Raw genomic sequence first — 55,747 nt, 5'->3', positions numbered from 1 at the left:
CGAATGCTAAGTTGTTGTTTGTTTTGCCAGTTATTATTAACTGCCGTTTCTGACGGAGACGAGCCCTCCGACGCGCAGCTCAAGCTCAGACCACCCCTGTCGAATCCGTAACGTCCCCGTTAGTAAAGGCGTTTAGACCTTTAAAGGGATGTCCGGAATGCCTACTGAAAGGCTTCTGAACGTTTTCACTACAAGTAGTATACCGCATTTTAACGGAAAAATCAATACTGCTGTTTCGCCTTGAAGGCACGTTCCATCTCGCGTTTTGCTTCTTTTTTCTTCAGATCATCGCGCTTGTCGTAGAGCTTTTTCCCTTTACCGACGCCGATCAGTACTTTTGCAAAGCCGTCTTTCAAATACATTTTCAACGGCACGATTGAATAGCCGTCCTGCTTCACTTGCCCGACTAATGTCGCAATCTGCTTTTTGTGCAGTAGCAATTTCCTTGAGCGCAATGGATCGTGGTTGAAGCGGTTTCCTTGGTCGTATGGGCTAATATGCATATTGGAGATCCACGCTTCATTATTGCGGATTAATACGAACGCGTCCCGCAGCTGTACCTTACCGTTACGGACAGATTTGATTTCCGTTCCATGAAGCACGATGCCCGCTTCAATCGTCTCTTCTATGGCGTAGTCATGATTCGCTTTTTTATTGACAGCGATCACTTTCCCTTGGCCTTTTGCCATCTCAGTCACCCCTTGCCCGGTCATAGGGGAGGCATGTCGCCGCCCCTGCCGTTCTTATTTTCTCTTGCGCGGCGGTCTTTTTTTCTTTGATTTCTTTGCCACGTCTTCGTAGAATTTCTTCTTTTTATTATATGTGCCTTTTTTCTTTTCATCTGACTTGTTGCCGCCGGATTTTTTTCCGCCGTTTTTGCCTTTGCCTTCGCCTTCCTTGCGTTTTGCATGGATGACTTTTGGCGCTTCTTTTCGTGGACGGTGGAATGATTTCTTCATGCCGGCAATTTCAAAGTCGATTGCGGATTCCTCTGGTTTCACCGCAACGACGCGGATCGTCACTTCATCGCCGATTCTAAACTGCTTGCCGGTATGTTCACCGATCATAATCATTTGGCGGTCGTCGAACCGGTAATAGTCGTCCGTCATATAGCTAACATGGACAAGCCCTTCAACTGTATTCTCCAACTCGACAAACATGCCGAAGTTCGTGACGGAAGAAATGACACCGTCAAATTCTTCTCCGATTTTATCCAACATATATTGTGCCTTTTTCAATGAATCCGTATCGCGTTCAGCATCGACTGCACGTCTCTCACGGTCCGAAGTATGCTGGGCAATTTCGGGAAGCTCAGCATTCCAATGTGCAACCGTTTCGGCCGATAAATCCTTTTCGATTAAATACGTGCGGATGAGCCGATGGACGATCAAGTCTGGATACCGTCGGATCGGCGATGTGAAATGCGTATAGAAATCCGCCGATAATCCGAAGTGGCCTAAGCTTTCCTCGAAATATTTCGCTTGCTGCATCGAACGCAGGAGCATCGTCGAAATAACCGTTTCTTCAGGCAGCCCTTCAATCGACTCGACAATTTCCTGCAATGCACGTGGATGCACTTTATTGCCTGTCCCTTTCACAACGATACCAAAATTCGTTAGAAATTCAAAGAATCGTTGCAGCTTCTCAGCCTTCGGATCTTCGTGAATCCGGTAAAGGAACGGCACTTGCAGCCAATGGAAATGTTCAGCGACTGTTTCGTTTGCCGCCAACATGAATTCCTCGATTAAACGTTCAGCAACTGTCCGCTCACGCAACACAATATCTGTCGGCCAGCCATTTTCATCGACAAGCACTTTCGATTCTTTGAAATCAAAATCGATTGCGCCGCGATCCATCCTCTTTTTCCGGAGAATGGCTGCTAACTCCGCCATATCATTCAACATTGGAACGATATGCTCATACTTTGCCGATAGCTCTTCATCTTGCTGATCAATAATTTTATATACGTCCGAATACGTCATGCGCTCTTTCGAACGGATAACGCTCTCAAAAATCTCATGCTCAACCACTTTACCATGTCCATCGATTTTCATAACACAAGACATCGTCAATCGGTCGACGTGCGGGTTCAACGAACAAATGCCGTTCGAGAGTTTATGCGGCAGCATCGGGATAACCCGGTCCGTCAAATAGACGCTCGTCCCGCGCTCATAAGCTTCTTCGTCCAACGGGGAATGCTCCGTGACATAATGGCTGACGTCTGCGATATGGACAGATAGCGTATACGTCCCATCGTCGTTCTTTTGCACCGAAACAGCGTCATCCAAGTCTTTTGCATCCGCCCCGTCAATTGTAATGATGAGATCTTCACGCAAGTCACGTCGTTTAAAGAAATCCTTTTCTTCAACATGATCCGGCGTACGGTTCGCTTGCTCCATCACTTCATCTGGAAATTCGATTTCGATGCCATGCTTGTAAATGATCGAAAGGATATCGACGCCCGGATCGTTTTTATGCCCTAAAATTTGAACGACCATCCCCGTCGCGGATTTCAATTCACTTGGCCATTCTGTAATTTCAACGACGACTTTATGGCCGTCAACTGCGTTTAACGAATCCCCTTTGCCAATAAAGATATCCATCGGCAATTTTTTATCATCGGGCACAACGAAGCCAAAGCCTCGGTTATCTTGATACGTCCCGACCACTTTCGTCGTTTTGCGCTCGGCAATGCGAATAATCGTCCCTTCACGACGGTCTCCCATCGAGCTGTTCGAAATGCGCACTAACACGATATCGCCGTTCATTGCCCCGTTCACTTCTGTCGGTGGAATGAAAACATCGTCCATCCCTTCCGTTTCAGGCGTTACAAAACCGAAGCCTTTCGCATGTCCAATGAACTTGCCGCGCAGTAAATTCATGCGCTCTGGCACGCCATAACGGTTCGTGCGTGAACGGACAATCTCGCCTTTCTGCTCCAAATGGACGAGCATTTTCACAAGTTCCTTAAATTCAGCAGCCCCTTCTATTCCAAGAAACTCCTGAATTTCCTGTACGGTCAGCGGCTTATATGATTCTTCTCTCATAAATGATAATAATCTTTGTCTCAACTCTTCGTCGAAGTAATCCAACTGCATACCTCCTTCAAATTCAATCGATCTGTTACAACTGTTTTTCACACATTCCAATCAAGTGATTCAAGGAATTGATAAATGTCCTCATGAAGCTGTTCTTTTTCAGGGCCTAATGTAATGACATGTCCTGATTGTTCAAACCATTTCAGCTCTTTTTTATAGGAGCTTACTTCCTCATAAATGACATTCGCCGAATCTGGATCGATCACTTCATCATTCCTTGACTGGATGACCATGATTGGTGCATATACTTCATCCAATTGATCTCGAACATCGTAAACCAAATCACGAAGCTCGCTTAATGATGGCATCGTTCCTTCATTTAACGGCACCATCTCTTTTTCGATTTCTTCTTTTGATTTACCTTCGTATCTCTTGTATTCCCTTGCATACTTCAAAACACCTTCATACATACTATCGGTCGTCTTCATCGACATAGGTGCACACATCGTTACAATACCCTTCACAGGCATTTTAACCCCTACATTCAATGAAAATACACCGCCTAACGATAATCCGGCAACAGCGATTTCTTCATATCCAGCTTCTTTAAGCTGATTATATCCTGAAACGACATCTTCCCACCATTCATCTGGTTTTGAACGCACCAATTCTTCGGGCGGGACGCCATGTCCTTTATAATGTGGCGCTAATGAAGTATAGCCTTTTTTCTCTAAAAATCTGCCTAACATACGCACATCTGCTGAATTTCCTGTGAAACCGTGAAGCAGCAGTACTGCTCGCTTCCCTTGTTGAAAGAAGAACGGTTTCGGTTGTGCAATTCTCATTTCAGTCATCCTTTCTCTCAATCCATCTGTTCTTATACTTCCCCATAACAAAAGAAAAAACGCCTGACCACACGGGAGGCCGGGCGTTTTTCATTATGCATTTCATCGAATCCGTACAGAAGAACTTGTCCAATTGAAGGATTCTTGTAGATTTAAGTTAAAATTTAACGATTGCAATCGCTAAAACGAAAAATAAAATGGAAAGAATGATCGTCACTCTTTGAAGTACTAAATCCAATCCACGCGCTTTTTGTTTTCCGAAAAGTTGTTCAGCACCACCGGAGATGGCTCCTGATAGACCCGCACTTTTCCCGGATTGCAATAAAACTACAACGATTAACGCTACCGATACGATTAAAAGTAATGTCATTAACAAAGCATGCACTTTGTTCCACCTCCTGCTAAACCATCACAACGTTTATATTCTATCAAACATCTTCCATTGTGACAACATGTTTTGACAATTCGTCAAATTCCAAGGGTGCCAAACGCCGCGGGTTGCAGCAGCGCTTGACAGCTTTGGATCCTATTATTTACGCAAGTTGTAGAACGTTTTCGCACCTAAGTATTGAGCCGTTTCATCCAATTGGTCTTCAATGCGAAGCAATTGGTTGTATTTCGCCACACGGTCAGTACGGGATGGTGCACCTGTTTTAATTTGACCAGCATTTGTCGCAACCGCGATGTCAGCGATCGTCGTATCTTCCGATTCACCGGAACGGTGAGAGATAACTGCTGTATAGCCAGCGCGTTTCGCCATTTCGATTGCATCGAATGTTTCCGTCAATGTACCGATTTGGTTCACTTTAATTAAGATGGAGTTGCCTACGCCTTCTTCAATGCCGCGGGACAGTTTTTCAGTGTTCGTTACGAACAAGTCGTCGCCGACAAGCTGCACTTTACCGCCAAGGCGCTCTGTTAAGAGCTTATGGCCTGCCCAGTCGTTTTCATCCAAACCGTCTTCGATAGAAACGATCGGATATTTGCTGCAAAGCTCTTCATACCAAGCAACCATCTCTTCAGATGTTTTGACGATTCCTTCACCAGCAAGACGGTATTGTTTGGATTCTTTATCGTAAAACTCGGATGATGCTACGTCCATCGCCAACAAAATTTCTTCCCCAGGCTTGTATCCTGCTTTTTCAATCGCTTCGATAATTGTTGACAACGCTTCTTCATTGGAAGATAAATTCGGTGCGAAGCCGCCTTCGTCGCCAACTGCCGTATTCAAGCCTTTTTCTTTCAATACATTTTTCAAGCTATGGAATACTTCAGCACCCATGCGCAAACCGTGGCGGAAGGATTCTGCTCCGACAGGCATGACCATGAATTCTTGGATGTCAACGTTGTTATCAGCATGCTCTCCGCCGTTCAAAATGTTCATCATTGGAACTGGCAGTTGCTTCGCATTAACACCGCCCAAGTATTGATATAAAGGAAGGTCGAGATAATCTGCAGCTGCATGTGCAATTGCAATGGACACGCCTAAAATTGCGTTGGCACCTAATTTCCCTTTGTTTTTCGTGCCGTCCAATTCGATCAATGCTTTGTCGACAGTGACTTGATCTAAAACTGAATAATTGTCGATGAGCTCGTCCGCAATTACTTCATTGACATGATCGACAGCTTTCAATACACCTTTTCCTAAATAACGGTCTTTGTCGCCGTCACGCAATTCTACAGCTTCATATTCTCCAGTGGAAGCTCCGGATGGAACAATCGCTCTCCCGAACGCACCGCTTTCCGTAAACACTTCCACTTCAACAGTTGGATTGCCTCGTGAATCAAGTACTTCTCTCGCTTGAATATGGCTGATGATTGGCATCTCAATCTCTCCCTTAGATTAAATTTGTACTCATTTTTTACAATATTACATTCGAAATCGGTTTACATTAAAAACAAATTTAAAACAATGGTGTTCCCGACATTTCTTCCGGCTGTTCGATTTCAAGCAGCTTCAGCATTGTCGGAGCCAAGTCGGACAAAATGCCGCCTTCTCGGATGTCGATACCCGGTTTCGTAATGATGACAGGAACGGGGTTTGTTGTATGAGCCGTCATTGGCTCGCCTTCCAACGTCAAGACTTCGTCTGAGTTGCCGTGATCCGCAGTGACGATTGCCATGCCGTCTTTTACCATCAATGCATCGATAATTCTTCCGAGGCAAGCATCGACCGTTTCAATCGCTTTGATCGTTGGCTCTAACATGCCGCTATGCCCGACCATGTCCGGATTGGCGAAGTTTAAAATGATCGCATCTTGACGATCATTTTCGATTTCTTCCAATAAAGCTTCTGTCACTTCGATTGCGCTCATTTCCGGCTTTAAGTCATACGTAGCAACTTTCGGGGATGCGATTAATATTCGCTTTTCCCCTGCAAATTCCTCTTCTCGTCCACCGCTCATGAAAAATGTAACATGCGGGTATTTTTCCGTTTCTGCGATGCGCAATTGACGCAAACCGTTACGGGAAAGCACCTCGCCTATCGTATTATTCAAGTTTTCATTTTCGAACACAACTTCCGCTTGCACTTCTTCACTGTATTGTGTGAACGTGACAAATTTCAATTGCTCGAAGTTTTCAGGGCCCGTATGGAAGCCATCAAAATCTACGTCTGTAAAAGCTCTCGATAGTTGAATGGCACGATCCGGTCTGAAGTTGAAGAATACGACCGCATCTCCATCCTGTATTGTCGCCACCGGCTGTCCTTCTTCTTCGACAACGAATGGCACAACGAATTCGTCGTAGATCTCTTCTTTATACGAAGCTTGAATGCCTAACATCGCAGAGTCAGCTTTCTTGCCTTTTCCGTCGACGAGCGCCCGATACGTCAGTTCAACACGGTCCCAGCGCTTATCCCGGTCCATAGCATAGTATCGTCCGGAAACCGTTGCGATTTTCCCGACTCCAAGGCTCTTCATTACTTCTTCAGTATGCTCAACAAATTGCAATGCCGTTTGCGGCCCAACATCCCTTCCGTCGAGGAAAGCATGTACATACACTTTGTCGATGCTGTTCATTTTCGCCAAGCGCAGCAATGCAAATAAATGCTCATAATGGCTATGTACGCCGCCATCTGAAAGCAAGCCCATTAGATGCAATGCAGAGCCGTTGCGTTTTACATGGTCCATTGCATCTTTCAATGCAGGTTTTTCCATGAAGTCTCCATCCCGAATCGACTTATTAATGCGTGTTAAGCTTTGGTAAACAATCCGGCCCGCACCAATATTCAAATGGCCGACTTCGGAGTTGCCCATTTGGCCTTCCGGCAGTCCAACTGCTTCGCCGCAAGCCGTTAAAGTAGAGTGAGGGTAATTTTCCCACAGCAAATCAAAATTTGGCGTGTTCGCCTGTGCAACCGCATTTCCAAAACGCTCATCGCGCAGTGCGAATCCGTCCAAAATAATTAATGCAACTGGTCCTTTAGGCATTTACAGCAGCCCCTAACAGTTTTAAAAATGACTCAGGTTCCAAACTTGCGCCGCCAACTAACGCTCCGTCAATATGACCCATTGACAGTAATTCTGCGATATTATCCGGTTTCACGCTTCCGCCATATTGAATTCTTACTTGCCCGGCTACTTCATCGTCATACTCGCTTGCGATTGCAGAACGGATTTCCTTGCATACTTCATTCGCATCTTCTGCTGTTGCAGTTTTTCCTGTGCCGATCGCCCAAATCGGTTCATACGCAATGACAGCTTCGCTCGCAAGCTTCGAATCAATTCCTTCAAAAGCTTTTTTCACTTGGCCTGTAACGACTTCAACCGTCTTGCCGCTTTCCCTCTCTTCAAGAGACTCGCCAACGCAAATGATTGGAGTGAGCCCATACTCGAACGCCGCATGGACCTTTTTATTGACGGTTTCATCCGTTTCATTAAAATATTGACGACGCTCCGAATGCCCTAAGATGACGTGGGAAACTTTCAAATCCGCGAGCATCATCGGACTTACTTCACCTGTAAAGGCTCCTTCTTTCTCTTCGTGCATCGTCTGCGCTCCAATATGCAATGATGTGCCTTCCGCAAGCTTGGCTAGCTCTGCTACGAAAAGAGAAGGCGGGCAGACGACTGCTTCGACTTGATCGTCGCCCGGCAGCTCGCCTTTTACGCTTTCCACGAAGGATGCCGCATCTTTCATCGTCTTATGCATTTTCCAGTTTCCTGCTATAATTCGTTTTCGCAAAGTATTCCCTCCGATCATTTATCTTGTAGGACAGCTACGCCCGGCAATTCTTTTCCTTCCATGAATTCTAAAGAAGCGCCGCCGCCTGTCGAAATATGATCCATCTTTTCAGCTAAATCGAACTTTTCGACTGCCGCTGCTGAATCTCCGCCGCCGATTACTGTATAGCCAGCTGTTTCGGCCACTGCATCTGCCACTTGTTTCGTGCCATTCGAGAACGGCTTCATTTCAAAGACACCCATCGGCCCGTTCCAAATGACCAATTTGGATTGGCGGATCACATCAGCATATAATGCCGCTGTTTCAGGACCGATATCAAGTCCCATCCAGCCTTCAGAAATCCCATCGATCTTTACAGTACGCGTAGTTGCATCTTCTGAAAATGCATCCGCAACGACTGCATCGATCGGTAAATATAAGTTGACGCCTTTTTCTTTCGCTTTCTCAATAAAGCTTTTCGCTAATTCAATTTTATCCTCTTCTACAAGTGAATTGCCGATTTCATAGCCTTGCGCTTTCGTAAATGTATACGAAAGGCCGCCACCAATTAAAAGGTTGTCGACTTTATCCAATAGATTGTCGATGACGCCGATCTTGTCCTTCACTTTCGATCCACCGATAATCGCTGTAAACGGTCGGTCCGGCTCCGATAACGCCTTTCCTAAAACATCTATCTCTTTCTGTAGCAATAAACCGCTCACGCCCGGGATATGCTCGGCAATTCCCGCTGTAGAAGCATGTGCACGGTGAGCAGCTCCAAACGCGTCATTGACGAAGACATCCGCCAAATCGGCAAATGCTTTTGAGAGCTTTAGGTCATTTTTTTCTTCCCCAGGGTGGAAACGGACGTTTTCCAATAAAATAATGTCCCCTTCCCCCATAGCACCAATCGCATTTTTCACTTCTTCACCAATTGAAGAATCAAGCTTGCGGACGTCTTTCCCCAACAGCTCCGACAAACGCTCAGCTGCTGCGTTCAAACGCAATTCCTCTTTCACTTCGCCTTTTGGACGTCCTAAATGGCTTGCCAAAATAACCTTAGCACCTTGGTTTGCCATGTATTCAATTGTAGGGATGGCAGCACGAATCCTCGTATCATCCGTCACTTTTCCGTCTTCCATCGGAACATTAAAATCCACTCGGCAAAAAACACGTTTTCCCTTCAGATCCATCTCTTTAATCGATTGCTTGGCCTTCATGAACAATGCACACCTCCAAAAAAATAAGCACATTCCTCTCACAACTGATAGAAGTAAGATTCTTCTGCTGAATAAAAAAAGAGGAACGGGCTTCTCCGTTCCTCCTGCCCATCTATCTATTATAGTGGGTTGCCTTTCGAATGGCTATGATTTATACATCTCTTTCCTCTTAGAGGCCTTTTTCCATCATATAAAGCGCCAAGTCGATACAGCGTGCGGAGTAGCCCGATTCATTGTCGTACCAAGAAATGACTTTCACCATATTGTCTTGCATGACCATTGTGGATAAGCCGTCAACCGTAGAAGATGCTGTATTTCCGTTATAATCGATTGAAACGAGCGGCAAATCGCTATAGAACAAGATGCCTTTCAATTCGTTTTCTGCAGCTTCTCGCAATGCTTCATTCACTTCATCTACCGTAACATCTTTCGAAAGCTCTGCAACGAAGTCCACTAGCGAAACGTTCGGGGTCGGTACACGGACTGCCATGCCGTCCAATTTCCCTTTCAGTTCCGGAATGACTTTTGTCACTGCTGAAGCAGCACCTGTAGTTGTCGGAATCATCGATTCTGCAGCAGCTCTTGCACGTCTGTAATCAGAGTGTGGCAAGTCCAAAATGCGCTGATCGTTCGTGTAAGAGTGCACTGTCGTCATCATGCCGCGTTGCACGCCGAATTTGTCATTCAATACTTTTACGACTGGTGCAAGACAGTTCGTCGTACAAGAAGCATTCGATACGATTTGGTCTTGTTTAGGATCGTATTCTTCGTTGTTAACGCCCATCACTAACGTTTTCATATCGCCTTTAGCTGGTGCGGAAAGGATGACTTTTTTCGCGCCCGCTTCAATATGCTTGCGAAGACCTTGTTCATCGCGGAATACACCAGTGGAATCAATGACAACATCAATTCCTAACTCTTTCCATGGCAATTGTGCAGGATCTTTTTCTGCATACACTTTAATTTCTTTGCCATTGACGTACAGTGAGTCGCCTTCCGCTTTTACGTCAGCATCCAAAATGCCGTGCACTGAGTCATACTTCAATAAATGCGCCAACATCGGAGCGTCCGTCAAGTCATTCACTGCTACGATTTCGATATCGTTTTTATCCATTGCTTCTCTGAAAATCACTCTGCCGATTCGACCGAAACCATTAATCGCCATTTTTAAAGTCATTTAATATTCCTCCAATTATTTTTTATTCGTTACATGTGATAGCATTGCTTTTGCTGCGCCTTCATCTGTAATCAAAATCGTTTGTTTAGGAGCGCTCGCCATATACGCTAAAATGGCTTCTCCCTTACTTGACCCACCAGCGACAGCGATGAGCAAAGGCACTTTTAGAAGCTGTTCTGTTTGAATGCCTACCGTTCGAATCCGATGAACGACTTTCCCGTTTTCATCGAAATAATAGCCAAACGCCTCTCCTTTTGCTCCATGCTCTTGTAGGTATAACCGTTCTTCCTCATTTGCATTCCTTAATGCCGCCATCCGTTGCGCATCGCCAATACCATGAATGACACAATCTGTTTTCTCATATTTGGCGATCATCTCTTGCGCGATCGCTTCTTTTTTAAAGATTTCATGCGCTTCACTGCTAAGCGATTCGGGGTAATAAAACGCACTGTAAGACGCTCCACACGCTTCCGCAAAAGAAGCGGCAATTACATTCGCCTGCAATCCGATTTCATTTCCAATACCGCCTCTCGCCGCAATGAAATGAATATGTTTGGCGTCGTCAAAAACTTCAATATACGGTGATACTGCCGCTACGGAACTGCCGCCAGTCACAGCGACAATCTCCCCGTCGCCAATCCCTTCCATGAACTGCTGTGCGGCTTCTTTGCCAATTAAATTTTTTACAGAAGGATTCACATCACAATCACCAATTACAATTTTCACCGAGCGGATGCCTAATTTTGCAGTCAAATTACGGGCCAACGCCTCGCGACCCGACCATTGATCGATCGCCTCTCCTAACGAGGATAACAACCTGCTTCCTTCCTCCGTTACCGACGCACCCTCTTTTGCGACCCGGATGAGCCTCAGTTCCCGCAAGGCCTCCAATACAGAACGGCATTCCCTCTCCGTCAAATCGGCCATCAAACTTAAAGGACGTCTTCCAATCGGTCCAGCCGTCTCAATGAATTTTAAAACTCGATATCTTTCATGTAATAAATCCACCATTTCAGGCACAAGCTTACTTTGTAACTCAAACAAATCCGAGTCCATATCATGCACCTCTTTTCACTGTAGGTCAATATTTGCCCACGTAATATAAAATCGTCCCACATAGAGTAAAAAAAATAAATCCTTCTTGAATCCATTGTAAAACAACCGTTTCAAAATTTCAATTGATTGTGATCATAGGAAGTTTATTTTTCAATTCCCTTTCTTCATGTCAATAAACTTCCTATTGATGCCACTTCATTCAAATAATTCCACCAAATCAACATAACCAATGGATCCGTATAATAGCACTTCTCCATCCCGCTCAACGACAGGAATCATTAGCATATACTTCTCGTGCGCCTCGTCATCCGATTCAATATCGACAGTAGACCAAGTTAAAGGAAAATCCTCTTTCACAAGCTCCATCATCGCCTCTGCCTCATCACATAAATGACAGCCACGCTTCGTATAAAAAGTCACATGCACAACATTCCACTCCTAAACTTCTCTTCTTCCACCGATTATAACGCATAAATCCCAACAAAAGCGCATAAGCCACCTCGGAAACGTATAAACAGTCCTACTTAACGCATAACACAAATAAACAAATCATAAATCCTAATCCACACGCATAAACAGCATTTCCAAGCGCATAACACAGTCTGTTCCGAGCATAAAAAGGGTGAAGGAATCAATCCTTCACCCGTGTATCCCTATGAATTCACAACCGTCCGTCTACCTACCTTTTGTGATATCAAATAAGCAATGGACGCACTCGTCATTAGAAAAATAAACGGCAGATGCGTTACGCTCCCGAAAGTAACTTCATTGCGAACAACCTCTGCCGAGCTATAAAGATCCGGCGTATAAAAAGCAGTTAAAACCCACCCCGAAGCTATTTGAATTGCGGTATGTAAGAAAGCAAAAGCTACTATGAATACTAAAAATCTTTTCAAGCTTGTCCACTCCTTGTTGGTTATTAGGCAGATAGCCTGCTACAAATTTTCATGTTGCTGGCAACCTCTATGTTTTAGACATCGGTTATTCTCCGAGCAGCATTTAAGCCGGCACGATGCGAATCATGAAGCCTTTCTCGAAGGACGCGTCGATTTTAGACTGCCTCCCTTTCATAAGGCAGAAAACGCCTTATGTTTAGGCTCTCCGACATACAGGACGTATTAGTGCCGATATTGCCGCAGGACGCGGCGTTCTTAGTCGGCCAACGCCTGTCGGAGCTAAACGCCGCCCTACGCTTTTGGGGTCATCCAGCTCCGAACTCCAGCCTCTCGGGTCGTTTGGGCCTGCACGATGCAGGTCATGCAGTCGTTGTCGCAGGACGCGTCGATTTTAGACTGCCTTCCTTTCATAAGATAAAAAGCGCCTTATGTTCAAGCCCTCCAACGCCTGTCGAGGCTAAACGGCGTTCTCCGCTTTTGGGGTCATCCAGACTTCAGCGACCAGACCCTCGAGTCGCTTCGATCTTGAAGCATAAGGCAAAAAGCGCCTTATGTTTCAAGTTCTCCAGCGCTTGTCGGGTCTAAACGGTCGCTTCCGCTTTTGGTATCATCCAGCTACGAGGGGCAGCCCTTCGGGTCACTTCAGAAAAGAGTCTAAGGAAAAAGCGCCTTAGGCTCTTTTCTTCCGACATACAGGATGTATTAGTGCCGACGTTGCCGCAGGACGCGGCGAACTTAGTCGGCCAGTGCCTGTCAGGGCTAAACGCCCCTCTACGCTTTTGGGGTCATCCAGCTTCGGGCGGCAGCCTCTCGGGTCGCTTCGATCCTAAAGCATAAGGCAAAAAGCGCCTTATGTTTAGGCTCTCCAGCGCCTGTCGAGGCTGAACGCCGCCCTACGCTTTAGGTATCACCAGCTTCTTCCTGCTCCTCCTCCGCCTCCGGAGCCGCCTCCGCCGCTGAAGCCGCCGCCTCCACCGAAGCCACCGCCGCTCCCGCCGCCGAAACCGCCTCCTCCGAAAGAACCTGGGAAGAAGATTGGGCCGCTGCTTCTTCTGCCACCCGAACCGCCACCGCCACCAGGGCCACCTCTACTGAAACGGTAAATTAAATAGATAATAATGAAGAGAATGACCGGCGCAGGTATTCCTAACCCTCCGCCTCGATTCGAAAGCTTATTGACAGTAGCCATTTCGCCATTCCATCCATACTCAGCCGCAATTTCGTTGTAATAGGATTTATAAGCTTCCATAATCGCAAGATCCGGCTGTTCATTTTTTAAATACGGAACTGCAACCTCATCCATAATCCTTCCTATTTTCCCGTCCGGCAAGGCGCCTTCCAGCCCGTAACCGACCGCAAGTTCAAAATGACGTTTTTGAGATGAATTTGGAATCGTTGTTACGACTAGCAACGCCCCGTTATCTTCACCGGCTTTCCCTAACTTATATTCCCTTAGCGCCTCGGTCGCATATACATCAACCGGTTCATCGCCAATGCTCGGCAACGTCAACACAGCTAGTTCAGCCCCTGTTGCTTGTTCCAAGTTACGACCAAGCCGATTCAACTCTTCTTTCTGTTCATAAGACAAAATTTGTGCATGATCTTGAATGAAGTAATCATATTCGTTCCAATTGGGGATTTCGGCTGCCAACACCCCGATTGGCATGTATACGAACAGTAGACATGCGACCGCGAACGATCGAACAAATTTCCGAATCACTCCTTGTCATCTCCGAAATCGACTTCAGGAGCTTTGTTTGCAGCCTCTTCTGCTTGGAAATACTCTTTCTCGTCAAATCCGAAAATTGAAGCGACTAATTTGCCCGGGAACCGTTTCACTTGTCGATTGTATTGGGAAACAACATCATTATAATCTTTTCTCGCAAAACCGATCCGGTTCTCTGTTCCAGCCAACTCATCCATCAGCTGCGTAAAATTTTGATTCGCTTTTAATTCTGGATAATTTTCCACAACTACTAATAAACGCCCTAACGCATTCGACAGCTCTGTATCTGCAGCTGCTTGCTCCTCAGGTCCAGAAGCGCCAGCCAATCTTGCACGCGCGTCAGAAATTTCCGCAATAACTTCTTTTTCATGGCTTGCATAGCCTTTAACGGTGTTCACCAAATTCGGAATAAGATCAAGCCGACGCTGCAGCTGGTTTTCAACTTGCGCATAGGACTGCTCAACATCCTCTTCCAAGTTAACGAATTTGTTGTAGCTTGGCACCAATAACATTGCTACAATCGCTAATAATACAATGATTATAGCAATCGGCCCTAATAATTTTTTCATCTTACCACTCCCTACTCATCGATACTTTTTCATACCCGTAGCGTCTATCCATCCAAACTTCCCTCTTTCCCTTTCTATCGTATGAACATCTAAAAGGTTTCAAACATTTCAAAGTCAAATAAAAATGCCAGTGCCCTTTAACAGGCACCAGCATATCAATTTCATTATTTTAAATCTTTCATATCGCTACGCGTAATAATATGGTCGATCAACCCATATTCCTTCGCACGCTCAGCAGTCATGAAATTATCGCGATCTGTATCTCTCGCGATCACTTCCACTGGTTGCCCAGTACGTTCAGACAAGATCGTATTCAACTTTTCACGTAAGAAAAGAATGCGTTTTGCAGCAATCTCAATTTCTGTTGCTTGCCCTTGTGCACCGCCAAGTGGTTGGTGAATCATCACTTCAGCGTTCGGAAGCGCATAACGTTTCCCTTTCGTTCCAGCTGTCAACAAGAATGAGCCCATTGAAGCGGCCATCCCAATACAAATCGTTTGAATGTCAGGTTTAATGAACTGCATCGTATCATAAATCGCCATCCCTGCAGTAATGCTTCCGCCAGGGCTGTTAATGTAAATGGAAACATCCTTATCCGGATCTTCCGCTTCCAAAAATAAAAGCTGCGCTACGATTGAGTTCGCGACATTATCATCAATCGCGCTACCTAACATAATAATACGGTCTTTTAGAAGACGGGAATAAATATCATACGCCCGCTCACCCCGGTTTGTTTGCTCAATAACTGTAGGTATTAAATTCATTCGACTTTTCCTCCTTTTGGATGAATCAATCATAATCGCTCTGTTGAAACTTTACCCATTTCAACTGTACATCTATCATACAGATGTTGGTCAATAAAGGTCAAATATAACGCATTGAAAATAGCTATTGCATAATTTCCATATTCTTTGTATAATGAATCTTGTCTGTTACAAAAATTGCCCTCGTGGTGCAACGGATAGCACGTGAGATTCCGGTTCTCAAAATGTGGGTTCGATTCCTGCCGAGGGCGTAAAAACAATAAACTGCCGAAAATGTCTTTCATGACATTTTCGGCTTTTCTTTTGCAAATTTCTTTTCTTTGATGATAAACAAACTATTCAATCGGTGCAAGATTTTCTTCGATTTCCGTACGACGTTCTTCCAAAAACGGCGGTAAATCTAATCTTTCCCCTAACGTTTCGACATCCCCGTCAATCGTAAACCCAGGTCCATCCGTTGCGATTTCGAACAAAATGCCATTTGATTCCCGGAAGTACAAGCTTTTGAAATAGAACCGATCTACAATTCCTGAGGAATGAAAACCATGCAACCGCACTTGTTCTTCATAATAGGACAGCTCCTCATCATCTTTAACACGAATCGCTAAATGGTGAATGCTGCCTCGACCAGGCTTTTCTGCGGGACCATCATCACTTTTCACGACGATTTCTCCAAAAACATCGCCTTTAGCCGAACGAAAGATCGCTTCATCTTCTGTCCGGGATACTTCAGTATAACCCAAAATATTTGTCAACGTTCCTGCGATTTTATTCATTCGGCGCACGGTTATTTCGACTGCTCCCATTCCCAAAATCTGATGCTCAATCGGAACTTCCGATTTTTCCCACACCTCATAATGCGGCAGTCTCTCACCTTTAGAAACTAACAACACCATGCGCAATCCTTCGGCATCTTCAAAGTGAAGGGCTTGGCGATTCGCATACGTTGTCACTTCACCATGCTTTACATTATGCTCTTCAAATCTTGATTTCCAATACGATAAACTCTCCTCTGTGGGAACGACTAATCCAATTCTCGTAATGGCATTTGTCCCACGATAAGAACGGCCTGCAAAAGGCATTTCAAAAAATGTAAGCTCAGTGCATGGACTTCCCGTCCGATCGCCGTAAAACAAATGGTACATCGATGGATCATCTTGGTTTACGGTAACTTTCACACGGCGTAGCCCTAAAATCGTACGATAGAAACGGTTATTGTATTGGGCATCTTTCGTTAACATAGAAATATGATGATGTCCTTCAATTGGATACATAAAGCGATTCCTCCTATATAGGATCATGATTACCTTCACTTTATCATTCAAAACTTCTATCAACAAGAAACTTGTCTTGAATTCGAGATATTTTTCCCACCATAAGCGTTTACCTCTTCTTATAGGATGAAATCGATTCGCTCAATCAATTTCCCATAAATAGAAAAAAGCCATCTCCTTACTAAGGAAACGGCAATCTATTCATTATTAATTTTCATTTTCAACAAGCTGTGCTAGTCTTTCAATTGCTTGCTCTTCGTCTACACCTTCAGCGATTAAAGAAACCGTCGTTCCGCGAGCTACCGCCAAACTCATTACGCCCATAATGCTCTTCGCATTCACTTGGCGTTCATCTTTCTTTAAAAATACATCTGCTGTAAACTTATTCGCCTCTTGCACAAAAAGAGCCGCTTGTCTCGCCTGCAATCCGGTTTTCATATTCACTTCTACAGTTTTTTCCGCCATAATCAATAGACTCCTCTCTATTCAATCCTATTCAGTTTTTTCTATCCGATGCCGCTACTTCGCAAGTTTTCGGCAATTTCCTCGATTTTTCTCAATCGATGATTGACCCCTGATTTGCTGACAGTCCCGCCGGATACCATTTCACCTAATTCCTTAAGAGTAACATCTTGGTATTCGATTCGTAAATGGGCAATCTCCTGCAGCCGTTCCGGCAACTGATCAAGACCAATCGTATTTTGAATGAACTTAATATTTTCCACTTGCCGCTGTGCAGCACCGATCGTTTTATTCAAATTGGCAGTCTCGCAATTAACGAGCCGATTGACACTGTTGCGCATATCACGCAAAATGCGCACATCCTCGAATTTCATTAACGAAACATGCGCACCAATCAAACCGATGAAATCCGAAATCTTTTCGGCCTCTTTCAAATAAGCGATATAGCCTTTTTTCCGTTCAATCGATTTCGCGTTCAAATGAAATTTATTCATCAACTCGACAAGAGCTTCACTATGCTCCTTATAAAATGAGAAGATTTCCAAATGATAGGAGGACGTTTCCGGATTGTTGACCGAGCCTCCCGCCAAAAATGCTCCGCGCAAATAGGATCGCTGACAACATTTTTTCTTAATTAACTGTCCGGCAATTTCATTTTTAAACTGGAATGTGCCCGTTAGAATATATAAATCCTCTAACAGTTGCTTGGCGCCTTCCCGAATCCGGCAAATATAAACATTGTTCTTTTTCAGTCGCATTTTTTTTCGGACTAATAATTCCACTTTAATTGGATACAGTCGCTTAATATTTGAATATAGCCTTCTTGCGATTGCTGCATTTTCTGTTTGAACATCGAGGCTCAACTGTTTATTTGAAAAAGAGAGCGCCCCATTCATTCGAATAAACGCTGCGATTTCCGCTTTTATACAACATTCGTCAGCTTCGATCTGTGTGAGCTCTTTTTTCACTTCTGATGCAAAAGACATGATTTTCCCCCTCTCGCGGCGACGATCAAGTCTATTCTATTTCCGCATGATCCATATAGGACATAATCCATGATGCCACTTTATCGGCATCATGAATGACCCTGCCATCTGAAACTGTCGAAATGTCTTCCACAACGATATGCGGCACAAGTTGCTCCAAAGCGGCAATATCATTTTCAACAGGCCATGGCCTTTCCATATGATCTTGCCCTGCGAACAAGCCATTCAAATCGGTGCCATTCAGTAATACTGTATCTATGAAACGTTCATTTGCGTGCTCATATAAGGCCTGCACATGCTCGGACGCCGTATATTGGTAAGTTTCTCCTTCTTGTGTCGTCAAATTGTTAATGAACAATTTCTTTGCCTTGCAATTGACGACAGCATCCCGAATATCATGTACAAGTATCGTCGGCAATATGCTTGTATAGAGGCTGCCCGGACCGAATATGATTAGATCTGCCTTGTTGATCGTTTCTACGGTTTCCGGCAATGGTTGCACTTCTTGTGGTGAAAGATATACTTTTCTAATTTTGCTTCCATAGACCGGAATTTTAGATTCGCCGGTTACAATTGTGCCATCATCCAACTCAGCATGCAAGGTGATCCGCTGATTTGCTGCCGGATAAACCTTGCCCTTAATATTCAAAACACGCCCCATCTTTTCAACGGCACGCGCAAAATCACCTGTAATATCTGTCAATGCCGCTAACATCAAATTGCCTAAAGAATGCCCTTTCAGATCATCCTCTGTAGCAAAGCGATATTGGAACATCTTCTCAATTAACGGCTCTACATCTGAAAGCGCTGCCATCACTTGTCGTATATCGCCAGGAGGTGGAATATCATAAGCATCCAACAGCCTTCCGGAACTGCCGCCATCATCGGCGACAGTCACGATAGCCGTCAAATCGACACGATGCTTTTTCAAACCTCGCAGCAATGTAGACAATCCGGTGCCGCCTCCAAACACAACGATTCTCTTCATATTCCCGGATTGCAACATCGTGTCAACCCTTTCTTTTTTCGATATCCCGATGCGTAATGAATGTCCGGTATTCATCTTTGAAGCGATTGCCGAAATACTCAGCTAACGTAACCGAACGGTGCTGGCCGCCTGTGCAGCCAAATGCGATTACCACTTGGGATTTACCTTCGTTTTTATATTGAGGAATAATAAACTTATAAAGATCGGTCAATTTTTCGATAAGCACTTGTGTATCATTCCATTTTAACACATATTCGGACACGTCTTTCTCCAAACCTGTTTTCGGTTTCAATTCTTTAACGTAATAAGGATTTGGCAAAAAGCGGACATCAAATACAACATCTGCATCAATCGGCATTCCATGCTTAAAACCGAATGAAATAAAATTCAGTGTAAAGGGCATATCCCCTTTAGCCGAAAAGGTAGAAATGATTTTTTCCCGAAGCTCTCTCGGTTTTAATTGAGAGGTGTTGAAAATGTAACGGGCACGACCTTTCAATTCACTTAAAAGATTACGTTCTTTCTTAATACCCGTCAACGGCAAGCCACCTTCTGCCAATGGATGCGAACGTCTCGTTTCCTTGTAACGGCGGACGAGCGTCTCATCATCAGCATCTAAAAAAAGCAGCTTCGTCGACACACCTTCCATTTGAAGCAAATTATCCAATGCTCCAACAAGGGAATCAAACAAGTCGCCGCCCCTCGTATCCATAACTGCAGCGATGCGACGCATTTTATTTTCAGATTTCATCATAAGATCCAAAAAAGTCACTAACAGTTCCGGAGGCAAATTATCGATGCAATAAAATCCTAAGTCTTCAAAGCTTCGCATAGCGACCGTTTTCCCCGCACCCGACATTCCTGTAATAATGACTAATTCCACATCACTGTTCGGCAGCTCATTTTCCATTATATTTAATCACCTTCTATCGATTTTTGTATTTGCTCTTTTAACAGTTCAAAATCCTCGGTGTAATGGAAGGTTCCGTACTGAACACCCGGTTCTGAAACCGCAAACAACAAATTCGTCCGATCCCCTTCAGCCATCGGCAATATCTCAAGACTTTCGACCGGATGCCATTCCAATATTCCTTCCCGATTTTCCTCATAAGGCACGCCTTCCAAATCTTTTGCTATAAATGTAAATAGCATCCATTCATTAACAACTTCATTCGTTTCAGAATCATGGATAACCATTGTATATATACCTTTTACAAACGGATCAATCGGCAAAGCGCCGGTCTCCTCCGTAAATTCACGAATAGCTGCATCATAAATGGATTCGCCTAAATCCATTTTGCCGCCTGGAGCGACATACCAGCCTCTCTTCGGTTTCTTCAATAAAAGCACTTTATTTTCTTTTACGACAAGCAAATTAGCAATTCTTTGCATTGAAATTTCCTCACTTTTATAGACGCATACTGTCATTATACAATGTTTAGCACATAAACGACAAAAAAAGAAGACCATCCGCCAAAAAACTTCGGCAGATCGTCTTTAAGTAAAACATATAATAAAAAGGGGGGTCTATTGATAGTCTTATCATATCCTTTTTCTATTGCATTTCCATTACAGGAACATTAACGTTTGATTAATTATTTCATGAACCTTATTTTTATCCAACCTCTCATCAAATACGCATAACTCCCACCACTACACGCATAAACTCCAATACAAACGCATAACGCCAAGCAACAACTCATAAATGCTTCTGTAAGCTCATATACTCCCCTGCAAGCGCATAAATGCCTATACAAGCGCATAAAACGTCTTATTCACTCATAGACCTCCAAGCAATGCGCATTGCCACCCCATTCACACGCATAAATGAATCCAGCAACTCCCCCCATCATACAAATCACCAATCTATCCCTATGCAGAAACACTCCAAAATGTTCGCCTACCCAAAAACGCTATAGAAAACGCATAACTACCCTCACTACACGCATAAACTCCAATAAAAACGCATAATGCCAATCAACAACTCATAATTGCTTCTGTAAGCTCATATACTCCCCTGCAAGCGCATAAATGCCTATACAAGCGCATAAAACGTCTTATTCACTCATAAACCGCCATCCAATGCGCATTGCCACCCCATTCACACGCATAAATGAATCCAACAACTCCCCCCATCATACAAATCACCAATCTATCCCGATGCAGAAACACTCCAAAATTTTGCCTACCCAAAAACGCTATAGAAAACGCATAACTACCCTCACTACACGCATAACCTCCAATAAAAACGCATAATGCCAATCAACAACTCATAATTGCTTCTGTAAGCTCATATACTCCCCTGCAAGCGCATAAATGCCTATACAAGCGCATAAAACGTTTTATTCACTCATAAACCGCCATCCAATGCGCATAGCCATCCTATTCACATGCATAAATGACTCCAACAACTCCCCCCCATCATACAAATCACCAATCTATCCCGATGCAGAAACACTCCAAAATGTTCGCCTACCCAAAAACGCTATAGAAAACGCATAACTACCCTCACTACACGCATAAACTCCAATAAAAACGCATAATGTCAATCAACAACTCATAATTGCTTCTGCAAGCGCATAAATGCCTATGCAAGCGCATAAATGCCTATGCAAGCTCATAAATGCCTATGCAAGCGCATAAAACGTTTTATTCACTCATAAACCGCCAAGCAGCGCGCATAAATCTCAAAATGGTTTTATCTTACAAAAGACAAAATTCACTAGGCATTTGTGTTCCGCTTACTTCATATAAAGTTAGAGACATTTATGCGAAGGTGCACAGTTTATGAGTATGCAAATGCTTTTATGCTCGGGCAAATTCCATTTATGCGCAGCGACAATCTTTTATGCGTAGATATAATCATTTATGCGCAGCCGAACTCCTTTATGCGTACGCAAAATCATTTATGCGCAACAACGATCCTTTATGCGCAGGTATAATCATTTATGCGGGGACGATCTGCTTTTTGCGTATGCAATATCATTTATGCGCAGCTGAACTCCTTTATGCGCGGACGTTTCCATTTATGCGCAGCCACGATCTCTTATGCGCGGAGAAATCTATTTATGCGCAGCCGAACTCCTTTATGCGCGGACATTTCCATTTATGCGCAGCCACGATCTCTTATGCGCGGAGAAATCTATTTATGCGCAGCCGCGCTCCTTTTTTTCGCGGATAAATGCTTCATGCGGGGGAAAGAGTAAATATGCTTGGTTTCTCGAATTTCTACCAACTTTTAATTCTCCATAGATGCTTCAAGTACGAAAAAACGGCCTATCCATGATCAGATAGGCCGTTTTACTATTATACTTCCGCCGACAGTTTCTCTTGGAGTTCTTCGACGTATTTTTGACAAGCTTGAGCAGCGATGCTGCCATCTCCTGTTGCTGTAACGACTTGTCTTAGAAGTTTTTCGCGGACGTCGCCTGCAGCGTAAATTCCAGGGATTGAAGTTTCCATATTTTCATTCGTTTTAATATAGCCGTTTTCATCCAAAATGCCCAATTTTTTAAATGGAGCGGTTAATGGATCCATGCCGATGTAGATGAACATACCTTCTGCATCAAATTCACGTTCTGAACCATCAACAGTTGAAACGAGTGTGACAGAGCCGATTTTGCCATTCTTTTCATTCACTTGTTTAACTGTCGTATTCCAGATGAACTCAATTTTTTCATTTGCAAATGCACGGTCTTGGAGAATTTTTTGTGCGCGGAGCTCATCACGGCGATGGATGATCGTTACTTTTTTCGCAAAGCGTGTCAAATAGGATCCTTCTTCAACAGCTGAGTCGCCGCCGCCGACTACGATGATTTCTTTATCTTTAAAGAACGCGCCATCACAAACTGCACAATAGCTAACACCGCGGCCTGTCAATTCCTGTTCTCCCGGAATTCCCATTTTGCGGTATTCAGCGCCTGTCGTAATGATGATCGAACGCGCTTTATATTCTTTGTTGCCTGAAATAATTGTCTTATATTCTTCCCCGTCAATCACGTCTGTAACATCGCCATAAGCGTATTCAGCACCAAATCTTTTGGCATGATCGAACATTTTTGTAGATAAATCAGGTCCTAAAATGGATTCAAAACCTGGGTAGTTTTCGATTTCTTCTGTATTTGCCATTTGCCCGCCAGGAATTCCGCGCTCCAACATCAAAGTTGATAAATTGGCTCTTGACGTATAGACCGCAGCTGTCATTCCTGCAGGACCAGCGCCAATAATAATGACGTCATATATTTTCTCAGTTGTCATTGAGATTCCTCCTTCACTGCATGTAACACTTATCAAAAAAGCAACCTCTACATTCGCCCAACACTCAATATGGGCTTTTGTGAATTAAGAACCATTCCACCTCTGCGTATGATCATCCGAGTTTTTATTGAGCCTGTTCGATAACTCATTTAAAAACCTATGACATCCGCGGTCCTTCAGGCTGTAGATCATGCAACTGCAGCCATAGGAAACGGCGTTCTTAGATTGCCTTCCTACTCATTCAGCCCGGGTTTGCCTCCATTCACCTTGCCGTCTTTAAAAACGGAGGATCTTTGCTGAATTACGTTAAACAAATCGTATAAGATTTCTCGTAGCCAATCAATCTTTTTGCTTGCTTAGCAATCCCGGCATATTCCTATGATTTGAAATGAGGCAGGAACTCCATCAATTGTTCAACGTACTTCGTCAACGTCGGAACTGAAATGCCATATTCCTTTGCAATGCTCGTTTTTGTCGTATCTGTGTAGCGCGAAGAACGGAACATATAATCCGCCGCAGCTGCAAGAGCAGCAGGATTGCGGAAATGGTAGGAGCGGAGCAACGCTACTTCACATAGAGTGAACCACATTTGAAATAAATGCGTTCCTTGCTTCGTTAAAGGCTGATGCTTTTCGTACAATAAATCTGTCGTTTGAATCGCCCGATCGAATAGATGATCAAATTGATCACTAAGCGTAAATTCATAATCAAGGCTATGCGCCAAAAACAGTTGTTCAATGACAGTCAATTTATCAACATCAATATACTCAGGATGTGAAATGAGCTCCTGTTTATGCGCTGATTTCCCTAAAAGGTAATATCCTAATAAGCGCTCGCTTCTATACTGATTCAGTATTTTGCTAATGAGGAAGTCGCGATCCTGTTCATAAGCATCTGACCTCGCAGCGGAAGGAGCAACGTTTTTCCATGGTTCGAATCCCGCTTTTTCGGGATCTAATTGGGTGAGCATTTCATATGCCTCTTTCGCAATGTCCTCATGACCCGAGAAATAAGCAGAATGGGAAAGCCAGAAATAATAGCCCGCATCCCCTTCAAATCCTTTTTTCTTTAAGCTGCGCAGCCAATTGAACCCTTCCTCATGCTTGCCTACTAACGCAAAAGTCGCTCCTAATTTAAATCTATGCTCAAATTGATACGGCTTTATCTTCAATAGCAGTTCTAACATGGAATTCAATTTCTCTTTGTCTTTTTCATAATAATAAAAGACAGCGAGATTGCATAATGCGTGCAAGTTTCCTTTATTTTTTTCTAAAACATCATATAGCAGTTCTTTCGCATGCTCGATTTCCCCAATATAAAAATAGGCGAGTGCCAAATTGTTGTATGCCGCCCAAAAGTCGGGATAATCCACGATGATTGACTCTAAAATTCTGATTGCTTCCGGAAAAGACCCAGATTCCATCAATTTCCTTGCCTTCTCTTGAAGGAAGTACACTTCGCTATCTGGCATATCCTCATCTAAGCTGAAAGATTCTTCCTGTTCCGCAAAATCAATAATTTCCATTGAGTCGTCTGCTAAAGGGCCATCTGGCGCTAAAGCGATATACTTTTCCGCATAAATTTTCGCATCACGCAACAACCCTAAATGGGCATGCACTTCCGCTAAATAGAAGATAATGTCTTCCTCTTCCGGATCCAGTCCATGGGCCGCAGTCAAATATTCGTAAGCCTCTTCGAACTCCCCTTCCTCCATGACTAAAATGCCGAACTGCATTAGAATCCTCGGATCATTCGGGCTAAGTTCAACAGCTCTTTTCAAATATTTATGAGCCTCATCAAAACGCTCACGCTGCATCGATTTAAGGCCTTTTTTATAATAAAATTCACCATCAGGGATAAATGAAATTATTTTTCTGTCCTCATTTTTATGTTTTTTATCCAAGTTATTAATTCCTCCGAAAAAATGAAAGGAACGCTTTCACGCTCCTTTCAATCAATTACAAATTCGTCCAAATTTTCAATAGCGACAATCGTATTAAACAGCCGTTGTCAATCAAATTAAATTTTTACGTCTTTTTGACAGAACAGCACAACACATGGTTGAACTAATTTTATTCCTGCAATTTTATTAAAATGTATTTTTGGACGCTGGTTTGCCTACGTTCTTCTATACAGCAACAGTGGCGGCCAAAACCTCCACTGCACGGTCAAACATTTCTATAGTGTACGGCAATTGACTTAGAAGGAGTTTTTTGCACAATCAAGTTAAACTCTATCCATTATAACATAACTTATAACGAAAATATCACATGCATTTTAAGGCGAAGAACATGGCCTAATTACTTTTAAGCATTTTTCCATTCTTTCGTTCCAATAATTGTTCTGCTGTATAAATAATGCGGACAGGATTTCCACCTGCCATTGCACCTGGCGGAATATCCCGGTTTACAAGCGAAGCGGCAGACACGGTCGCACCATCGCCGATTTCGACTCCCGGCAAGATGGTCGTATTTGCGCCGATCATTACCTCATCGCCAATTACGACATCGCCAATCCGGTATTCTTCAATTAAATATTCATGTGCAAGAATGGTTGTGTTAAAACCGATAATCGTATTGTTGCCAATTGAAATTCGTTCAGGAAACATCGTATCTGGCATGACCATTAAAGCTAACGACGTTTTTTTACCAATTTTCATCCGCAAAAACGTTCGATAAATCCAGTTCTTCACCGAAAAAAAAGGCGTATATCTCCCAATTTGGATGAAAATGAAATTCTTCGCTACTTTAAGGAATGGCACAGTTTTGTATAAATGCCAAAGCGAGTTTGCATTATGTTTTGCAGTATGCCGCTCTGTTCTTCTCACACTGGCTCACCCGCAACAATTTTTTGGAGGTCTGATAAATGCTGAAGAACGAAATCAGGCTCAAGCGAGCGGATAAATTCTTCTCCTTTTATCGACCATGCAACTCCCGCAGTTCGTACTCCAGCATTTTTGCCTCCTTCGATATCGTGGAGGTTATCACCGATCATCATCGTTTCTTCTGGACTTGCCCCTAATCGTTCCATCGCCAATAGAAGCGGTTCAGGATCAGGTTTTGGCTTGCTTACATCGTCCAAACCGACAATTGTATCAAAAAGCTCTGTCACGCCTAACAATGCCAGCCCTCTCATAATCATATTGTTTCGCTTCGTAGAAACGATCGCCATCTTTAAGCCCATTTCCTTTAAGCTCTTTAATGTTTCCTTTACCCCGTCAAACTCTTTCGCAAGCAAATCGTGATGTTGTAGGTTCCATGCACGATAAGCTTTCATCATTTCTTCTGTTTTCTCAGGGTCAATCGAGTCAAATGTTTCCCGCAAAGTCGGGCCTAAGAAAGGTAATATGTGAACTCTTTCAAAACGGTTCGGATAATACTCGTCCAATACCGTTTGGAAAGATTGGATAATGAGTTCATTCGTATCTAAAAGCGTTCCGTCAAAATCAAATAAAAGCGTCGTAATCGGTTTAGCCATCTACTACAGATACCTCCTTCTCTTTCTTGAGCTCACTTGCCTTCCAGAAATAAGCGACAGCAATCGTCAGCACAAAAGCAGTTACAATTCGTATGATTAACAAAGGGAGCACTGGTATGCCTAACGGCAAGAATATTAGCGTATCTTCCACTACTGCATGACATGCAATTAAGAAGATGAAAGCCAATGTCGCATCCTTTTTGCTCACACCATCCTCTTGAACAGCTTGGATCATAACGCCCGCTCCATACGCCAATCCGATAACAAGACCGGTTACTAATGTCATTGAAGCATTCGGTTGAACACCGATCATTTTCGTGAAAGGAGATAGCTTCTCTGAGAATTTTTGCAAATAATGGCGATCCTTCAAAAATTGAACGATAATCATTAACGGTATTACAATTAAAGCGAGCTGCAATATTCCGAAGCTACCTTTTTGCAATCCTAACAAAGCAATTTCGTGCCATCCGTCTGGAACGGCTGCACTTTCGGGAGCCATGCCATATTTTGCAATCTCATTGCCCCCGTGCCAAAATAAATTGATGATGATTGCTGAAATTGCCGCTAATCCGAAACGGACGACAAGTACAATCCATAGCTTAACGCCTACCTTCAAGGCAACACCGGTTTCAATGAAAAGATTATGCGAAAAACTTAACATGACCGCTACTATAAAAACTTCCTTTACGGTCAAATCCAATGATAAAATTCCAGCTATACCCGCATATAAATTCAATGCATTTCCTAACACTAATGGGATTGCAGCTTCTCCGCTCAACCCAAAAAGGCTCATGAATGGAGAGACCAATTTCACGAGCCAAGGCAAAATCGGTGTATGTTGTAAAATAACGACTACTATCGTAATCGGAAAAATAATTTTCCCTAATGTCCATGTTGTGTGTAATCCAGCCTTAAAGCCATTCCTTAATGTGTCCATCCGAATCCCCTTTTATCTATCTTGGTATGTGACATCGATTTTATCGACGAACCTTCTTTTTACGAAGAGTATGATTGAAACGATAATCGCTACAATCGAAACAATTTGCGCAGCACGTAAATCACCGCCATACAAACTGTCTGTTCTCATTCCTTCGATAAAATATCTGCCGATTGAGTACCAAGTTAAATAAAACAGGAACATTTCGCCCCTTTTCAAGCGTACCCTTCTCAATAATAAAATAATGATCAATCCGACGACATTCCAAAGTGATTCGTATAAAAACGTCGGGTGATAAGTAACCCCATTAATCGTCATTTGATCCATAATCCAATCCGGAATGATTGTCGTTTCAAGGAATTTTTCGGAAACTGGACCTCCATGTGCCTCCTGATTGATGAAGTTCCCCCAGCGGCCGATAATTTGACCGATCAAGATGCCCGGTGCCGCAATATCCGCTACTTTCCAAAAAGAAATGCCTTTCTTCTTCGTATAAAAATATGTAGTGACAAAAGCACCGATCAGCGCTCCGTGGATGGCGATGCCACCTTCCCAAATTTTTATCATATCGAGCGGCCGATCTTTATATAAATCAAATGAAAAAATAACATAGTAAATACGGGCACTAATTATGGAAATTGGTACGGCCCATATTAATAAATCTGTCAGAAAGTCGGGATGCATGCCTCTTTTCACCATTTCTTTTTGCACAACAATAAAAGCTAAGACAATTCCCGTTGTAATGAGTATTCCATACCATCTAATCGCTATCGGCCCAATATGGAATGCCGTAGGATTAATCGCCAATATATCAAATAACATAGTCACTTTCCTTTCTTATTCTGAATCAGTCGCATTTTGGAGGATTGCTGATTCAAGCTTTTTTGAAAAGTTCTCTGCCGCATTAATTCCTAACCGTTTCATACGGTAATCCATCGCAGCAACTTCAATGATTACCGATAAGTTTCTGCCCGGACGAACCGGAACTGTCAATTTCGTCAGCTCCGAATCCATAATCGGCATTTTTTCCTCATCGATGCCTAACCGGTCGTAAACTTTATCCGAATCCCACACTTCAAGATCAATTACCATTAAAATCCTTTTATCATCCCTTACCGCGCTTGCACCAAATAAAGTCATCATATCAATAATGCCTACACCGCGTATTTCCAACATATGTTTGAGCAATTTTGGCGCATTTCCAATTAAGACGTTTTTGGCAACTTGTCTAATTTCAACAGAATCATCTGCAACAAGCCTATGGCCTCTTTTTACAAGCTCCAATGCCGTCTCACTTTTCCCAACACCGCTTTTTCCAGTTATTAATACGCCAATGCCATAGACATCTACTAACACACCGTGCACTGTAGTCATCGGTGCCAATCTACCTTCCAAATAATTCGTCAACATTCCCGAGAAACGGGTCGTTGGATTTTCAGTTTGCAAAACAGGTATTTTACGCTGTTCCGCCATATATAAAAGTTCTTCCGGAGCATCCAGACAATGGGCAACGATAAATGCCGGTGTTTCCGGGGAACAGAGACGATCCATCCGATCCAACCTCTCTTGCGATGATAAACCTCCGAAGAAGGATAGCTCCGTTTTTCCAAACAATTGCACACGAGAAGCAGGATAAAAATCGAAATACCCTGCCATTTCAAGGCCTGGGCGTGAAATGTCGCTCATTTCAATCGGGCGATCTATCCCTTCTCCTCCCGCTAACAATTGAAGATCAAACCTTTCCTGTATATCTTTCACCGTAACGATTGCCATCTGTCCGCCACCTTTCTAACGACTTAATGCACTGCAATCATTTTACCATGAACCATTTTAAATGAAATGATTTGAATTACAATTTGTCCACTATTTATGAATTGACTCTATATACAAAGTAAAGGGGGATTCATTCATGGAGTACATTATGATCGATGCCGGGCACGGTCCAGAAACAGCAGGGAAACGTTCACCTGATGGCACTCTTAGGGAATTTACATTCAACTCAGCAGTAGCCCAAACTGTTAAACGGTTGCTCGTAGCAGAGGGAGTCTCTGTACATTTTTCACACGATCCGCATCGTGATGTTCCGCTTCATGAACGCACTTCCAAGGCGAATCAATTAGGAGTCGACGCATTCGTATCCATTCACGCAAATGCGTATGGCAATAGCTATAATGAAGCGAATGGTATTGAAACGTACGTTTATCCCACTGGAAGCCGCGATTCATTTTTATTGGCAAATATAGTACAGTCTTCGTTAATCTCAGCGGTTCAGCGAAAAGATAGAGGAGTGAAGCAAGCCAACTTTGCTGTTTTGCGGGATACAAAAATGCCAGCCATTTTAGTGGAATGCGGATTTATGACCAATCGAACGGAATTGATGCTACTAATGAATAAAGCATACCGTGAACAATGTGCAAGAGCGATCGCGTTCGGCATATTATGTTATTTATACAATAAATAAGCAGGCTGTAGACAATGTGTTTTCACTTTGTCTACAGTCTTTTTAAGATTTTTAGCCATAAGATAAATGTTTGCACAGCATGGCTTGAAAACGCTTGTGAAGGAAGGCAACCTAAGAACGCCACGTCCAAGAGACGAAGAGCGCAGAAATTAAGGCAAATCGAACCCTTCGCCGTTCGATTCGCAGTATGCGAGCGTTTCAACAAGCTGTAAGTGAACAACAGAAAAAGCAAGGGTACGAAAACAATTTGTTTTCTCCCTTGCTTTTTCATTTGATTAGGCACTGTGATTTACATTATAGCAGACGATCACTGTACCCGTTTTCGCTTCTCCTTGAATATGAAGAGGCTTCGTTTCGCCTTCAGCATGCTTTTTGAATGAAACGGAACGCTGTAAAAATTGTTCCTGCTCTGTTGTCTTATCGACATCATTCAATTGAAGATCCAATTTCCCCATATTTGTAGAAATATGGCCATCTAAAGGTAATTCAGAAGGGATGTAAATTTCAACTGAACCGCTCACTGTCTTCGCTTCAATTTTCTCAGCCGCTTTGTCAGTAGTTGTCACAACTACCGCACCATTTAACGATTTTGCTTCGACATCTTTTAAAGCTCCATCGATATAAACCCGACCATTGATCGTTTCAGCTGACAATTGAGCACCAGTGCTGCCATTTAAACGGATAGAGCCGTTCGCTGTTTCTAATTCTGCAGCATCGAATTGTAAGCCATTTGCTTCCACTTTGCCATTAGCCGTTTTTACGTAAATACGTTCCGCTTTCAAATCTGCAATGGTAAAATCACCATTCAGCAAACGTACTGAAGCTTTATGGTATGCCTCATTCGGAAGTAGCAATGTAACATTCACTTGCATTAATTTCAAATCGCTTAACAACCGCAGCGTTCCTTCGTCTTGAACGAAGACGACTTTATCGAGAAACTCTTTTTTCGTTTCCTCTTCATTCTTGTTATTGAAATTTTTCACTGTAAATTCTGCACGAATTTCTTGCACATCAGCTGTTTCAACAGTGACATTTCCGTGATCGACATCAATGATAATTTCCTCTATATCTTCAGCAGCTTTGATCATTGTATGCGAAAAAGTAGTACCGCCGCCAAAAGGGGTGTCAAAATCGAATTTTTTCATCCGGTCAACCGCCGTTTGCATGAATTGCATGAACCGGTCACCTACCGTAACAAAATCTTTTCGGATATCTTCGATGAATTCATCCATGGATGGATTATGAGAATCATCCGAACCCTGATTGCCTCTAAAAGATGAATCACTCTTCCGTTCTTCTGCACCCTCTGTATTCCTATAGACGTTTTCGGATTGACTTTGCTCACTTGCCGTGGATGAAGGATTGCCTGTTTGCTTCTTTTCCATTGTCTCTAAAAGGGTTAAGGCTTCTTCCATTGAAATCGTGCCGTTCTCCAACATGGTCAAGATTCGTTTCCGTTCATTTTGCAATTTTTCCGCCTCCTAAAATGTCTTCATACGGAATGCCTATCGGCTTAGAGGGACAGTTAACGAATAAATCCCCATTCCGCCATTCGCTTTACCTATCAATATATACGTCCTATCCTCCCGTTTGGTTTCATCTTATTATTTTGCCGCTTCTTCAATCATTTCATGCATTCGACGGCGATCCCTTTCCAAAATCGGCTTTAAATAGTTGCCTGTATAAGAATTTTCATTTTCAGCTACTTTTTCCGGAGTGCCGACAGCAATAATTTGCCCGCCTTTATCTCCGCCTTCCGGACCAAGATCGATAATATGATCCACTGTTTTTATGACGTCTAAATTATGCTCGATCACTAAAACCGTATTGCCGCTATCAACTAATCTTTGCAATACAACAAGCAATTTTTCAATATCATGAACATGCAAGCCGGTCGTCGGTTCATCTAATATATAAAACGATTTTCCATTCGAACGTTTATGCAGCTCGGACGCTAATTTCACACGTTGGGCTTCTCCTCCTGATAGCGTCGTCGCCGGTTGACCCATCTGGACATATCCAAGACCGACATCGACTAAAGTTTGGAGCTTCCTACTGATTTTCGGTATATTTTCAAAGAAAACGAGCGCATCTTCTACTGTCATCGATAGGACATCGGCGATGCTTTTTCCTTTATACGTCACTTCTAACGTTTCCCTATTGTATCGTTTCCCATGACAAACCTCACATGGCACATAGACGTCGGGCAAGAAATGCATTTCGATTTTTATAATGCCATCGCCCCTGCACGCTTCACATCTACCGCCTTTTACGTTGAAGCTAAATCGACCTTTTTTATAGCCCCGCACTTTCGCTTCATTCGTCATCGCGAAAACATCGCGAATATCGTCAAACACTCCTGTGTACGTTGCTGGATTCGATCTCGGCGTCCGGCCGATCGGCGATTGATCGATATCGATTACTTTCTCCAATTCTTCCAAACCGGATACTGATTTGAATTGTCCCGGTTTTTGTTTGGATCGGTTCAGTTTTTGCGATAGTACTTTGTAGAGAACTTCATTGACGAGTGTACTTTTCCCGGACCCCGATACACCGGTAACTGCAATAAATTTGCCGAGAGGGAAATCTGCATTGACATTCTTTAAATTATTTTCCGAAGCTCCTTTAATAGAAACAACTCTGCCATCTCCGCTCCTTCTTTCAGTCGGAAGTGGAATGAATTTTTTACCGCTCAAATACTGACCGGTTAAGGAAGCTGGATCATTCATCACTTCTGAAGGCGTCCCGGCGGAAATGATTTGACCGCCAGCCGCGCCAGCTCCTGGTCCGATGTCTATTAAATAATCTGCAGCGATCATCGTATCTTCGTCATGTTCTACTACGATGAGCGTATTGCCGATGTCTCGCATGCTTTGCAGCGTACCGATTAATCGGTCATTATCTCTTTGGTGCAACCCGATGGACGGCTCATCCAATATATATAATACTCCAGTCAGTCTCGATCCGATTTGCGTCGCCAGCCTAATCCGCTGCGCTTCCCCACCGGATAAAGTTCCTGCTGCACGAGATAATGTCAAATAATCCAACCCAACATTCACTAAGAAACCTAAGCGCTCTTCTATTTCGCGCAAAATAAGTGCGGCTATTTTCATATCTTTTTCGGAAAGGGATAAATTGTGTACAAACTCATTCGCCTCAGTAATCGACATTGCCGTCACTTCGCCGATATGGCGATCATTAACTTTGACAGAAAGTGCTTCTTCCTTCAAACGATAGCCGTGGCATGTCGGGCAATGACGCTGAGCCATATATTTCTCCATTTGCTCGCGGATGTAATCGGAGGTCGTTTCTTTAAACCGACGTTCCACATTCGACAAGACACCTTCAAAATATATATTATTCACTCGCGTATTTCCGAATTCATTCGTATATTTAAAATGGATTTTTTCATCTTTCGAACCGTACAATAATATCTTCAAATCATCGTCCGATAGCTCGCTCACTGGCACATCCATCGGAATCTTAAAATGCTTGGCAACTGTTTTTAACAATTCCGGGTAATATTGTGAGCTTGTAGGTATCCAAGGAGCGATGGCATCGTCTTTCAGTGATAACGAAGGGTCGGGAATGACCAATTCAGGGTCAACTTCCAATTTCGTTCCCAATCCATCGCAATCAGGACAAGCTCCAAACGGGCTATTGAAAGAAAACATACGCGGCTCCAATTCACCGATGGAAAATCCGCATAACGGACATGCATGATGTTCGCTGAATAACAATTCCTCTTCTCCGATAACGTCCACTAATACGGTGCCTTCTGATAATCGAAGCGCTGACTCAAGGGAATCACTCAGTCTCGTTTCGACGCCTTCCTTCAATACGATTCTGTCAATGACAATTTCGATCGTATGTTTTTTGTTTTTATTCAACTCGATGTTGTCGTCTAAATCCATTACTTCGCCATCGACTCGTATACGGACATATCCTTGTTTTTTAATATCCTCAATAAGCTTGGCATGCGTCCCTTTTCTGCCTGAAATGACCGGAGCCAAAATTTGCAGCCGTGAACGTTCCGGCAGCTGTAAAATGCGATCGACCATTTGTTCAATCGTTTGTGATGTAATTTCGATTCCATGTTTCGGGCAAATTGGTTTACCGACCCTCGCATAAAGAAGGCGCAAATAATCATAGATTTCCGTAACCGTACCGACAGTGGAACGCGGGTTGCGGCTCGTCGTCTTCTGATCAATCGAAATAGCAGGTGAAAGGCCCTCGATCACATCGACATCCGGCTTGTCCATTTGTCCTAAAAACTGCCTTGCATAGGCAGAGAGCGATTCCACATATCTTCTTTGCCCTTCAGCGTAAATTGTATCGAACGCAAGCGAAGATTTTCCGGATCCCGATAAACCTGTAATGACGACCAACTGATCACGAGGGATCGTGACATCTATATTTTTTAAATTATGGGCTCTTGCCCCTTGAATGACGATTTCCTTATTTTTCATCGTTTTCACCCTTCAGCTTTCAAACTTAGTATCGTATCGCGTAATTCGGCCGCCCTTTCGAAATCGAGTGCTTTTGCCGCTTCTTTCATCTCCTGATCGAGCGTTGCGAGCAATTTCGCTTTCTCTTCCTTGGACAAGGATTTTCCTTTTGTCACTTTTTCAATATAGGTGACCGTTTCCTCTGCGACTTGTGTTGCCCGGATCACATCGCGAATTTCCTTTTTGATCGTCGTCGGAGTAATGCCATGCTTTTTATTGTAAGCTTCTTGAATTTCTCGTCGGCGTTTCGTTTCTTCGATCGCCTTCGTCATAGAATCGGTATATCGGTCAGCGTACATGATTACTTTCCCTTCCGAGTTTCGCGCTGCACGTCCGATCGTTTGGATTAAAGAACGTTCGGATCGAAGGAATCCTTCTTTATCTGCATCTAAAATTGCGACGAGTGATACTTCCGGAATATCAAGCCCTTCCCTCAAAAGGTTAATTCCGATCAGCACATCGTAAGTGCCTAACCGAAGTTCCCTAATAATCTCAATCCGTTCAAGGGTTTTCACTTCTGAATGAAGATATTGCACCTTTATACCGATTTCTTTTAAGTAATCGGTCAAGTCCTCCGACATCTTTTTCGTTAATGTTGTAATCAATACCCGTTCATTGCGTTTTATACGCTCATTGATCTCATCAATCAAATCATCAATCTGTCCTTCGATCGGCCGCACTTCAATGATTGGATCAAGCAAGCCCGTTGGACGGATAATTTGTTCAACCATCTCTGTCGTATGTTCAATTTCATAAGGGCCTGGCGTTGCCGAGACATAGATGGCGTTGTGAATATATTTTTCGAACTCCTCAAACATTAGCGGCCTGTTATCAAGGGCGGATGGCAAGCGGAAGCCATGGTCTACAAGAACTTGTTTCCTTGCTTGGTCTCCGTTGTACATTCCTCTCACTTGCGGCAGCGTAACATGGCTTTCATCGATCACCATTAGGAAATCGTCTGGGAAATAATCCAACAATGTATAAGGCGTTGCGCCAGGCGGTCTTAACGTCAAATGCCTCGAATAGTTTTCAATGCCCGAGCAAAATCCCATTTCGCGCATCATTTCAAGATCGTACCGTGTACGTTGCTCAAGACGTTGCGCTTCCAATAATTTGTCCTCGCTTCGAAGCACTTTTAACCGTTCCTCTAACTCTGTTTCAATATTCGCGATTGCCTTTACCATTTTATCTTCGCCAGTTACGAAGTGGGAGTTCGGGAAGATGGCAACATGGTCGCGCTCGCCTAATATTTCTCCTGTCAGCGCATCGACTTCCCGAATGCGATCAATTTCATCACCGAAAAATTCGATCCGGATGCAATGTTCATCTTGTGAAGCAGGGAAAATTTCTATCACATCCCCACGCACTCGGAATGTTCCCCGAACAAAGTTCAAATCGTTTCGGGCATATTGATTGTCAACGAATTTTCGAAGCAACTCGTTGCGCCCGATTTCCATACCCGTTCTTAACGAAACTACATGCTTCCGATATTCTTCCGGCGAACCTAACCCATATATGCAAGATACTGATGCAACGATTAACACATCATTTCTTTCGAACAATGCTGTCGTCGCTGAGTGCCGCAGCTTATCAATCTCATCATTGATCGTCGCGTCTTTCTCGATATACGTATCCGTATGCGGCACATATGCTTCGGGTTGATAGTAATCATAAAAACTGACAAAATATTCGACTGCGTTGTTCGGAAAAAACTCTTTGAACTCACTGTATAATTGTCCCGCCAACGTCTTATTATGTGCCATAACAAGCGTCGGCCGGTTTATTTCTGTTACAACATTCGATATCGTAAACGTTTTCCCTGTACCTGTTGCCCCCAACAATGTTTGATGCTTTTCATTTCGGCGTACTCCTTCAACCAATTTTGATATTGCTGATGGTTGATCCCCCAATGGCTTATACGGCGCACGCAAATCAAATGTTTCGACCATAAATGTCACTCCCCGTTTCAAAATCAATGACACATCGGCGTCATTGTATCCAAAGGCTTCACTTGAATCAGAGTAATGTTCCTTGCTGATTAGCAAGTTTCGCCTGCGGTCATCCCGCCACTTCTTGAAATGGGGGATCTGTGCTGTATGAAGTTATTCTACATTTTATCATAGTCTATCATATTCCTAAAGAAATAAACGAACGTACGTTTTAAAATTTGTCTTTCTCTCACTTACACATTTGCCGAAAAACTTGCCCTTCAACCATTTTGAATACAAAAAGAGCTCCTAACAGCCAATCGGTGGCTTGTTAGCAGCTCTATTCCTATTCTTCAAATTGGAAGTTCCTCTTACATAACAATTTCAGTTGATCAGTTTTCATCTAATAAACGCAGCTCTTCCGTTAAGCGATGAAAAGCTTCTTTATCGTTATGGTCAAGAGATTCGTCAATCAGTTCCAAGAGACGGTTTCTGTTTTGTTCACGATGTATATGGCTAATGAATAGATCCATATAAATTTCATTTAACAGTTTTTCAGCATGCAACGAAGAACTGTTCTTCCCAACGGCTTTTAAGAACTCGGCATATGAATAGTTTTTTTCCATCTCCCTCACCCCTGATGCCTTTTTTCCATTATACATAACGATCAAGGAATGTTGCAAGGGTTTTGAGAATATTCTATTTCATTTCAAATCTTGGATGTCAATCGTATTCGGTTTGCAAATTTGTCCTTCGTATTGTCAATTGCGATATAACAATGACGACGATCGATAAAATAAACGGCGTCAAACTGAATCCATATATGAAAAATGCTGTAATCAGCACCGCGGCTGTCTGTACCCATTGCGCAGAGCTGACTGTTTTCCGAATCGCCTGAAAGCGTGTTTGATCTACTTCTGGAAATAGCATATCCATTCTGAAATCATCATCTGCCTTCAGCGAATGAAGCAGTTGGATCGCCGTTGCAAAAGAGAGCGCTCCTACAAAGATTGTAATCACGATCGGAAACGGAATGAGTATAATGCCTACAATGGATAATAACGTAAGCCGTACCCATAGCCAAAACGTGTCATCTGTACGCAAAAGCGTTCTCCGAAGTAAAAATTGCTGTGGTTTCGTTTTTCCAAAAATAGCAGGACGTAAAACGAAATTCAAATAGCTTCTTCTGCTAACCGAGCCCATTAAATGCGGTACATCCGTAAAATAATTCGCGAATCTGTAAAAACGCATCATGCGATTTTGTTCCAGTGAAATGAAATGACGATATGGGAAAGGCACCTTTGCACTTTTCATTTTAAAAATTACATCATATATAGCCATTACAAGACCGATTACCGGGATGAAAAATACATGTCCTTCAATGACAACGTACAGCAAGGATGCTGCCAATACGAACCGAACGATCCGATCGAATAAAACACCATTTCCTTCATTCGCATATCGAAAATAAAATTCAGTGTGCACATACAGCCATTTCACAAGCAATAGTATGATACCTGTTAACAATAAATACATATTGCTCTCACCGAGGCCAGTCGCTGACAGCAAAGGCATCGCTACGATGAACAAAATTAACGGAAGCGGCAACTGAGAAAAGAATGTGTAACGCAAAGCGCGATTCATATAACGATCTAATTTCGTTTCAAGCGGCAGGAAAAACACGCTATCGGGCGGCTGCAATAATGTGACAGGTGCACTAAATGTAAGCGCCGCTCCGATGACAACTGCTGTTAGGATCGCAGATGGGAAACCGGCAGGTACGTCTTTTAACCATTCGCTATAGGCATATCCAGCAGCTCCGATCGCAAATAGTAAGACAACTGCTAAATGCCCGGTAAAGATGAATTTCATATACTTTTGCAGTTCATTCATATAATGGGCTAGCCGTTTCCCCCATAACTCACGCAAATTTTTCATGATTTTGAACCTCTGTCATCGCAATGTAAATTTCATCTAATGAAGCGCCCGGCTTGCCGAAGGCCGCTCGCAAATCATCCATTGTCCCTTGCGCACGCACTTTCCCTTCATGCAAGAAAATGATCCTGTCACAATGCTTTTCAGCAGTCGATAATACGTGTGTAGACATTAAAATGGAAGCTCCTGCAGCTTTCCGCTCTGAAATTTGATCTAATAGTGAACGAATTCCAATCGGGTCTAAGCCGACAAATGGTTCGTCGATTATGTACAGCGAAGGCTCCACTAAAAATGCACACATAATCATAACCTTCTGGCGCATCCCTTTTGAAAAATGCGCAGGAAACCAATTCAGCCTTTTCTCCATCATAAATTCTTTCAGCAATGATTCCGCCCTCGCCTCGTAAACTTCCCGTTCCAAGCCGTAAGCCATCGCTGTCAATTCCAAATGCTCTTTTAACGTAAGTTCTTCATACAAAATCGGTGTTTCAGGAATATACGTAAACGATTTTCGATATTGCTCTGCATCTTCGTCAAAAGTCACGCCATTCACTTCTATTTTTCCTGCATGGGGGTTCATTAACCCGATAATATGCTTAATCGTTGTACTTTTCCCGGCACCGTTCAAGCCGATTAAGCCAACTAACTCCCCTTCATTGATGTCAAATGTTAAATCATGCAAAACAGGCTTTCGAGTATAGCCGCCAGTTACATCTTTCACTGATAAGATTGCCATATCCATCCTCCACTCCCGGCATTCGTTCCGTTGCATTTTTGCTATGTTATGATAAACATCTTACCAAAAAATAATAGGAAATGCTTTGTCCACCTTTCACGCCTTCATATAAACTATGCTACACTATGATGAGAAATGCCCGAAATTCAACAAGAAATGAACTGGAAAGGATGATTTCAAATGACTTCTTGCATCTTTTGCAAAATCGCGGAAGGTTCATTGCCAAGTGAAAAAATTTATGAGGATGAATCTGTAGTCGCCTTCATGGATGTCATGCCTGTCACAAAAGGCCATGTGTTGATCATTCCGAAAGCACATCGTGAAAACATTTATGAAATGACTGCGGAAGAGGCGGCAAATCTCTTTCAGGTCGTCCCTAAAATCGCAAACATACTAAAGGAAGAATTTGCTCCTGCCGGGATGAATCTATTGCAAAATAATGGTGCGCCTGCAGGACAAGCTGTGTTCCATTTTCATTTGCATTTAATTCCACGCTATGATGAAACGGATGGCTTCCAATTCGAGTGGAATGCAAAAGTAGAAGAATTTACGCAGGAACGATTACATGAAATTGCAAATGGCATTCGGAAAAGATTCAATGAACTACCTTGATTTTTCGGACAATTGGTGGTACAGTATATAAATATTTTCGCTAACGATCACGAGGATACGTTAGGAAAATACAGGTATTGAGAAGAGAATAGAAGAGGAGAGAGTAGAATTGAATACGAAAAATTTGACGTTAATGGCTATTTTAGTCGCGGTCGGTGCAGCTTTATATTTGGTGATCCCTGGTTACGGTGAAGGCATGAAGCCTGACTTCATGCTGACGATGATGTTTATCGGCATTTTCCTGTTTCCTGATGTGAAAAGCGTGTTTCTTTTAGGTGCTACAACCGGCATCATTTCTGGCATCTTTACGAGCTTTCCTGGTGGGTTCATCCCCAATATTATCGATAAATTCATTACGGCATTTATCGTCTATGCGGTGATCGTGGCAATGAAAAAGCTATCTCAACATTTGGTCGTGTCAACAATGATCGCATGTTTAGGAACGCTTTTGTCAGGTACAATTTTCTTATCCGTCGCCATTTATGTAATGGGGGCAAACGTACCTTTCGGATTGCTATTTTTAACAGTTGTACTGCCGGCAATCGCCATGAATGGAGTCGTTTTCTTCATCATGTATCCGATTATTACCGGGCTATTAAAAAGAACTTCATTCAAAACAGCTTTACACCATTAATGAATCTACAAGCTTCCTCTTACAGGGGAAGCTTTCAGACTGTAGACAAAGTATCTTTTTACTTTGTCTACAGTCCTTTTAAGGTTTGTAGTCATGAGATAGGTGTTTGCCCAGCTTGGCTTGAAAACGCTTGTCACGTGGAAGGCAGTCTAAGTGCGCGACATCCTGTCGCAACGACTGCATGACCTGCATCGTGCAGGCCCGCGCGAAGTCGAGCGAAGACCCGAATAGAACTTAAGTTCATGAGGGGACGAGCGAGACGAGCAACGCAGTATGCGAGCGTTTGTCAACAAGCTGCAAGCTTCCTCTTACAGGGGAAGCTTTTTTGTATATCTTCATTCTTGCCCGCTCCCGCACTCCCATGTTTTAATTGAATTAAGAACAGGAATACTATTCATAATGAAAGGAGCGGGACGATTTGAAAACTTCTACATTTGTCCTCGGACTTTTAGCGGGCTCTGTTACAGCAGCAATTACAGTGCTCTATTCCACACCTCAAACAGGCAGTGAACTACGTACATCTGTCAAACATGCTTCGTCCGATATAAAATATAAGCTATCCGATGTAAAAGGAAAATTTGCCGAATTAAAATCCTCGATCGGTCATCTGGCGAAAGAAACGAAGGAACGACTTCCAGAAACAGTAGAAGATTTAAAAGACACATTGCAACATTGGCAACAATCGACAGAAGCGAACAAAAAGCGATTGGAAAAGGAAATTTCATCGATTCAACAGTCTATCGCTGAATTGGAACAATCACTTCTATCACATCAAAAGTAAAAGGTTATCCACTTTTCGGGTACCTTTTTTTATTTTCTATAAAGAATTTTTGCAATTCCAACTTTTTTATTTGTTATTTTCCTGCTATAATGAAAGGAGCGTAAATTATTTTCTTTTGGAGGTATCTTATGACGGAGCAAAAATTCTCACAAAAAGATGCGATGATTTATAGTCAACGTGTTGCACAGATGTCTAAAGCTCTTTGGAAAGCCGTTGAAAAAGATTGGCAACAGTGGATAAAACCTTATGATTTGAATATTAATGAACACCATATTCTTATGATTGCTCACCATCTTAAAGGGGCAACGATTTCAGATGTAGCTAAATTCGGTGTCATGCACGTATCTACCGCATTTAACTTTTCAAAGAAATTAGAGGAACGTGGATACTTAAATTTCTTTAAAAAAGATACCGATCGTCGAAATACATACGTCGCAGTCACAGATAAAGGTGAAATTCTACTCCATGAGATGAACGAAAATTATTATAAGTCAGACCATGGCATATTAGATGGTTCATTGCAAATAAAAAATATTTACGGCAAATTCCCAGAGTTTTTAGAAGTCATGGCGGTCATTCGCAATATTTACGGGGAAGATTTTATGGAAATTTTTGAACGGGGCTTTAAAAGTATTGACGATTCCTTTGCGGATCAAAACGGAGAATTAGTCGCTCTGTACTCCTCACAAATCGAAAAAGAAGAAGAGACGCTGCCTGAATTGCAAGTAGCGGAGGAAAAATAATTTGCACAGCGTTCTATTTCTGCTATCATAAATAGAAGCTATGAAGAGGAGGAATGGATTTGATCCTTATTATTACTGTCCTATTCTCGTTATTTTATTTATTCCAAATAAACAAAATGACATATGCACTTTGTCAAACACGCGAAATTCCGGAAGAAAAGCAACCGAAAATCTACCGTACCGTCAATATTTTAATTACAATCTTAATCCTATCGTTTTATTTAGAAGTTTTATTAAAAGTATAACTCGTTCTTATTCTAAACATCCAATAAAAGGCGGGACGAGGTAAGGGTACGAATCCAGTCCGATATCCAAATGAAAATGAAAAAGTCCACGCCGGGATTTACCCCGGGACGTGGACTTTTTGATTAGTACAAATATGCTGCACCGACGATAATCAACAGGATGAACAATACGACGATCAACGCGAATCCGGAAGAACCTTGCCCTACGCCATATCCACTCATACGAGCACCTCCTCTCTCTTTTTATCGTATGCAACGGGTTTTACACGTCGTAGGCGAATCATTTGATGGAACCTTTTTGTTTTATGAGCGTTTTTATGTTATAGTATCAACTGTTGTACACAAAAGTTAGGAGAGAATATCCATGAAAAAAACGATTCTTGCTATGTCCATGGCCGCATCAGTATTGGCATTATCCGCTTGTACAAATGACAAAGCTTCAGATGATGAAGTGCTTGTAGCTACTAAAGTAGGCGATATTACGAAAGAAGACTTGTATACAGAAATGAAAGATGCACTTGGCGCTCAAGTAATGGAAAACTTAATCCTTATGCGCGCAATTGAAAGTGAATATAAAGTTTCCGATAAAGAATTGAAAGAGGAAATTGATAAAGAAAAAGAAGCTTACGGAGATAGCTTCGATCTTTATTTGCAACAAAATGGTATAACTGAAAAATTCTTTGAGAAAAATATTAAATCGAAAATGCTGCAACAAAAACTGATCGATTCTCTTGAAGTATCCGATGAAGCAATTAAGACTGGCGTCGAAAGAGCTCAAACTGAATTACACGCACGCCACATACTTGTAAAAGATGAAAAAACAGCAGAAGATATTATTAAGAAGCTGAAAGATGGAGAAGACTTCGAAAAATTGGCGAAAGAATTCTCGACTGAACCCGTTGCACAAGAAACTGGCGGTGACCTTGGTTGGTTTGGACAAGGTAAAATGGTACAAGAATTCGAAGACGCTGCATACGCACTTAAAAAAGGCGAAATTAGCGAACCTGTTAAAACAAGCTTCGGATACCATGTTATCGAACTGTTAGACACTCGCAAAGCGGAAACAGAAAAAACGGAAGAAGACATCCGTGCTGAAGTAGAAAACAATTTGAAAGGCATTGAATTCGAAGAGAAATTAACAGATCTGTTGAAGAAAGCGGATATCGATGTTAAAGCGGATGAATTCAAACACGTGATGGACCCTTACCTTCCAGCTGACGACAAAAAAGACACAGATAAAGATGCAGACAAAGAAAGCAAATAAGATCTAAAAAAGTAGAGATTGGCCAATTTGGCTATCTCTACTTTTTTTCTTGCATTATTCAAAGGTCGGTTTGTAAAATGAACGATTGTCGAGCGGAAATATCCGCTCAGTGAATTCACCTTTTGCTGTTTTCGCCATCGCCCGGTTCAGCATATTCATCTTTGCATCGATATTATCAATGTAATGAAGCATTTCAGCCTCTTTCAACATCGGCTTCTTAGGGCTTCCCCATTCTTCTTTTCCATGATGCGATAATACCATATGCTGCAATAGCACAACTTCTTCACCTTGAATCGAAAGTTCATCTGCAGCTTTTGAAATTTCATTGACCATAATCGTAATATGACCGATCAAATTTCCTTCTACCGTGTATTGGGTTGCGACTGGCCCGGATAATTCGATGACCTTTCCGATATCATGCAAAATAATACCTGCATATAAAAGGTCTTTGTTCAATGTCGGATATAAATCAGCAATTGCTTTGCCCAATTTCAACATGGAGACAACATGATCCAACAATCCTGAGACATAGTCATGATGATTTTTAGTCGCTGCCGGATATACCATGAAATCAGCTTGATGCTTTTTCAAAATATGCCGAGTAATCCTTTGGATAGCTGGGTTTTTCATTTCAAAAAAGAATTGGAGAAGCTCTTCGAATAACGCTTCTTTACTTTTTTCAGCCGACGGCAATAGGTCGGAAATGGAAATGTCCTCATCTTCTCTGACAGGGCGGATGCTTTTAATGCGCAGTTGGTTTTTGCCTCTATATTCATGCACTTCGCCACCAACTCTTACAATTGTCGCAGCGCAATACATTTTTTCTTGCTCTTCTCCTGTATCCCATAGCTTCGCTTCAATATCTCCGCTTTTATCTTGCAGGATAAGGGTCATGAACGGACTTCCTTGTTGCGTGATCCCTTTCGTCGATTGTTTGATCAGCAAGTAAAGGTCGACCGGTTCTCCAACTTGGTGCTCCATGATTTTTTTCATCGTACAACATCCCCTCCTCGTTCCCTAATTCAGAAACGTTTAGTATTGCTGCATCCGTCCATGCATACTTCAAACTTTCATGACAAGTAAAGTAGATGAATTGCTGCGCATTCTTTCTCTCTTCCATAATAGTAATCATACTCGAAAGTCGTGTTTCATCAAAGTGGACGAACGGATCATCCATAATGATCGGAAACGGAGCAGATTCCTCCATCGCCATCGAAAGTGACAGCCGCAGCGATAAATAAGCTTGTTCCTTCGTCGCTTGGCTTAATTCATAAATTGAAAATTGCCTACCTGTACAATCAATTGCTTGAAAGAGACCCTTTTCGGAGATGCTGAGCGTATCGTATGCTCCTCCAGTTAACCGTTTGAAAAATTGCTCTGCGGTTTTCATTACTTCCGGAAGCTTCTTCTCTTTCAATTCATCCATCGTCCGCTTAATTCCTTCGGAAACGACCTGAACTGTCGCCCATCGCTTCGACAGTTCGGCAAATCCAGCCTTCTTCATCTCAAAGAGTTGACGTTTTTTCTGCATTGTATCATCCGACAATAATTGATCCGTTTCGTATGCCAACGATGCTTTTTCCTGTTGGAGATGGTGAAGTTGTTCTTCCATCGTTGCTATCGCGTTATTAGTATCTTCGATTTTTTGTTCCAACTCGAACTCCGTAAAATGTTCAAACGCCTTATTTGCGCCTTGGCATGTTTTGTTTTCTGTCATATCGGCCAATTGGCGAGTGAGCGATGAATACTCTTGATAATCCTCATGCGCTTTGTAAAAACCGGTTTCTCCATCTGCATTCGCTTCATCGAATAATTGACGAATTTGCTGTTGTAATGAAGCGGCAATCTGCTCTATTTCCATCAACTTCCTGCCAATTGCATCGAAACGTATCACTGCTTCCGAATAAGCGGCTTCATCCGCAACAAGCGCTGTGTATTCCTGTCGAAGAACGTTAAACAATAGGTTTTCCGGCACTTCATTTGGCAACAATGAAGAAATTTCTTTCTTCCACATCGTTGTTTTTTCGGATAGTACTGCAATTCGTCTATCAATTTCTTCTACGTCTCTTTTGATTTCCTGAACTTCCCTTAGCATTCTAAAAAGCTCCTGCACTACGCCGCTATTCGGCAATTGTTGAATGCCGTACTGTTCAAAGAAACGATTGACAGACTGTCCAAGCCGCTTTCGCTCATCTGTTAAAGCAATCAATTCCGCATCCAACACTTGCATTGCTTGATTGATCTTTCTCAATTGCAGCTCCAAGTTTGCTTTCCGCTCCTTGTAAACCCGAATCTTTTCGAACAGATCATCAAGCTGCTCTACTTGTCCATCATATGTAGCGATCAACCGTTTCATTTCTGCAGATTTCTTTGAGTCGGATCCATTTTTGCTTTGCAGTTGATGAACATATAGTGCTGCAGCTGCCATTAAAACGCCTATCACTATAAACATGATCTTTTGCAAGATTGCTCCCGTAATTGCAGCTGCGACTGCAACGGCACCTATTGCCAAGACAGGCAATACATTTCTTCGTTTTTGCTCTACAAGCTGTATATACGCTTTTGCTTCCAAGTACTTGTTTCGGTCTGCATGCCACTGTTCTACCTTTTCTTCTTCAGCTGGCGATGGTGAAAGTCGTTCATTTTCTTGCCATTCCCGTTCATAGCTTTTCCATTCTGCTTCGGATTGCTCTAACTGCCGTTTGACATAGCCGATTTGACGCTCTGTTTCATTCACCTCTGATAGCTGCTCATGCAGCAGCTCCTCCTGCTTAATCGACAGGTCGCCTTCCGACAATCGGCTGTCGCCCTCACGAATCCCTATCCGATCCAATAAACGGTGTTTTCGGTTTAGCAATTGCCGCTTTTCTTCGATCAACGATTCCCGCAGAGCAACGTTATTATGCCATTCACTTTCTCGGGATAACAATGACGCCATCTGATCGATCATTTTACGGTCTGGCTTGTCTAAGAGTCGTTTCTCCAATTGTTGCCGTTCTGAAAGATAGGTCGCTTTTTTTGCCTCAGCTTCCTCCTTTCTTCCAATCAACATTTCATAGCGGCGAATGCCGTCCCTCGGGAATTTTGTCGTCTTCAATTGAGCAAGTCGGTTTTCAATTGAACGCATCCGTTTTAGTTGAGGCATAGCTTGTAAGTGCATTGCAGTTTCTCTACTATCCGCTTGCAGGGAAGCATATGCTTTTTGCAATTGTTCAATCTCTTCGTCCACTTCAATTAAGCGCTTCATTTTCGGTGCATACGAATCCACTTTTGCTCGCTCTTCTTTTAATTCCTTTTCCAATTGCCGGAGCTCCTGCAAACGGACATTCATAACCGGATTGCGTCCCGTTTTTTTGAACAGCTCGCCCATTTCTTTTTCCATTTGCTTTTCCAATTGGAGCAAAGCATCGACACCAGTCGTCCCAGACGCCAATAAAAGCCTATTCAACTCATCTTCGGTCATCTTCTCCAAACCTTGCAGCTGGAACAGTGAAAAGGAAAAAATCGCCTCAAATGAAGTTCGATCATATTGCCTCAATATAGCTTGTAACGCCTCATTTCCTCCTGTCGTGCCATCTTCAAAGCGTACAGTAACATTCCCTGCAGATTTCCCGGCCACTCTTTCAATAATGCAGCTGCCATATGTATCATCTTCTATATGCAACTGACCTCCGAATGCATGACCGTTTTTCGGTTCATACCGTTGCAGTACACTATTTTTCTGCGGGAAACCGAAAAGTATTTGCAGGATGAACTGCTGTAACGTCGTCTTGCCGGCCTCATTCATGCCGTATACGATATTGACGCCCCGTTCCAAATCGAGCGAAACATTACGATGCTTGCCAAACCCATATATGACAAGTTTTTTAATAAACATCTATTCACCTCATTTCAGTTTCGACATTTCAACGTACAGAAGCTTTTCTGCATCTTTTCGTATTTCCATCAAATCTTCTGAATGCAGTCTATCTAAAAAACGCCCTGCTTGGGCATGCCCATAAAGATCCTCTAAGATTCCTTTCCATTGCTCAGTTGTCCAACTGTCAATTTGCTGAAGAACCGACTCCACTAAAGGTTCATAGGCAGCATGCAATTTACTTGTTTGAACGATGTGGATTTTCTGAACGAACGCAAACGGTTCTCTCTCTGCTGCCATTTCCCTCAATGCATGCAGCCATTCATCCATTCCCGATTGGCTAAACAGCTCCATCGTCATTTCTTCAACATCTGTCAAAATAATTTCAACGATTGCTGAACCATTTTCATATGTAAACGAATCAATTGCTTCCATACATGCGGAAAACCATTCATTAGCGTGCTGAATCCCTTTGCAGCTCACTTCCACACGTTCAAATACAACCGATGATGTGGACACAAAATTCAATTTTGTTTCATGCCCGTCCAATTCGACCTCGTAAAACCCTTTGCTTCCCCTTTCGTTTCGATGCCTTCCTTGCAAGTTTCCCGAATAAACGACCATTGGTTCTTCGTGAAGAATTTGTCGCTTATGAATATGGCCTAATGCCCAATAATCGTAGCGTTTAGATACTAAATCAGCGATTGTAAAAGGAGCATAGACAGCATGTGTTTCATCGCCTGCCGCACTGCCATGCAAAAGGCCAATATGAAGGACGTCCCGATCCTCTGCTACAGGATAGGAGTCAATCATTCTTTCCTTAATATGTCTCTCTGCATAACTAAAGCCATGCAGCACAACTCGTCTACCCCTAATGTCTATGCAGACATCTTCAACTTGTCCTCCGAACTCAAAAACATTGGCTGGCAATGCAAACCGTGTCCATTTGCCGTTCAAATGATCATGATTGCCATAGGTAACGAAAACAGGAATTGCGGCATCATTCAATTTTTCCATTCCTGACTGGAATCGCATTTGCGCCTTCAAGCTTCTTTCTTCCCCGTCGTATACATCGCCAACAATTAAAACAAAATCCGGCTTAGTTTCAACTGCATAATTGATCAGTTGATCAAAAGCCGCAAATGTGCTTTCCCGTAGCTGTTCCAGCATTTCTTGCGGTAGCTCCGTCATTCCTTTGAATGGACTATCCAAGTGCAAGTCGGCTGCATGAATAAAACGGATGGACGCCATGCCAATCCCTCCCAAACGAATATTTGTTCTAATTCTATCATAAATCCAATTAGAGCGCATGAAAAAACCGGCAGAGATCCGTATTTACGGACTTTTGCCGGTGCTTATCATTCTTTCCCTAATTGAATCGCTTTCTTAATATCTTTCAATGAACGTGACGGACCGTACATTAAAACGCCGCCTTTATAAACACGTGCGCCGAACCAGCCTAACACGAAAATCGTCAATAGCATGATGCCAATTGAGAGCAATGGCTCCCATACAGGCAAATCAAGCATGCCAACCCGCAGGAACATAACTAAAGGCGCGAAAAATGGGATGTACGATGTGAATTTCAAATAACCTAATTCTGGATTCCCTAGCCCAGTCGCCGCTATAATGAATGCAGCAATAATGAGCAATGACATCGGCATAATCATTTGCTGAACATCTTCAGTACGGCTAACTAACGATCCTAAAAGCGCCGCCAATGTTGCATATAGGAAATAGCCTAATAGGAAGAAGATCACTGCGTATACTAGTGTCACTTTATTTAAATCCGAAAAATTGAAGAAGCTTTGAATGCCTTCCGTTGCATCGCTCTTAGAAGTTTGAAATGCAATCCAACCGGCAATTCCATAAACAATGATCTGAACAATGCCCAATGTGCCGATTCCTAACACTTTAGCAAACATATGCTTCACCGGAGAAACACTGGAAATAAGAATTTCCATAACACGCGAAGATTTTTCAGTCGCTACTTCCATGGCAATCATACTTGAATAGATAATGACAGCAAAATAGATGACAAACATGAGCACATATACAAGAATTCTTGCCTGCATTAATTCATCCTCAGACTTCGCTGACGGCGACACGTTTTTCTGTTCAAATTGAATCGGTGCAAAAAGCGTCTGAACTTCCGAACCTGTCAATGAAAGTTCTTCTGCTTTCATTTCCGTTTGAATCGTTTGCAAAGCATCCTGCAATCTTGTCGGTAAGCTGAAATCTACGAGACTCATCGTTACATAGTTTGCATGGATAATATTATTCTCATCAATTGACAAAGTCATGAAAGAATCAATTTCTTCTTTTGATAGCTGTTTACTCAATGCTTCTTCTGTTTCGTCAGTGGATTCAATACGTGTGCCGATATCGCTGTCATCCAATTGACCTTTAAGCCGATCTACAAGATGCCCGCTTTCATCCATTATTTTTATAACAGGCTCCTCAGAACCCGATGATGCTTGTTGCACACCATCGATAATTTTTTGTGCATTCGCCAGCAAGAAAATGGCTGCAACCATAATTAAAGTCGTAATGATAAAAGACTTCGTTTTCGTCTTTGTAATGAACGCCTGCTTAAAAATGATCCAAAACTCACGCATGTTCTTTCCCCACCTTTGCGATAAAGATATCTTGCAATGAAGGCTCTTCAATTTCAAAGTGGCGGATCGGCCCGATCTTCAATGCGTTTTCAAGCAATTGGTTGGCAACTGCTTCATCCTCAATTTGATAAAGGCCGCCTTCAACCGATTTCGTGAAGGATAACACGCCATTCATTGTTTCCAAACCTGATAGATCAGAGTCGGATTTAATACGCACATTTTGCCTGCCGAATGATCTTTTAACATCTTTTAAATTACCATTTACAATTTGCTTCCCTTTATGGACGATGCTAAGCTGTTCGCATAATTCCTCCACATGATCCATCCGATGGCTTGAAAATACGATTGTCGCTCCATTTTTCCTGAAATCAAGAATTGCACTTTTCAACATTTCAACATTCACCGGGTCTAATCCGGAAAAAGGTTCGTCAAGAATGAGCAATTTCGGATCATGCATTAAAGCCGCAATCACTTGTATTTTCTGCTGATTCCCTTTCGACAGCTCTTCAACCTTTTTATGTTCATATTGAGGAACTTCAAAACGATCGAGCCAATGGGCCATCGCTTTTTTAGCATCCGCTTTCTTCATCCCTCTTAACTCTCCTAAAAATAATAGCTGGTCTCCAACTTTCATTTTCGGATAAAGTCCACGCTCCTCCGGCAAATACCCGATTTGCGGGCTCGTTTCATACGAAATGGTCTTCCCATTCCAAGTGATCTGTCCTTCATTTGCATTCAATAAACCTAAAACCATCCGGAACGTTGTCGTTTTCCCCGCACCGTTCGCTCCTAAAAAGCCATGCATCATCCCTTCTGCAACGGACAATGACAAATCATCTACCGCCGTGAAGTCTCCAAATCGTTTCGTGACATGTTCTAATAATAATGTCATGCGCCTTCCCCTTTCTAACTCATCCTACATAATTTTATTAAGCCATATCGCTGATACAATATAACTGAGCAACAACACACTATATGCACTGATCGCAAAAATAAACGGCAACGTTCCAAGATCAAACACGATTGCGGCGACCCACAAAAGCATCAATACGATGAGTGTAATCGACCATGAAATTGTTCTTGCTTTCGAATGCACTTCTTCATAACGCTCATCAAACCGCTTCTCTTTCTTTCCCTTTCTTATATACAAGAACAGCAATAACAAAACGACTCCCGCCCCTGTGAAAAAACCCGCAATGCTTTCCAATGAAGGCATCGCCTCCACTCCTTTCAATTCAATGATGTTTGCTTGCAACAGCCGCGCCGATTATCCAGGAAATCATATGGGTAACCCATAAAAAAGTTAAAAGGAAAAACGCTAGCTTAGGCCCTTCTACAATCATCGTAATAAGCCATGCGATAATAATAGCGACTGCCGTTACATGCCACGATATCGACTTTGCATGTCTATGAAGATTCTTATACCGCTCGTCATACACTCTTTCTTTCATGTTCTTTTTTCTTACAAAATAAAACACAATGCCACAGATCAGTAAACCGGTAGGCAATCCAGCCAAGAACGCCCAAATGTCAAACCCCTCATACATTTTCATTCCTCCTCCGGTATGAATAGTTCTTCTATTCGACAACCAAACAGTTTGGCGATTTTAAATGCAAGAATGAGAGATGGATTATATCTCCCTTTTTCAAGAGAAATGATCGTTTGCCTTGAGACTTGAAGCATTTCCGATAAATCATCTTGCGTCCATCCCCTCTCCGTTCTCTTTTCTCTAATTAAATTGTTCAGTCGAAAACACCCCTCCCGATGTAAAGGTCACTTTACGTGAAGCTTACTTTACTATTTCCGCATTGTCAAGCTTCCTTTACATATTCTCTATAATAATTTCTTCTATCATTCGAATTCATAAAAAAAATCTTCTACTTTCACGCATTAATTGACAGGAAAACGCTAAACTCACTGTTCTTAGCGCATAAACAACTTCAACACCGCTTCAATCCAATCAAAACCGTATCAATCATTTTGAACACGTATTATTGTCACTCTTACACGCATAACGCTTTCTTAAATCGTATGAAGTTTTCCTTCACAAAAAGTGAATGACTATTCATTCTTTGCCATTTCATAGTATAATGATGAAAAAGGAGCTGAATGTTGATGAGAACTTATAAATTGACTGCGTATGAAAAAACGGGAAAGATGATTACAGAGGAAACTTTTACTGCAGCGTCGGATGAAGAAGCAAAAGAAAAAGGGGCTGCTATTTTAGAAGAACAAAACTTGAGCGAACAGACACATCGGCTAGCATCGCCTGCAGGAAAATTATTATTGTTCCACGTTTGAGTTTTTCTTTCAATGTGGTACCCTATTTGGGAGGAAGCTATCCTTCCTTATAAGTCTTACATTTCCATTAGGGGGTGCGTCAAATGAATATCGCACTAATTGCACATGATCGCAAAAAAGATGAAATGGTAAATTTCACAATCGCTTATGAACATATTTTTTCAAAGTACAAGCTATATGCAACCGGAACGACGGGAATGAGGATTATGGAAGAAACCAACTTATCCGTTGAGCGGATGATGTCCGGTCCTTTAGGTGGAGATCAACAAATCGGTGCAATGGTTGCCACTGGCCATCTGGATTTAATCCTCTTCTTCCGAGACCCGCTAACGGCACAGCCCCATGAGCCTGACGTCAGCGCCTTATTGCGCCTTTGTGACGTATACGGTGTACCACTTGCCACAAATATCGAAACTGCAGAATTATTATTATCCGCTGTTGAAAAAGGATATTTCTCATGGCGGGAAACAGCTAAAAAATATCGTCAAAAAGGACTCAATTCCAATTATGCGGAATGAGTCCTTCTCTTTATTTCCCAGCGAATTCAGGCTTTCTCTTTTGGACAAACGCTTGAATACCTTCCAAATGGTCTTCTGTTTGACGCATTTCTACTTGATACTTGCTTTCCATTGATAAAACTTGTTCCAATTCCTTCAAGTTTTGTTCATGCAAAATCTTTTTTGATGCGATCATCGCGCGAATTGGAGCAGCAAGGAATTGACTTGCCAATGCTTCTGCAGTCGCCGCAGCTTGCCCTTCCGGAACGACTTCATCAACGAGTCCTCGTTTTTTGGCCGTATTTCCATCCATCACTTCTCCGGACCAAATTAGCTGCTTCGCCTTAGGAATTCCAATCCGCTCTTTCAAAAAGAAATGTCCAGCTCCATCCGGTACGAGGCCGATGCCAATGAAGTTCATCGCCAATTTACTATTTTCTTCGGCAATCAACACATCGCAGCCTAATGATAAACTGAAACCTAATCCAGCAGCAGCTCCGTGAATGGATGCAATCGTAATTTGAGGCAATTCATATAACCCTTTGGCAAGCCTAGAGACATCAACCATTACAGTACTGATATCCATCGGTTTTTCCGGGTCTACCATTTTCTTAATATCTCCGCCAGCCGAAAATGCGCGCCCCTCCCCTTGGATAATTAAAACTTGAACCTCTTCATTTTCCTTTAATGATTCAAATGCTTCTGCAAGCTCCCTCATCATCACATCATCCATCGCATTCATCGCTTCCGGCCTGTTCAACGTTAATCTCGCCAATCTGCCGTCAGTCGTCAATTCAATCGTAGAAAACATATCGCACACCCCTTTTTAAAAATGAATGATCATTCACTTTATACTATTCGCTACGGTTTCTCAAAAACCCTTTAATTTTCTACGTAATTATTTGCTTGTATGTCAACGATCCCTCGATGGATGCTTAGGTTAAGAAGAAGATGACCACTTCCATTCGCCAATTCATATTACCATCTATAGAGGGGGCAAGCACATCGTATGAAAAAACCCTTGCGACAGTATCGTCACAAGGGTAATTCCCATTACTTTTGCTGAACGAGTTGGTTTGGAAAAATTCGCTCTAAATGTTCAATCTTTTTATCGATATACTCTTCAAATGTAAGTATATACGCTGCAGGATCTTTCGGATTATGGAATTGGGTAATTTTGCCGCTCTCCGGCTCCATAAATTTACTGGAAGCACCACAGCCGATCCCAATAATAGTTTGCACTTCTTCCATAATGATAATGTTGTACAAGCTTTCCTCATTCGGCTTTGCGTAACCGATATTCTCCAAATTTCCTAAAATGTTTTTTTGCCGGTACAAATAATACGGTGCATAGCCATTCGCAGCTGTCCAACGTTCGCCCATCTTCATCATTTGTTCCACTGTTTCCCGATCCGCCACTTTATACTTATCTTTATTTCTCGTCATTTCAGATGCACGCTTAAAGGATAGCGTATGAACAGTGAGCGACTCAGGTTGCATTTTTTCCGTCTCTAATAAAGAATGCTCAAATTCTGCCAAACCTTCATTTGGCAATCCAATAATTAAATCCATATTAATATTTTTCATGCCCATATTGCGGGACAGCCAAAATTTATCGATTGTCTCTTGAACAGAATGGTGTCGGCCGATCGCCTTCAACGTTTCATCCGTATAAGATTGCGGATTAACACTAATCCGATCGATGCCCCATTTTTTCAACACTTCGATTTTCTCCGGTGTAATCGTATCCGGACGGCCTGCCTCCACAGTGATTTCTCGAACGGTTTCCATATTTGGAAATGAATCAACCATCGTTTGATAGAGGGCATCCATCTCATCCGCCTCTATGCTCGTCGGCGTGCCTCCGCCAAAATAGATCGTCGTAATTTTCATTTCGCGCTCTTTCAGCCATTTGCCGATTTCGCGGATTTCTTCATGCAATCCGTCTAAAAACGATTCGACCCGACCATTTTTCCTATGAATCGCGTAAGCAGGAAACGTGCAATACGCACATTTCGTCGGGCAAAACGGAATGCCGATATAAATGCTTACTTCATTACGCAACTGATGTAAGTCAGGAATCGCTTTTAACTGCACTTCTTCTATTTGAGATAGCAAATTACATTTCTCTTCCGACACACGATGCTTTTCCATAAGCAAAGATTTTACTTCTTCCACTCCAAAGCCAAGTTGGCGATATTGGTGGTAAAGCTTCATCGGGCGAATGCCGGTCAAGATTCCCCATGATTGTGTCATACCTGTATATTGCTCTAACACGTCCAAAAACACATGTGAATAAAGCCTTTTCGTTTGACGCACTTTCTCCTTTTCATTCGCCAATTCTTCCCGCTCAGAAAAGGTTGCTTCGTACTGTTGCCCACCCACTTCCATGTTAGCGGTACAAACAATTTCTCCTTCAGCCGTCTTCGACAGTTCCATTTGAACGGCAAGCGCCTCTGGATCTGCCTCTGTTACGATCTTTGATTGCTCAAAAAACAAATTGGACAAGTGCGTGAACATCCGAATATAAACTTGATCAAATTGCTCATCAATCATTATTTTTTGCATCAGTTTCCAACCAACTTTCTTCAATGTACAAAAATCTATCATAAAAAGGATTAAACGATTGCTACAAATATGCGCTTTATATTGTATCAAATATACGGGGCTTTTATCGACTTACATGAAAAGGGGCTGTCCAATAAGTCCCTAAAATAGAACAGGTGGCGAAAAACGAATCGTTTTTCGCCACCTGTTCTTGTATTTTTCTCATTCAATACTGAAAGTAGCT

54 protein-coding genes, 1 tRNA gene and 1 other RNA gene are annotated in these 55,747 nt (G+C 42.5%); 10 read left to right on the top strand and 46 right to left on the bottom strand.

Going from position 1 to position 55,747, the window contains the following annotated elements:
• The 16 genes from ssrA to clpP all read right to left on the bottom strand — a co-directional run.
• Positions 1 to 118, bottom strand: a transfer-messenger RNA (tmRNA) gene (gene ssrA, locus ACFQ38_RS19080); the annotation flags it as partial.
• A 103-nt stretch (positions 119 to 221) separates the two neighbouring features.
• The gene (gene smpB / locus ACFQ38_RS16975; protein WP_336825053.1) at positions 222 to 689 is read right to left on the bottom strand and encodes an SsrA-binding protein SmpB; all 468 of its coding nucleotides are present in this window, start codon (positions 687 to 689) and stop codon (positions 222 to 224) included.
• A gap of 54 nt (positions 690 to 743) precedes the next feature.
• Positions 744 to 3,047, bottom strand: coding sequence for a ribonuclease R (gene rnr / locus ACFQ38_RS16970; protein WP_336825061.1), 2,304 nt, complete (start codon positions 3,045 to 3,047; stop codon positions 744 to 746).
• 89 nt (positions 3,048 to 3,136) lie between these two features.
• Positions 3,137 to 3,883 carry an alpha/beta hydrolase gene (locus ACFQ38_RS16965; protein ID WP_381482427.1) on the bottom strand — a complete coding sequence of 249 codons (747 nt, stop codon included), beginning with the start codon at positions 3,881 to 3,883 and terminating at the stop codon, positions 3,137 to 3,139.
• A 157-nt stretch (positions 3,884 to 4,040) separates the two neighbouring features.
• Complete coding sequence (gene secG / locus ACFQ38_RS16960) at positions 4,041 to 4,268, bottom strand: preprotein translocase subunit SecG (RefSeq protein WP_336825051.1); 228 nt, start codon at positions 4,266 to 4,268, stop codon at positions 4,041 to 4,043.
• 144 nt (positions 4,269 to 4,412) lie between these two features.
• Positions 4,413 to 5,708, bottom strand: a complete 1,296-nt coding sequence (eno, locus tag ACFQ38_RS16955) for a phosphopyruvate hydratase (protein ID WP_336825050.1) — start codon at positions 5,706 to 5,708, stop codon at positions 4,413 to 4,415.
• Between the two features lie 79 nt (positions 5,709 to 5,787).
• The gene (gene gpmI, locus ACFQ38_RS16950; RefSeq protein ID WP_381482424.1) at positions 5,788 to 7,314 is read right to left on the bottom strand and encodes a 2,3-bisphosphoglycerate-independent phosphoglycerate mutase; all 1,527 of its coding nucleotides are present in this window, start codon (positions 7,312 to 7,314) and stop codon (positions 5,788 to 5,790) included.
• Complete coding sequence (gene tpiA / locus ACFQ38_RS16945) at positions 7,307 to 8,068, bottom strand: triose-phosphate isomerase (RefSeq protein WP_381482422.1); 762 nt, start codon at positions 8,066 to 8,068, stop codon at positions 7,307 to 7,309. Before tpiA ends, gpmI begins: the two co-directional genes overlap by 8 nt.
• Before the next feature lie 14 nt (positions 8,069 to 8,082).
• Positions 8,083 to 9,267, bottom strand: coding sequence for a phosphoglycerate kinase (locus ACFQ38_RS16940; RefSeq protein WP_381482430.1), 1,185 nt, complete (start codon positions 9,265 to 9,267; stop codon positions 8,083 to 8,085).
• Positions 9,268 to 9,436: 169 nt separating this feature from the next.
• Positions 9,437 to 10,444: a type I glyceraldehyde-3-phosphate dehydrogenase gene (gene gap, locus ACFQ38_RS16935; protein WP_336825047.1), complete on the bottom strand. Its 1,008-nt coding sequence runs from the start codon at positions 10,442 to 10,444 to the stop codon at positions 9,437 to 9,439.
• A 15-nt stretch (positions 10,445 to 10,459) separates the two neighbouring features.
• Positions 10,460 to 11,500, bottom strand: coding sequence for a sugar-binding transcriptional regulator (locus ACFQ38_RS16930; protein WP_381482419.1), 1,041 nt, complete (start codon positions 11,498 to 11,500; stop codon positions 10,460 to 10,462).
• Between the two features lie 195 nt (positions 11,501 to 11,695).
• Entirely contained in the window at positions 11,696 to 11,926 is a 231-nt protein-coding gene (locus ACFQ38_RS16925) for a glutaredoxin family protein (protein WP_336825045.1), read from the bottom strand.
• Between the two features lie 227 nt (positions 11,927 to 12,153).
• Positions 12,154 to 12,396, bottom strand: a complete 243-nt coding sequence (locus tag ACFQ38_RS16920) for a hypothetical protein (protein WP_381482417.1) — start codon at positions 12,394 to 12,396, stop codon at positions 12,154 to 12,156.
• A gap of 907 nt (positions 12,397 to 13,303) precedes the next feature.
• Positions 13,304 to 14,116, bottom strand: coding sequence for a TPM domain-containing protein (locus tag ACFQ38_RS16915; protein WP_336825464.1), 813 nt, complete (start codon positions 14,114 to 14,116; stop codon positions 13,304 to 13,306).
• Positions 14,113 to 14,691 carry a LemA family protein gene (locus ACFQ38_RS16910; RefSeq protein ID WP_336825466.1) on the bottom strand — a complete coding sequence of 193 codons (579 nt, stop codon included), beginning with the start codon at positions 14,689 to 14,691 and terminating at the stop codon, positions 14,113 to 14,115. The genes ACFQ38_RS16915 and ACFQ38_RS16910 overlap by 4 nt, the downstream gene beginning before the upstream one ends.
• 164 nt (positions 14,692 to 14,855) lie before the next feature.
• On the bottom strand, positions 14,856 to 15,488 hold the full coding sequence (clpP, locus tag ACFQ38_RS16905; RefSeq protein WP_336825468.1) for an ATP-dependent Clp endopeptidase proteolytic subunit ClpP: 633 nt from the start codon (positions 15,486 to 15,488) through the stop codon (positions 14,856 to 14,858).
• Between the two features lie 146 nt (positions 15,489 to 15,634).
• Between clpP and ACFQ38_RS16900 the strand changes: the two genes are divergently transcribed.
• Positions 15,635 to 15,706, top strand: a tRNA-Arg gene (locus tag ACFQ38_RS16900).
• A gap of 84 nt (positions 15,707 to 15,790) precedes the next feature.
• On the opposite strand, the gene ACFQ38_RS16895 is transcribed toward ACFQ38_RS16900, so the two are convergent.
• The 13 genes from ACFQ38_RS16895 to hprK all read right to left on the bottom strand — a co-directional run bounded on the left by ACFQ38_RS16895 (position 15,791) and on the right by hprK (position 29,609).
• Positions 15,791 to 16,729: a ring-cleaving dioxygenase gene (locus ACFQ38_RS16895; protein ID WP_381482414.1), complete on the bottom strand. Its 939-nt coding sequence runs from the start codon at positions 16,727 to 16,729 to the stop codon at positions 15,791 to 15,793.
• A gap of 207 nt (positions 16,730 to 16,936) precedes the next feature.
• A complete protein-coding gene (locus ACFQ38_RS16890; RefSeq protein ID WP_336825472.1) occupies positions 16,937 to 17,194 on the bottom strand; it encodes an HPr family phosphocarrier protein in 258 nt (85 codons plus the stop codon).
• Between the two features lie 41 nt (positions 17,195 to 17,235).
• The gene (whiA, locus tag ACFQ38_RS16885) at positions 17,236 to 18,177 is read right to left on the bottom strand and encodes a DNA-binding protein WhiA (RefSeq protein WP_336825474.1); all 942 of its coding nucleotides are present in this window, start codon (positions 18,175 to 18,177) and stop codon (positions 17,236 to 17,238) included.
• A gap of 31 nt (positions 18,178 to 18,208) precedes the next feature.
• On the bottom strand, positions 18,209 to 19,183 hold the full coding sequence (locus ACFQ38_RS16880; protein WP_381482411.1) for a gluconeogenesis factor YvcK family protein: 975 nt from the start codon (positions 19,181 to 19,183) through the stop codon (positions 18,209 to 18,211).
• 4 nt (positions 19,184 to 19,187) lie between these two features.
• Positions 19,188 to 20,075, bottom strand: coding sequence for an RNase adapter RapZ (gene rapZ / locus ACFQ38_RS16875; RefSeq protein ID WP_336825478.1), 888 nt, complete (start codon positions 20,073 to 20,075; stop codon positions 19,188 to 19,190).
• Between the two features lie 5 nt (positions 20,076 to 20,080).
• A complete protein-coding gene (locus ACFQ38_RS16870) occupies positions 20,081 to 20,557 on the bottom strand; it encodes an NUDIX hydrolase (RefSeq protein WP_336825480.1) in 477 nt (158 codons plus the stop codon).
• Between the two features lie 1,914 nt (positions 20,558 to 22,471).
• Entirely contained in the window at positions 22,472 to 23,422 is a 951-nt protein-coding gene (trxB, locus tag ACFQ38_RS16865) for a thioredoxin-disulfide reductase (protein WP_336823906.1), read from the bottom strand.
• A gap of 376 nt (positions 23,423 to 23,798) precedes the next feature.
• Positions 23,799 to 25,325: a tetratricopeptide repeat protein gene (locus ACFQ38_RS16860; RefSeq protein ID WP_336823905.1), complete on the bottom strand. Its 1,527-nt coding sequence runs from the start codon at positions 25,323 to 25,325 to the stop codon at positions 23,799 to 23,801.
• A 393-nt stretch (positions 25,326 to 25,718) separates the two neighbouring features.
• Positions 25,719 to 26,249, bottom strand: coding sequence for an acyltransferase (locus tag ACFQ38_RS16855; protein WP_336823904.1), 531 nt, complete (start codon positions 26,247 to 26,249; stop codon positions 25,719 to 25,721).
• Positions 26,246 to 26,899 (bottom strand): pyrophosphatase PpaX, encoded by a 654-nt coding sequence (ppaX, locus tag ACFQ38_RS16850; RefSeq protein ID WP_381482408.1) that lies wholly within the window; start codon positions 26,897 to 26,899, stop codon positions 26,246 to 26,248. The genes ACFQ38_RS16855 and ppaX overlap by 4 nt, the downstream gene beginning before the upstream one ends.
• Positions 26,892 to 27,836, bottom strand: coding sequence for a nucleoside recognition domain-containing protein (locus tag ACFQ38_RS16845; RefSeq protein WP_381482406.1), 945 nt, complete (start codon positions 27,834 to 27,836; stop codon positions 26,892 to 26,894). Before ACFQ38_RS16845 ends, ppaX begins: the two co-directional genes overlap by 8 nt.
• A gap of 12 nt (positions 27,837 to 27,848) precedes the next feature.
• Positions 27,849 to 28,658: a prolipoprotein diacylglyceryl transferase gene (lgt, locus tag ACFQ38_RS16840; RefSeq protein WP_336823901.1), complete on the bottom strand. Its 810-nt coding sequence runs from the start codon at positions 28,656 to 28,658 to the stop codon at positions 27,849 to 27,851.
• 15 nt (positions 28,659 to 28,673) lie between these two features.
• A complete protein-coding gene (hprK, locus tag ACFQ38_RS16835) occupies positions 28,674 to 29,609 on the bottom strand; it encodes an HPr(Ser) kinase/phosphatase (RefSeq protein ID WP_336823900.1) in 936 nt (311 codons plus the stop codon).
• Between the two features lie 136 nt (positions 29,610 to 29,745).
• On the opposite strand from hprK, the gene ACFQ38_RS16830 reads away from it, so the two are divergent.
• Positions 29,746 to 30,297, top strand: coding sequence for an N-acetylmuramoyl-L-alanine amidase family protein (locus ACFQ38_RS16830; RefSeq protein ID WP_336823899.1), 552 nt, complete (start codon positions 29,746 to 29,748; stop codon positions 30,295 to 30,297).
• Between the two features lie 275 nt (positions 30,298 to 30,572).
• On the opposite strand, the gene ACFQ38_RS16825 is transcribed toward ACFQ38_RS16830, so the two are convergent.
• From ACFQ38_RS16825 to ACFQ38_RS16800, 6 genes are all read right to left on the bottom strand, one after another.
• Positions 30,573 to 31,766, bottom strand: a complete 1,194-nt coding sequence (locus tag ACFQ38_RS16825) for a DUF4097 family beta strand repeat-containing protein (RefSeq protein ID WP_336823898.1) — start codon at positions 31,764 to 31,766, stop codon at positions 30,573 to 30,575.
• Positions 31,767 to 31,901: 135 nt separating this feature from the next.
• On the bottom strand, positions 31,902 to 34,766 hold the full coding sequence (uvrA, locus tag ACFQ38_RS16820; RefSeq protein ID WP_381482403.1) for an excinuclease ABC subunit UvrA: 2,865 nt from the start codon (positions 34,764 to 34,766) through the stop codon (positions 31,902 to 31,904).
• Positions 34,767 to 34,771: 5 nt separating this feature from the next.
• Complete coding sequence (gene uvrB / locus ACFQ38_RS16815) at positions 34,772 to 36,754, bottom strand: excinuclease ABC subunit UvrB (protein WP_336823896.1); 1,983 nt, start codon at positions 36,752 to 36,754, stop codon at positions 34,772 to 34,774.
• A gap of 371 nt (positions 36,755 to 37,125) precedes the next feature.
• Positions 37,126 to 37,359 carry an IDEAL domain-containing protein gene (locus ACFQ38_RS16810; RefSeq protein WP_381482400.1) on the bottom strand — a complete coding sequence of 78 codons (234 nt, stop codon included), beginning with the start codon at positions 37,357 to 37,359 and terminating at the stop codon, positions 37,126 to 37,128.
• A 97-nt stretch (positions 37,360 to 37,456) separates the two neighbouring features.
• Positions 37,457 to 38,671 (bottom strand): ABC transporter permease, encoded by a 1,215-nt coding sequence (locus tag ACFQ38_RS16805; protein ID WP_336823894.1) that lies wholly within the window; start codon positions 38,669 to 38,671, stop codon positions 37,457 to 37,459.
• Positions 38,655 to 39,404: an ABC transporter ATP-binding protein gene (locus tag ACFQ38_RS16800; protein WP_381482398.1), complete on the bottom strand. Its 750-nt coding sequence runs from the start codon at positions 39,402 to 39,404 to the stop codon at positions 38,655 to 38,657. The genes ACFQ38_RS16805 and ACFQ38_RS16800 overlap by 17 nt, the downstream gene beginning before the upstream one ends.
• 180 nt (positions 39,405 to 39,584) lie before the next feature.
• On the opposite strand from ACFQ38_RS16800, the gene ACFQ38_RS16795 reads away from it, so the two are divergent.
• From ACFQ38_RS16795 to ACFQ38_RS16775, 5 genes are all read left to right on the top strand, one after another.
• Positions 39,585 to 40,016, top strand: a complete 432-nt coding sequence (locus tag ACFQ38_RS16795; RefSeq protein ID WP_336823892.1) for an HIT family protein — start codon at positions 39,585 to 39,587, stop codon at positions 40,014 to 40,016.
• A gap of 109 nt (positions 40,017 to 40,125) precedes the next feature.
• A complete protein-coding gene (locus ACFQ38_RS16790; RefSeq protein WP_336823891.1) occupies positions 40,126 to 40,650 on the top strand; it encodes a tryptophan transporter in 525 nt (174 codons plus the stop codon).
• Positions 40,651 to 41,068: 418 nt separating this feature from the next.
• The gene (locus tag ACFQ38_RS16785; protein WP_336823890.1) at positions 41,069 to 41,431 is read left to right on the top strand and encodes a YtxH domain-containing protein; all 363 of its coding nucleotides are present in this window, start codon (positions 41,069 to 41,071) and stop codon (positions 41,429 to 41,431) included.
• A 128-nt stretch (positions 41,432 to 41,559) separates the two neighbouring features.
• The gene (locus tag ACFQ38_RS16780; protein ID WP_336823889.1) at positions 41,560 to 42,174 is read left to right on the top strand and encodes an HTH-type transcriptional regulator Hpr; all 615 of its coding nucleotides are present in this window, start codon (positions 41,560 to 41,562) and stop codon (positions 42,172 to 42,174) included.
• A 53-nt stretch (positions 42,175 to 42,227) separates the two neighbouring features.
• A complete protein-coding gene (locus tag ACFQ38_RS16775) occupies positions 42,228 to 42,419 on the top strand; it encodes a hypothetical protein (RefSeq protein WP_381482395.1) in 192 nt (63 codons plus the stop codon).
• A gap of 123 nt (positions 42,420 to 42,542) precedes the next feature.
• Here ACFQ38_RS16775 and ACFQ38_RS16770 read toward each other — a convergent pair whose 3' ends face one another.
• On the bottom strand, positions 42,543 to 42,641 hold the full coding sequence (locus ACFQ38_RS16770) for a YjcZ family sporulation protein (RefSeq protein WP_336823887.1): 99 nt from the start codon (positions 42,639 to 42,641) through the stop codon (positions 42,543 to 42,545).
• Between the two features lie 142 nt (positions 42,642 to 42,783).
• On the opposite strand from ACFQ38_RS16770, the gene ACFQ38_RS16765 reads away from it, so the two are divergent.
• Positions 42,784 to 43,683, top strand: a complete 900-nt coding sequence (locus ACFQ38_RS16765) for a peptidylprolyl isomerase (protein WP_381482393.1) — start codon at positions 42,784 to 42,786, stop codon at positions 43,681 to 43,683.
• A gap of 54 nt (positions 43,684 to 43,737) precedes the next feature.
• On the opposite strand, the gene yhaM is transcribed toward ACFQ38_RS16765, so the two are convergent.
• The 8 genes from yhaM to ACFQ38_RS16725 form a co-directional block, all read right to left on the bottom strand.
• Entirely contained in the window at positions 43,738 to 44,664 is a 927-nt protein-coding gene (gene yhaM, locus ACFQ38_RS16760; RefSeq protein ID WP_336823908.1) for a 3'-5' exoribonuclease YhaM, read from the bottom strand.
• On the bottom strand, positions 44,555 to 47,560 hold the full coding sequence (locus ACFQ38_RS16755) for an ATP-binding protein (RefSeq protein ID WP_381482391.1): 3,006 nt from the start codon (positions 47,558 to 47,560) through the stop codon (positions 44,555 to 44,557). The genes yhaM and ACFQ38_RS16755 overlap by 110 nt, the downstream gene beginning before the upstream one ends.
• Positions 47,561 to 47,569: 9 nt before the next feature.
• On the bottom strand, positions 47,570 to 48,790 hold the full coding sequence (locus ACFQ38_RS16750; protein ID WP_381482389.1) for a metallophosphoesterase family protein: 1,221 nt from the start codon (positions 48,788 to 48,790) through the stop codon (positions 47,570 to 47,572).
• A 107-nt stretch (positions 48,791 to 48,897) separates the two neighbouring features.
• Positions 48,898 to 50,157 carry an ABC transporter permease gene (locus ACFQ38_RS16745; protein WP_381482387.1) on the bottom strand — a complete coding sequence of 420 codons (1,260 nt, stop codon included), beginning with the start codon at positions 50,155 to 50,157 and terminating at the stop codon, positions 48,898 to 48,900.
• Positions 50,150 to 51,049 carry an ABC transporter ATP-binding protein gene (locus ACFQ38_RS16740; RefSeq protein WP_381482385.1) on the bottom strand — a complete coding sequence of 300 codons (900 nt, stop codon included), beginning with the start codon at positions 51,047 to 51,049 and terminating at the stop codon, positions 50,150 to 50,152. Before ACFQ38_RS16740 ends, ACFQ38_RS16745 begins: the two co-directional genes overlap by 8 nt.
• A gap of 24 nt (positions 51,050 to 51,073) precedes the next feature.
• Positions 51,074 to 51,373, bottom strand: coding sequence for a hypothetical protein (locus tag ACFQ38_RS16735; RefSeq protein WP_336823881.1), 300 nt, complete (start codon positions 51,371 to 51,373; stop codon positions 51,074 to 51,076).
• A 19-nt stretch (positions 51,374 to 51,392) separates the two neighbouring features.
• The gene (locus ACFQ38_RS16730; protein ID WP_381482383.1) at positions 51,393 to 51,704 is read right to left on the bottom strand and encodes a DUF3796 domain-containing protein; all 312 of its coding nucleotides are present in this window, start codon (positions 51,702 to 51,704) and stop codon (positions 51,393 to 51,395) included.
• Between the two features lie 2 nt (positions 51,705 to 51,706).
• On the bottom strand, positions 51,707 to 51,904 hold the full coding sequence (locus ACFQ38_RS16725) for a helix-turn-helix transcriptional regulator (RefSeq protein ID WP_336823907.1): 198 nt from the start codon (positions 51,902 to 51,904) through the stop codon (positions 51,707 to 51,709).
• A 369-nt stretch (positions 51,905 to 52,273) separates the two neighbouring features.
• On the opposite strand from ACFQ38_RS16725, the gene ACFQ38_RS16720 reads away from it, so the two are divergent.
• Positions 52,274 to 52,459, top strand: coding sequence for a YhzD family protein (locus ACFQ38_RS16720; protein WP_336823879.1), 186 nt, complete (start codon positions 52,274 to 52,276; stop codon positions 52,457 to 52,459).
• Between the two features lie 83 nt (positions 52,460 to 52,542).
• Entirely contained in the window at positions 52,543 to 52,977 is a 435-nt protein-coding gene (gene mgsA, locus ACFQ38_RS16715; RefSeq protein WP_336823878.1) for a methylglyoxal synthase, read from the top strand.
• 10 nt (positions 52,978 to 52,987) lie between these two features.
• Here the strand turns inward: mgsA and ACFQ38_RS16710 are convergent, their stop codons facing one another.
• Both ACFQ38_RS16710 and ACFQ38_RS16705 read right to left on the bottom strand, forming a co-directional pair.
• Positions 52,988 to 53,767, bottom strand: a complete 780-nt coding sequence (locus ACFQ38_RS16710) for an enoyl-CoA hydratase (RefSeq protein WP_336823877.1) — start codon at positions 53,765 to 53,767, stop codon at positions 52,988 to 52,990.
• Between the two features lie 242 nt (positions 53,768 to 54,009).
• Complete coding sequence (locus ACFQ38_RS16705) at positions 54,010 to 55,524, bottom strand: coproporphyrinogen III oxidase (protein ID WP_381482380.1); 1,515 nt, start codon at positions 55,522 to 55,524, stop codon at positions 54,010 to 54,012.
• Positions 55,525 to 55,747: the final 223 nt, after the last annotated feature.

It is taken from the genome of Sporosarcina contaminans (genome assembly GCF_042679045.1).
GTDB lineage: Bacteria > Bacillota > Bacilli > Bacillales_A > Planococcaceae > Sporosarcina > Sporosarcina contaminans.
The sequence above is the reverse complement of the archived record's forward strand: the minus strand, read 5'-3'. Positions and strand labels throughout refer to the sequence as shown.

Coding starts and splice junctions, on each gene's coding strand:
- ACFQ38_RS16705 (WP_381482380.1), bottom strand. CDS start 55,524: ATGCAAAAAATAATGATTGATGAGCAATTTGATCAAGTTTATATTCGG.
- ACFQ38_RS16880 (WP_381482411.1), bottom strand. CDS start 19,183: ATGTTGCAATCCGGGAATATGAAGAGAATCGTTGTGTTTGGAGGCGGC.
- gap (WP_336825047.1), bottom strand. CDS start 10,444: ATGACTTTAAAAATGGCGATTAATGGTTTCGGTCGAATCGGCAGAGTG.
- ACFQ38_RS16770 (WP_336823887.1), bottom strand. CDS start 42,641: ATGAGTGGATATGGCGTAGGGCAAGGTTCTTCCGGATTCGCGTTGATC.
- ACFQ38_RS16780 (WP_336823889.1), top strand. CDS start 41,560: ATGACGGAGCAAAAATTCTCACAAAAAGATGCGATGATTTATAGTCAA.
- ACFQ38_RS16810 (WP_381482400.1), bottom strand. CDS start 37,359: ATGGAAAAAAACTATTCATATGCCGAGTTCTTAAAAGCCGTTGGGAAG.
- trxB (WP_336823906.1), bottom strand. CDS start 23,422: ATGACAACTGAGAAAATATATGACGTCATTATTATTGGCGCTGGTCCT.
- ACFQ38_RS16720 (WP_336823879.1), top strand. CDS start 52,274: ATGAGAACTTATAAATTGACTGCGTATGAAAAAACGGGAAAGATGATT.
- ACFQ38_RS16805 (WP_336823894.1), bottom strand. CDS start 38,671: ATGAAAAATTTGCGTGAGTTATGGGGGAAACGGCTAGCCCATTATATG.
- mgsA (WP_336823878.1), top strand. CDS start 52,543: ATGAATATCGCACTAATTGCACATGATCGCAAAAAAGATGAAATGGTA.
- smpB (WP_336825053.1), bottom strand. CDS start 689: ATGGCAAAAGGCCAAGGGAAAGTGATCGCTGTCAATAAAAAAGCGAAT.
- ACFQ38_RS16710 (WP_336823877.1), bottom strand. CDS start 53,767: ATGTTTTCTACGATTGAATTGACGACTGACGGCAGATTGGCGAGATTA.
- ACFQ38_RS16870 (WP_336825480.1), bottom strand. CDS start 20,557: ATGCAAAGAATTGCTAATTTGCTTGTCGTAAAAGAAAATAAAGTGCTT.
- ACFQ38_RS16830 (WP_336823899.1), top strand. CDS start 29,746: ATGGAGTACATTATGATCGATGCCGGGCACGGTCCAGAAACAGCAGGG.
- ACFQ38_RS16845 (WP_381482406.1), bottom strand. CDS start 27,836: ATGGACACATTAAGGAATGGCTTTAAGGCTGGATTACACACAACATGG.
- ACFQ38_RS16740 (WP_381482385.1), bottom strand. CDS start 51,049: ATGACATTATTATTAGAACATGTCACGAAACGATTTGGAGACTTCACG.
- yhaM (WP_336823908.1), bottom strand. CDS start 44,664: ATGGAGCACCAAGTTGGAGAACCGGTCGACCTTTACTTGCTGATCAAA.
- ACFQ38_RS16745 (WP_381482387.1), bottom strand. CDS start 50,157: ATGCGTGAGTTTTGGATCATTTTTAAGCAGGCGTTCATTACAAAGACG.
- clpP (WP_336825468.1), bottom strand. CDS start 15,488: ATGATTGATTCATCCAAAAGGAGGAAAAGTCGAATGAATTTAATACCT.
- whiA (WP_336825474.1), bottom strand. CDS start 18,177: ATGTCTTTTGCATCAGAAGTGAAAAAAGAGCTCACACAGATCGAAGCT.
- gpmI (WP_381482424.1), bottom strand. CDS start 7,314: ATGCCTAAAGGACCAGTTGCATTAATTATTTTGGACGGATTCGCACTG.
- ACFQ38_RS16750 (WP_381482389.1), bottom strand. CDS start 48,790: ATGGCGTCCATCCGTTTTATTCATGCAGCCGACTTGCACTTGGATAGT.
- hprK (WP_336823900.1), bottom strand. CDS start 29,609: ATGGCAATCGTTACGGTGAAAGATATACAGGAAAGGTTTGATCTTCAA.
- uvrA (WP_381482403.1), bottom strand. CDS start 34,766: ATGAAAAATAAGGAAATCGTCATTCAAGGGGCAAGAGCCCATAATTTA.
- ACFQ38_RS16930 (WP_381482419.1), bottom strand. CDS start 11,500: ATGGACTCGGATTTGTTTGAGTTACAAAGTAAGCTTGTGCCTGAAATG.
- ACFQ38_RS16730 (WP_381482383.1), bottom strand. CDS start 51,704: ATGTATGAGGGGTTTGACATTTGGGCGTTCTTGGCTGGATTGCCTACC.
- ACFQ38_RS16800 (WP_381482398.1), bottom strand. CDS start 39,404: ATGGCAATCTTATCAGTGAAAGATGTAACTGGCGGCTATACTCGAAAG.
- rapZ (WP_336825478.1), bottom strand. CDS start 20,075: ATGGAAAATGAGCTGCCGAACAGTGATGTGGAATTAGTCATTATTACA.
- ACFQ38_RS16765 (WP_381482393.1), top strand. CDS start 42,784: ATGAAAAAAACGATTCTTGCTATGTCCATGGCCGCATCAGTATTGGCA.
- ppaX (WP_381482408.1), bottom strand. CDS start 26,899: ATGGCTAAACCGATTACGACGCTTTTATTTGATTTTGACGGAACGCTT.
- ACFQ38_RS16895 (WP_381482414.1), bottom strand. CDS start 16,729: ATGTATCCAATTGAAGGACATCATCATATTTCTATGTTAACGAAAGAT.
- ACFQ38_RS16795 (WP_336823892.1), top strand. CDS start 39,585: ATGACTTCTTGCATCTTTTGCAAAATCGCGGAAGGTTCATTGCCAAGT.
- uvrB (WP_336823896.1), bottom strand. CDS start 36,754: ATGGTCGAAACATTTGATTTGCGTGCGCCGTATAAGCCATTGGGGGAT.
- ACFQ38_RS16910 (WP_336825466.1), bottom strand. CDS start 14,691: ATGAAAAAATTATTAGGGCCGATTGCTATAATCATTGTATTATTAGCG.
- lgt (WP_336823901.1), bottom strand. CDS start 28,658: ATGTTATTTGATATATTGGCGATTAATCCTACGGCATTCCATATTGGG.
- eno (WP_336825050.1), bottom strand. CDS start 5,708: ATGCCAATCATCAGCCATATTCAAGCGAGAGAAGTACTTGATTCACGA.
- ACFQ38_RS16755 (WP_381482391.1), bottom strand. CDS start 47,560: ATGTTTATTAAAAAACTTGTCATATATGGGTTTGGCAAGCATCGTAAT.
- ACFQ38_RS16940 (WP_381482430.1), bottom strand. CDS start 9,267: ATGAAGGCCAAGCAATCGATTAAAGAGATGGATCTGAAGGGAAAACGT.
- ACFQ38_RS16735 (WP_336823881.1), bottom strand. CDS start 51,373: ATGCCTTCATTGGAAAGCATTGCGGGTTTTTTCACAGGGGCGGGAGTC.
- ACFQ38_RS16775 (WP_381482395.1), top strand. CDS start 42,228: ATGGATTTGATCCTTATTATTACTGTCCTATTCTCGTTATTTTATTTA.
- ACFQ38_RS16965 (WP_381482427.1), bottom strand. CDS start 3,883: ATGAGAATTGCACAACCGAAACCGTTCTTCTTTCAACAAGGGAAGCGA.
- rnr (WP_336825061.1), bottom strand. CDS start 3,047: ATGAGAGAAGAATCATATAAGCCGCTGACCGTACAGGAAATTCAGGAG.
- ACFQ38_RS16890 (WP_336825472.1), bottom strand. CDS start 17,194: ATGGCGGAAAAAACTGTAGAAGTGAATATGAAAACCGGATTGCAGGCG.